This window comes from Variovorax sp. CAN15, assembly GCF_030462475.1.
Lineage (GTDB): Bacteria > Pseudomonadota > Gammaproteobacteria > Burkholderiales > Burkholderiaceae_C > Variovorax.
Genome location: NZ_JASMRZ010000026.1, coordinates 1 through 56,834, shown reverse-complemented (window position 1 = coordinate 56,834; position 56,834 = coordinate 1). Strand labels below are relative to the sequence as shown.

The following is a 56,834-nucleotide window of genomic DNA, read 5'->3' as shown; positions in this document are numbered from 1 at the left end:
AAGTACACGGTAACGGGCAACGCGATCCGCGCGGTCGAGCTCGCCCTGCAGCTGAGCGGCAACCACGGCCTCACGCGGCAGAACCCGCTGGAGCGGCATTACCGCGACGTGCTGTGCAGCCGCATCCACACGCCGCAGAACGACGCGATCCTGGTCGCGGCGGGCAAGCGCGCGCTGCTGTCTTCGGGAGCTGCCGCATGACGTTGCCGCTCTCCCCCAAGGCCACGCGACGCGATTGGCTGAAGCAAGGCGCCGCGCTGTCGCTGGCCGCCGCCGGCTCGCTGCGCGCCTTCGCGCAGCCGCGGACCTCGCTGGTGCTCGGCGACCAGGCCGGCGGCCTGCGCTCGCTGTTCGAGGCCTCGCGCGCACTCGACGGCGCGCCGTTTGCCTACCGTTGGGCCAACTTCCAGGGGGCGGCACCGCTCTTCGAGGCGCAACGCAGCGCGGCGGTAGACACCGCCATGGCCGGCGACCTGCCCGTGCTCGCCGCGGCCGTGGGCAAGACGCCTTTGAAGATCGTCGCCACGCGCGTCGGCAAGGCCGATTCGCTGGGCATCGTGGTGCAGCCCGATTCGCCGCTGCGCAGCGTGGCGGACCTGCGCGGCAAGACGGTGATCGTGTCTTCCGCGCGCGGCAGCATTTCGCAGTACCAGCTCTACGGCGCGCTCGAGGAAGCCGGCGTGAAGCGCGAGGAGGTGACGGTGAAGTTCGTGCTGCCCACCGACGCGGCGGCGGCCTTCGCCTCGAAGCAGATCGACGCCTGGGCCATCTTCGATCCCTACTACACCATCGCCCTGCAGCAAGGCGGGCGCATCCTGCGCGACGGGCGCGGCATCAACACCGCGCTGGGCTTCATCACGGCCACCGAGTCGTCGCTGGCCGATCCGGCCAAACGGGCGGCCATCGTGCAGTTCCTGGACCGGCTCGCACGCGCGGGGGACTGGGCGCTGGCCAATCCCGAGGCCTATGCGCAGGCCTACAGCCAGCTCACGCGGCTGCCCATCGAGTCGTCGCGCATCATCACCGCGCGGGCCTCGGTGGCGGGCCGGCCGGTGAGCGAGGCCGACATCGCAGCGCTGCAGACGGTGGCCGACCGCTCGGCGCGCGACGGCATCCTGTCGGTGCGTGTGGACGTGCGCGCAATCACCGACACTGGGGTCTGGAAACGCCCCGCATGACAACAACCTCCCTGACTCCCCTTCGCGAATTCGTCGGCGCCTTCGGCAGGCTGCTCGACGGCGCACCCGACGAGCCCCGCATCCTCTCAGAGGGCGGCGCGCTGCTGCGCACGCTGGTGTCGCGCGACGACTGGCTGCCCGAGGCCTTCGCGCAGCCAGACCCGACGCGCTACCAGCAGTTTCTGCTGCACGCGGACAGCACCGAGCGCTTCTCGGTCGTGAGCTTCGTGTGGGGGCCTGGGCAGGCCACGCCGGTGCACGATCACACGGTGTGGGGGCTGATCGGCATGCTGCGCGGCGCGGAGTACAGCCAGGGCTACGCGCTCGGCGCCGACGGGCTCGCGCAGCCGCATGGCGAGGCGGTGCGGCTCGACCCCGGCCAGGTGGAGGCGGTGTCGCCCACCGTCGGCGACCTGCACCGCGTGCACAACGCGCATGCCGACCGGGTGTCGATCAGCATCCACGTGTACGGCGCGAACATCGGCGCCGTGCGGCGGCATACTTACCCGGCGGAGGGCGGCCGCAAGCCCTTCGTCTCCGGATACTCCAACACGCTGCTGCCCAACCTGTGGGACCGCAGCGCAGAACTCAGAGCCTCGACAGACGCATGACGACAACCACAGCCACCAGCTTTCCCGTTCTTTCCTTCGCCGCGGTGCGCGAGCGGCTCATCGCCCGCGACGAGACCGCGCTGCTCGACGTGCGCGAGGAAGACCCGTTCGCGCAGGAACACCCGCTGTGGGCTGCCAACCTGCCGCTGTCGCGCATCGAGATCGAAGCCTGGCGGCGCATTCCGCGGCGCGACACGCTCATCGTGCTGTACGGCGAGCACGGCGGCACCGACCTCGCGCCGCAGGCCGCGCGCACCTTCGCCGCGCTGGGCTACACGAATGTGCATCTGCTCGAAGGCGGCCTCGAAGGCTGGCGCCGGGCAGGCGGCGAGCTGTTCCGCGACGTGAACGTGCCCAGCAAGTCCTTCGGCGAGCTGGTCGAGCACGAGCGGCACACGCCCTCGCTCTCCGCGCCCGAGGTGAAGGCGCTGATCGACGCGAAGGCCGACGTGGTGGTGCTCGACGCGCGCCGCTTCGACGAATACCAGACGATGAGCATTCCCTCGGCCACCAGCGTGCCGGGCGCGGAGCTGGTGCTGCGCGTGCGCGAACTGGCGCCCGATCCGGCGACGCGGGTGATCGTGAATTGCGCGGGCCGCACGCGCAGCATCATCGGCACGCAGTCGCTGGTGAATGCGGGCATTCCGAACCCGGTAGCCGCGCTGCGCAATGGAACCATCGGCTGGAAACTGGCGGGGCAGGTGCTGGATCATGGCGCGGACAGGCAGGCGCCTGTTGCCGTGTCCGAGGCGCACCGCGCGCAGGCGCAGGCCGATGCGCGGCGCGTGGCGGACAAGGCCGGCGTGCATCGCATCGCGCTGGATGCACTGCAGACGCTGGAAGCGCCCGGACGCACCGTCTATCGCTTCGACGTGCGCACGCCCGAGGAATACGCGGCGGGCCACCTGCCCGGCTTCGCCAGCGCGCCCGGCGGGCAGCTGGTGCAGGAAACCGATCACCAGGTGCCGGTGCGCGGCGCGCGCATCGTGCTGGCGGATGACGACGGCGTGCGAGCGTCGATGAGTGCTTCGTGGCTTGCGCAGATGGGTTGGGAGGCCTACGTGCTGGATGTGGTGCCTGCGGCGGCCGACCTCACCGAGACGGCGGCACCTGCAAGCGCGTATCCGCCGGTTGCAGTCGCGGTGAACGAGATCGCGCCGGCAGAGCTGGCCGTACTGCTGAAACAGCCCGGCACCGCGGTGATCGACGTGACGACCAGCGCCAACCATGTGAAGCGCCACATTCCGGGCGCCTGGTACGCGATCCGCGCGCAGCTGCCGCAGGCGATCGACACCGCCATCCCGTCCTCGTCCCGTTACGTGCTGACTTGCGGCAGCAGCCTGCTTGCCCGCTACGCAGCAGCCGACCTGCGTGCGCTGCTCGACGCACGCGGCCAGCGCGACGCCGAAGTCCTGGTGCTGGCCGGTGGCAACACGGCATGGTTCGCAGCGGGCCTGGATCAGGAAAGCGGCGAGACGCGGCTTGCGACCGCGCGCACCGATCGCTATCGCCGTCCGTACGAAGGCACCGACGCTCCCGCCGAGGCGATGCAGGCTTACCTGGATTGGGAATACGGCCTTGTCGCGCAGCTGGAGCGCGATGGAACGCACCACTTCAAGGTGATCTGAGGATCCGGCAAGCGAAAGCCCTCTGAAAGGAAAGCGACACGCTGGTCACAGTGTGTAGCCCGGGTAAAGGCCGTCATCCGGCGGTACCGGACGACGTTGGAGGTTCACACCGACAACAACTCGTTCCAGGAGCTTCGCCATGAGATTCCCAGTTCTTGCCCTGTCCGCTGCCGCGCTGGCAGCCTTGCTCACCGGCTGCGTGGTCGCGCCCGCCGCCCCTGGCCCCGTGTATGCGGCGCCTCCTGGCGTGGCCTATGTGGCGCCTACGTATGTGTCGCCGGGCGTCGGCTTCGTGTGGGCGTATCACCCGCGCTATGGCTGGGGCTGGCACCACCCGCAATACGGCTGGCATCGCGGCTGGAGGTAGGACGCCCCCAAGGCTGCGCGCACTTCGCGTCGCTTCGCCAACTCCCTTCCGGGGGCAACACCTGAGGCCCGGAGTCCGGGGCTCACCCCCAGGCTGCGCGCACTTCGTGTCGCGCGCGCCAACCCCCTTCCGGGGGCAACACCTGAGGCCCGGCAAAGCCGGTTCCTCGGTGTTTCGCGAAGGGGGATCATGAGTTGAGACCCGGCAGGGCCTCGATTCGACTCAGCTCGGCTCGGCGCTCTTGAACAGGGCCGCGACCTTGCGCTTGGGCTTGATGTTGCTGGAGATGCCGCGTCCGGGCGCTGCGGCCTTGGCGGCGGCTTCCCATGCGGGCGTCGCGTCGGGCTGGCCCGGCTCGTAGGGCTTGTCGAAGAACGGGTCGCGCGGCGCGGCGGGCGCGCGATGCGGGCGTCCGCCGCCGCCACGGCGGGCGTCGGCGTCACGGCGTTCGCGCGGCTGGTCGAGCACATCGCGTGCGTCGCCGGCTTCGCCTTCCTCGCGCCAGTGGCGGCGTCCGTCGTTGATGCGGCCGCGCGGGCGGTCTTCCTCGAATTCGACGGGCTCGAGTTCGATCTTCTTCTTGATCAGCTTCTCGATGTCGGCCACCAGACGCGCGTCGTTGCCGCCGCTGGCGAAGCTCACGGCCAGGCCCGAGGCGCCGGCGCGGCCCGTGCGGCCGATGCGGTGCACGTAGTCTTCGGCGTTGAAGGGGATGTCGAAGTTGAAGACGGCGGGAACGTCCTTGATGTCGAGGCCGCGGGCCGCGACGTCGGTGCACACCAGCAGGTCAACCTCGCCGGCCTTGAAGGCCGCGAGCGCCTTCAGGCGTTCGTCCTGGCTCTTGTCGCCGTGCAGCGCCGAAGTGCGAAGACCATCGCGCTCCAGCGAACGCGCGAGCCGCGCGCAGCCCAGCTTGCTGTTGACGAACACGAAGGCCTGTGTGATGCCACGCTGGCGCACGATCTGCCTGAGCGCACGGCGCTTGTCGTCGTCGATCACGCTGTAGAAATGCTGCTCGACGGTGGAAGCCGTTTCGTTCGGCCGCGCCACTTCGATGGTGACCGGGTTCTGCAGGTAGCTGCCGGCCAGCCGCTTGATTTCGGGCGAGAAGGTGGCGGAGAACAGCAGCGTGGTGCGCTGCTTGGGCAGGTAGCTCAGGATGCGCTGCAGGTCGGGCAGGAAGCCGATGTCGAGCATGCGGTCGGCCTCGTCGAGCACCACGTATTCGACCTGGTTGAGCACCGCGTTCTTGGCTTCGATGTGATCGAGCAACCGGCCCGGCGTGGCCACCAGCACTTCGACGCCCTTCTTCAGTTCCAGCGTCTGCGGCTTCATGTCGATGCCGCCGAACACCACCGTGCTGCGCAGGTTGGTGTACTTGGCATACAGCTTGATCTGCTGCGCAACCTGGTCGGCCAGTTCGCGCGTGGGCAACAGCACCAGGGCCCGGACCGGATGCCGCGCGGGCGAGGTCGAGGCGTTTTCATGCTTGAGCATGCGCTGCAGCAGCGGGAGCGAGAAAGCAGCCGTCTTGCCAGTGCCGGTCTGGGCGGCGCCCATCACGTCCTGGCCCGAAAGCACGACCGGAATGGCCTGCTCCTGGATCGGTGTCATGGTCTCGTAGCCCATTTCGGCCACGGCGCGCGCCAGCGGTTCAGCCAGCATCAGATTGGAGAAGGAGCTTGTCATTGAGCCCTCTATTGTCGCATTGCCGCAAAAAACGGCAGTGACTGCGCCGTGACAACGCCCGCGCCAGCCAAGTTGCTATTTATTCAATAGCAATCAAGCCAGCCTTCATGCGCCTTTGACGCCATCGCCGCTCAGAGGCTGCGGGCGTTGAAGGTGTCGCAGGCCTTGATGTCGCCGCTTTGATAGCCCGCGCCGAACCAGCGCTGGCGCTGCGCGCTGGAGCCGTGGGTGAAGCTGTCGGGCACCACCGCGCGGCCCGCGGAACGCTGCAGCGCGTCGTCGCCGATCTTCTGCGCGGCGTTCATCGCCGACTCGATGTCGCCCGGATCGAGCCACTTCTTCGACTCCTGCGAATGGTGAGCCCAAACGCCCGCGAAGCAGTCCGCCTGCAGTTCGACTCGCACGCTCATGGCATTGTTCTGTGTCTGGCTCAGGCGATTGCGCATGCCGTCGACCTTGGCGGTGATGCCAAGTTCGTCCTGCACATGGTGGCCGACCTCGTGCGCGATGACGTAGGCCTGCGCGAACTCGCCCGGCGCGCCGAGCTGGTTCTTCAGCGTGTCGTAAAAGCCGAGGTCGATGTAGACCTTCTGGTCGCCCGGGCAGTAGAAGGGGCCCATGGCCGACTGGCCGGTGCCGCAGGCCGTAGGCGTCGCGTTGCGGAACAGCACGAGCCGCGGCGGATGGTAAGTGCCGCCGTTCTGGCGGAAGATGTCCGTCCAGACCACTTCGGTGTTCTTGAGCACGGTGGAAACGAATGCCGCCTCACGGTCGCCCGATGGCGGCTTGGGCGCTGGCCCCTGCTGCTGTTGCACCTGGGCCGGCCCGCCGCCACCGCTGAGCAGGCTCAGCACCGTGAGCGGATTGATGCCGAAGACCCAGCCCGCGATCAGCGCGACCGCGATGGTCCCGATGCCGATGCCCCGGCCGCCGATGAAGCCGCCTCCGCCGCCGCCGCCACCTTCACCGCGGCGGTCCTCGACGTTGTCCGATTGTTCGTTGCCTTCCCATCTCATCGCGCTCTCCTTACCGGCCTTTTGCAGGAGTGATTGCCGGTGACCGCAGGATGGTACTTCGGGTGCGGCGCACCCGTGTAAGCGCTTATGCCGGGGTGATCAGGTCTTCGGCAGGGTCACGCCGCGCTGGCCCTGGTACTTGCCGCCGCGGTCCTTGTAGCTGGTCTCGCAGACCTCGTCGCTCTCGAAGAACAGCACCTGCGCGCAACCCTCGCCCGCATAGATCTTCGCGGGCAGCGGCGTGGTGTTGCTGAACTCGAGCGTCACGTAGCCTTCCCATTCGGGCTCGAAGGGGGTCACGTTGACGATGATGCCGCAGCGCGCATAGGTGCTCTTGCCCAGGCAGATGGTCAGCACGTTGCGCGGGATGCGGAAGTACTCGACGGTGCGCGCCAGCGCGAAACTGTTGGGCGGGATGATGCAGTAGTCGCCGTGCATGTCGACGAAGCTCTTCTCGTCGAAGTTCTTCGGGTCGACCACGGTGCTGTGGATGTTGGTGAAGACCTTGAATTCAGGCGCGCACCGGATGTCGTAGCCGTAGCTCGAGGTGCCGTAGCTGATGATCTTGTGGCCGGAGGCCTCGCGCACCTGGCCGGGCTCGAAAGGCTCGATCATGCCGTGCTGCTCGGCCATGCGCCGGATCCATTTGTCGCTCTTGATAGACATTGAAAACACCCCAGTCTTCGCGCACTTCGTGTCGCTACGCCAACCCCTCAAGGGGCAACACCAGCGGCCCGGCAAAGCCGGTTCCGCGGTGTTCCTGGAAAAGGTTTCGCCGCGCTCGCTGGGTCGGCGATTGTGGCATGGGCGGGTTCGCCCTCTCAGGCCTCAGCCAGCCTGCGAAATCACCGTGCGCTCGACCAGCCGGTCGTCGCCCAGCACGATCATCGCGAAGAGCATTTCCTCCAGCGAGTCCGCCTGCTTCGTCTTGCGCGCCAGCATTGGCGTGGCCGCCGGATTGAGCACCAGGAAGTCGGCTTCGCAGCCCGGCTGCAGGTTGCCGATCACGCCGTCGAGCCCCAGCGCGCGCGCCGCGCCGCCGGTGTGGCGCCACCAGAGCTCCGACGGGGCGATGCTCAGGCCGGTCTTGGTCTGCCCTTCGCGGCCGACGTAGTAGGCGGCCATCATGGTGTGGAAGGGGCTGAAGCTGGTGCCGCCGCCCACGTCGCTGGCCAGGCCGTAGGGATAGCCCACGCGATCGGCCGCACCGAAGTCGAAGAAGCCGCTGCCCAGGAACAGGTTGCTGGTCGGGCTCACGGCGGCCGCCGTCCTGGTCTCGCGCAGCAGGGCGCGGTCGGCCTCGTCGAGGTAGATGCAGTGGGCGTACACGGCCCGCTCGCGCATCAGGCCGAAGCCTGCATACACGTCGAGGTACGAGCGCGCCTTCGGGTACAGCTCGCGCACCCAGCTCACCTCGTCGCGGTTCTCCGCCACATGCGACTGGATCCAGGTGTCGGCGTACTTCGCGGCCAGCTCGCCCGCGCCGCGCATCTGGGCGTCCGTGCTCGCGGGCGCGAAACGCGGGGTGATGGCGTAGCCCAGCCGGCCGACGTTGTGCCACTTGCGGATCAGCGCCTCGGTATCGACCAGGCTCTGCTCGGTCTGGTCGCGCACGCCGTCGGGCGAGTTGCGGTCCTGCAGCACCTTGCCGGTGATCATGCGCATGCCGCGGCGCTGCGCGCCCCCGAAGAGCGCGTCGACCGAGGCCACATGCGAGGTCGCGAAGGTCAGCGAGGTGGTGACGCCGTTGCGCAGCAGCTCGTCGAGGAAGAACTGCGCCACTTCGTTCGAATGCGCGGGGTCGGCAAACTTGCTCTCCGCGGGAAAGGTGTAGTTTTCGAGCCAGGGCAGCAGGCCCGGCGCGGGCGAACCGATGATGTCGGTCTGCGGATAGTGGATGTGCATGTCCACGAAGCCCGGCGCGAGGATGCGCCCCGGCAGATGGGTCGTGTGAGCGCCGGGATGGCGCCCGGCGACGTCGGCATGGCTGCCGGCATCGAGCACCCGCTGGCGGCCGGTGGCGTCGGGGGCGACGACCAGCAGGCCGTCCTCGTCGAAAACGGGCTGGCCGGCGGCGTCGAAGCGCAGGAGGGAGGCGCGGTAGGCTTTTTTCATCGTGGTTGCGGAGGGTAATCCAGCGCCGCCCCACCGCAATTTCCATGGGCATATGAGTGCTATATGCCCAACGCACTCAACGCGACGGCAGCGCGTGCGACTGGATATCGAAGGGCACGCCCGTCGGCACCGGTCCGTCGCCGTCCTTGCGCTTTGTCAGCAGCGAATACTTCGACTCGATGAAGTAGACGCGATCGCCCAGCACCGCACCGGAAGACGGGTCGTTGAGCCCCGTCACCACGGTCTGCAGGCCGAGCTTCGTGCCTTCGACGCTCGCCACGGTGATCTGGCCACCGTAGGGCCCTTCGCCGAAGGCATTGCTCTCGAACAGCACGAGCCGGCCCGGCTTCCAGGCGCGGATCGCGTCGACGTTCTTCAGCACGCGCGGCGCCTCGATGCGCACGACCTCGCCAGCCTGGCCGTCGGCGCCCAGCCCGATGCGCAGCACGTAGGAAGCCGCAGCCACCAGGCTCACGTAGACGTCGCGCCCGCGGTCGATGGCAATTCCGTTCAGGCCCTTGTAGGGCCCCGGGCCGGCCAGCGCCGGGTCTTCCTTCCACACCGCGAGCGCTGCGGCGCCCGGTGCGAGCTTGAGCACGCGCGGGTGGTAGGAGTCGGTCACGTAGAGATTGCCGCGTGTGTCCTGCGCGAGGTCGTTGCAGTAGCCGCCGTCCGGCATCGCATAGCTCGCGCGCGGCGCGCCCGTGGCCAGGTCGTAGCGCTTGAGCGCGCTCGGCGTCGACGGCACGGTGGTGAAGCCGATGTTGCCCGAGCAGACCCAGAGAGCCCCACGCTTCGCATCCACCAGCACGCCCTGCCCGTTCGCCAGGCCGTTGGCGCCGGGCTTGACCAGCACCTGGGCCTTCGGCGCGGCGCCCGGCTTCAAGCGCGCGACCGCGCCCTGCCGCCAGCTGCCGACGTAGAACGCGCCGTCCGGCCCGATGGCGATGCTTTCCGGATACCAGTCTTCAGGCAGCGCCTGCACCACGGGCGGCGCCGCAATGGCCGCCGTCGCCGCGAGCGCGAGCAGCGCGCCCGCCAGCCGTGCATGCCCGCTCCTCATTGCCACACGCGAAACACGCGCCCCGTCAGCGGACCTTCGACGCTGCGCACGTAAGCCAGCGCCACGCGCGCGGCCGGCACGGTCTCGACGCCCGGAAAGAGCGCGCCATACGCCGCCACCGACTCGGTCAGCAGCGTCGGGCTCACCGCGTTGATGCGCAGGCCGCGCGCCAGCTCGATCGCCGCGCCCTTCACGAAGCCCTCGACCGCCGCATTCACGGCGGCCGCATTGCCTCCGCCGCGAACCGGATCGTCGGCCGCGACGCCCGTGGTCAGCGTGATCGAGCCGCCATCGCGCAGCACGTGCTGGCCGAGCAGCGCGAGCCGGACCTGGCCCAGCAGCTTGTCCTGCAGGCCGACATTGAAGTTCGCCGGCGTCATCTCTGCCAGCGGCCCGAAGAACAGGCCACCGGCCGTCGAGACGATCGCATCGACGCGCCCCACGGCCGCATACAGCGCCTCGACGCTGGCATCGCTGGTGATGTCGACCTGCCGGTCGCCGCGCGTGCGGCCCGCGCGGATCACCTCGTGACCCCGCTGCGCCAGTACCTGCGCCACCGCGCCGCCAACCGCGCCCGTCGCGCCCACAACAAGAACCTTCATGGAAACCTCGCCAAAGTGAGTCAACAAGCAGCGATTCTTTTGCGAACCATCGATTCGATAAATTGGCTATCAGTTAGGAAATTCGAAACTGATAATTCGCAATATGGACAAACTCCGAGCCATGGAAGTCTTCGTCGCCACGGTGGACGCAGGCAGCTTCGCCGCCGCCGCGCAGGCGCTCGACCTCTCGGCCGTGATGGTCGGCAAGCACATCCGCGCGCTCGAAGACCAGCTCGGCGCCCGCTTGCTGGAACGCACCACGCGCCGCCACGCGCTCACCGAAATCGGCGCCGCGTATCTCGAACGCTGCCGCGACGTGCTGGCCAGCGTGCACACCGCCGACGGCGTGGCCGAGTCGCTGCGCGCCATGCCTCAGGGCGTGCTCCGAGTCACCGCGCCCGTGGCCTACGGCGCGCACCGGCTCACGCCGGTGATCGGCGAATACATCGCCGCCTATCCGCAGGTGAAGGTGGAGCTGAACCTCAACGACCGCGTGGTCGACCTGGCCGAGGAAGGCTTCGACTGCGGCATCCGCTCGGGTGCGGCGGTCGACGAGCGGCTCATCGCAAGGCCGCTCGCGCTGGCGCGCATGTACGCCGTGGCCAGCCCCGCCTGGGTCGCGCGCCACGGGCAGCCGAAGCACCCGGGCGAGCTCGAAGCCTTCCCGCTGCTCGGCTTCGCGGCCTGGGGCCCGGACCATTCCTGGCGCTTCACGCGCGAGGGCAAGACGGTGCACGTGCCCGTGCGCGGCCCGCTCACCACCAACAACGGCCAGGCCCTGCTGGCCGCCGCCATGGCCGGCGTGGGCGTGATCGTGCAGGCCGACGCCCTGCTCGCCCCCGCCCTCGCATCGGGCCAGGTGGTGCAACTGCTGCCCGACTGGGAACTGCCCACGCGGCCGGTACACATCATGCGGCTGCCGGAAGCGCGGCCCAGCGCGAAGCTGCGGACCTTCGTGGATTTCGTGGTGGAGCGGCTCGGCTAGGGACTGCCGACGCTCAGCGCCCCACCCGCCCCTGCGCGCCCTCCACGAGCCAGTTCATCGCCAGGATCTGCTCGTCGCTCAACTGCGCGCCCTTTGCGATAACGACACGGCCTTCGTTGTCGCGCACATCGGCCGCAACCGCACGGAAGGGCTGCAGCTTGCCCGCCGCGATGTCCTTCTGCCGCGCCAGCACCTCGTCCTGCACGGCCTTGGGCACCTTGGTGCCGAAGTCGCCGACGCGGATCATTCCTTCCTTCACGCCGCCCCAGAGGTTGCCGCTCTTCCAGCTGCCGTCGAGCACGGCCTTCGCGCGCTGCGTGTAGTAGCCGCCCCACTGGTGCGTGACGGCGACGACCTGCGCGTCGGGCGCGATCTTGCGCATGTCGGAGTGGTACGCGATGGCCAGCTTGCCGCGCTCCTGTGCCGCCGCCATCACGGCGGTGGAGCCGGTGTGGAATGCAACCACGTCGGCGTTCTGGTTGAACAGCGCCATGGCCGCGTCGCGCTCCTTCGGCGGATCGAACCATTCGTTGAGCCACACCACGCGCACCTGCGCGGAAGGGTTCACCGAGCGCATGCCGAGCGTGAAGGCGTTGATGCCCTGCAGCACCTCCGGAATCGGAAAGCCCGCGACGTAGCCGGCCACGTTGGTCTTCGTCATGCGCCCCGCCGCGATGCCTGCCAGGTAGCGGCCTTCGTAGTAGCGCGCATTGGCGGTCGCCACGTTGGGCGCGGTCTTGTAGCCGGTGATCGACTCGAACCTCACGTCGGGGAAGTCCTTCGCCACCTTCATCGTCGGCTCCATGTAGCCGAAGCTCGGCGTGAAGATGAGCTTGTTGCCCTGCTGCGCGAGGTCGCGGATCACGCGCTCCGCATCGGCGCCCTCGGCCACGTTCTCGACGTAGGTGGTCCTGACCTTCGCGCCCAGCGCCGCCTCGACGGCCTTGCGGCCTTCCTCGTGCTGGCGCACCCAGCCCGCATCCGTGACGGGCGTGACGTAGACGAAGCCGATCTTCAGCGGCTCTTTCGGCGACTGCGTTTGCGAGAAGGCGGGAGATAGAAAGCACGCGGCGGCCAGCGCCAGAACGGCGCGGCCCGCGAGGTTTTTGTACATGGTGTTCCTCTACATGGCCCCGGAAAAGCAAAACTCCGCAGCAGGCCGAGACGCCCTGCTGCGGGGTCGAGATTTTAGTGCGGGGCCCTTGCCCCTGAGCAGCCCGGGAGAAGCCTGGCACCTCCCAACCTTCCCGCGCGCGATGGGTGCCGCCTCCAATCGGCAAGCGCCAGCCCGCGCACGGCATCCCACAATGGGCGCTCCCCATGACGTACTCCACGACAACCAGCGCCCCATCCGCCGGGCAGGGTGCCAGCATCCACTGGCAGCGCAACCTCGCCGTCTGCATGTTCGGCTCGTTCACCACCATCATCGCGATGACGCTGCTGCTGCCCTTCCTGCCGCTGTACGTCGAGCAGCTCGGCGTGAAGGACCACGCGGCGATCGTGCAGTGGTCGGGCGCGGCGTACGGCGCCACCTTCCTGAGCGCCGCGCTGGTGGCGCCGCTGTGGGGCCGGCTGGCCGACCGCTACGGGCGCAAGCCGATGCTGATCCGTGCGAGCCTGGGCATGGCGGTGGCGATGGCGCTGATCGGCGTCGCCGGCAACGTCTGGCAGCTCGTGGGACTGCGGCTGCTGGCGGGGCTGCTGGGCGGCTACGCCTCGGGCTCGATGGTGCTGGTGGCCACGCAGACGCCCAAGGACCGCACCGGCTGGGCGCTGGGCACGATGTCGTCGGCCATCATGGCGGGCAATCTCGTGGGGCCGCTGGTCGGTGGCGTGCTGCCGCCGCTGATCGGCATCCGCGCCACCTTTTTCGCGGCGGGCGCGATCATCTTCGTGGCCTTTCTCGCGACGGCCTTCCTGATCCGCGAGGAGCGCAAGGCGCCTGCCGCGCGCAAGCAAGGCAGCGGCAGCTCCGAGCAGACCGGCTGGGCCGCCGTGCCCGACAAGCGCCCTCTCGTCGCGATGCTCTTCACCGGCATGCTGCTGATGCTGGCGAACATGTCGATCGAGCCGATCATCACCGTCTATGTCGCCACGCTGGTGGAAGACCCGGACCGCGTGACGATGATGGCCGGCCTCGTGATGTCGGCGGCTGCGCTGGGCAGCATTCTCTCGGCCTCGCGGCTGGGCAGGCTGGCCGACCGCGTGGGGCACTGGAACGTGATCGTGGGCTGCCTCGCGGTGTCGGCGCTGCTGCTGGTGCCGCAGGCTTTCGTCACCTCGGGCTGGCAGCTGGTGGTGCTGCGCTTCCTGATGGGGTTGTCGCTCGGCGGGCTGCTGCCGTGCATCGCGAGCGTGATCCGCCACAACGTGCCCGAGCGCGTGGCCGGCAACATGCTGGGCTATTCGACCTCGGCGCAGTACACCGGCCAGGTCGCGGGGCCGCTGCTGGGCGGCTTCGTGGGCGGGCACATCGGCATGCGCGCCGTGTTCCTCGGCACCTGCGTGCTGATGGCCGCGGGTGCCGCGTGGAACTGGCTGGCGAAGCGCCGCCGCTGAGGCAACGCCACGCCAGGGACGGCTTCACTCGCCGATGGTCACGCTCTTGTACGAGGCATCGGCCTTGATCTCCGACTCCGAGAACGGCACCCTGAGCCACTTGCCCTCGCTGTAGGCGCGGGTGTAGTCGCCGTTGTGCGCCGAGGCCGGATCGTCCGAGAGCGAGAAAGTCAGAAAGGTGTGGGCCTCCACGCCGCCGTCGGGGAACCGCACGACCTGCATGTAGCTGTTGCCGTTCGGGTTGCCGTCCATGGTGTAGCCGCCCTTGTCCAGGCGGTTCTCCGAGCAGCTGATCGTGAAGTAGCCCGGAGCGCCGCAGCCGCCGTACAGCGGAATCTTCTTGCCGCCGCGCGTGGCGAACAGGTAGTCGCCGCGTGCTGCATCCACCGCGTAGCCACTGGCCTGCACGCGCGCCACGGCCGCACCGAAGGCTTCGCGCAGCTTCGTGGCGGCCGCGGCGTTCAGGCCGCGCGGCGTGCGGATCGGGTCTGCCGGATCGAACGGCACGGTGTAGAGCGAGGCGGCCGGAATCTGCGAAGCGCGGCTCCAGAACTCGTCCCAAAGGTGCGCGCCTTTCGCGCCGGTCACGCCCGTGCCGTCCCATGCCGTGAGTGCGGTGCAGGCTGCGCTCACGTCGACGCTCGGGCCGATCGCCTCGGTGGTCAGCGGGTCGCTGGAGACGGCGATGGGCGTGCCGTCGCACACGATCGGCAGCACGTCGGCCCTGAACAGTTCGGCCGTCAGCACACGGCTGTCGAGCACCATGCGCTTGACGCTGTCGGGCGTCGCGCCCTTCGCGCCATAGCTGTCGGAGCCGTCGATGCGCCCCTGCGCCAGCACGTTGCCCATGCGGGTGCGGAAGCTCACGGGGTCGGAGCCGGCCGGGCCCATGATGGCCGGGAAGCCGGTCATCGGTGCCTTCGGGTTGGCGAGCCAGTAGCTGTCGTTCATGTTCGCCACGTAGTCGTCGCGCTGCAGGCTGGGCATGCGCGATGCGCCGATGGCGCCCTTCTGCGCCGAGTCGGCGTCGGTCTGCCAGTCGCAGGCGCTGCGCGAGCCGTCGAACACCGGCACTCGCGGCAGGGTCGCCTGCATCGACGCGCCCGCCGGCGTGGTGCAGTCGGTCACCTGCGCGGGCGACACATTGGGCACGGCGCCGATGTCGGCGTACCAGGCCTTGGCGCTGCCACGGCCCACGGCCACGGTGTTGACCCAGGGAATCGCGGTTTCCTCGCGCTGGATGGCGATGAACTCGTCGAGCGACTTCGCCTGGTTCCAGCGCAGCCAGTTGCGGAAGGTTCGGTAGTTCTCGCCGTTGATGTCGCGGATGGCGAAAGCCGTCGTCTGGCTCCAGGCCAGTGCCGAGTTCATCGGCGCCAGGTTGACCATCGGACCGTACTCGCTCTTGTAGAGCGTGCGCGTGACCTGCGTCATCGCGCCATCGACGCCCTTCACCTTCACGGTAATGGTGGAGGGCTGCATCTTCACGGCGACGCCGTCGCGCATGTAGCTGGTCGTGTCGCCCGCCGCCAGCTTCAGCTGGAAGAAGCCGAAACGCCGCGCGGTCGACACGGTGTGGCTCCACGCGATGTTGTCGTTGAAGCCGATGAGGATCACCGGAATGCCGAGGAACGAAGTGCCGCTGATGTTCAGTTCGCCCGGAATGGTGAGCTGCGCCTGGTAGAAGCGGTCGGGCCCGCGCCAGTACCAGTGCGGGTTGCCGAAGAGCAGCGGGCTCGAATCGCCGGTGGCGGCGGTGCCGAAGCCGATCATGTTGCTGCCCACGCCCTCATGGCCGCCCACCTGCAGCTCGGGCTCCTCGATCTTCAGTGCCGCCATCCGTATCGCCGCCTTCCTGTGGACGGGGCGGTGCGCCGACACCTTGGTGGGCGCCACCACCGCAGGCGCCGTCGCGTTGGCGATGTTCGCGAGGAAGTTGCTGTAGCCGCCCGCGAGGTTGGCCGCGTACATGCGGCGGTAGATGTCGTCGGTGGTGATCGGCTGCACCCACGCCTCGTTGCGGCAGGCGGCGTGCGCCGCGCCGCCGGCCTTCACATCGCGCACGTAGCGGTTGTAGCCGGCCGCGAAGCCCACGACCAGCTTCTTCAGGTTGTCGGGCTGCGCGTCGATCATCTTCTGCAGCACGTCGGCCGAGATCACGTGCCGGTGGAAGAAGTCGGAGTCGATGTTCTTCGGCAGCCCGATGGTGCTGCTGGCCAGCAGCTTCGCGTCGGCACCGAAGTACTGCGAGCGCTCTCCGCGGTAGGTAAGGAACGAGTCGGCCATGGTGCACAGGTTGTCCTCCGCCTGCGCGTAGCCGTAGCCGTAGCCCACGCCGGGCCAGTTGTCGGCCTTGATGTGCGGCACGCCCATCGACGTGCGGCGGATCTCGGCCTTGTAGGTGGCCTCGGCCGGCGGATTCGTCGGCGTGGACGGCGAGGAAGGGAAGAACACGAAGCCGTTGCCTCCTCCGCCACCGCCTCCGCAGGCGGTGAGCGTGGCGGCGGCGAGCGCGAGCAACGACGGCGGCACGACGCCGCGACGGATCGAAAGTCTCATGAGGTCTCCAGTTGATGCTGATGCTCTCTTGGCGGAGCGTCCCGGAGCTTAGGCAGCCTCGCGGCGGGCGGCTTGTACGCAGCCGCTGCATTGCTCGCGGCGGCTGCCGCGGCCGATCGCGTCAGTGCAGCGGTGCGTTCTGGCCCCAAGCGTGCGAGGCCTGCTCGTCGGCAGTCACGCGCACCTGGCTCGCCAGGAACGAAGGCGGCAGGCCGAAGTAGCGCTGGAAGGTGCGGCTCATGTGCGCCGCGTCGGTGAAGCCGCTGATCAGCGCCACGTCGGTGAGCGAGCCGCGGCCGGTGAACTGCTGCACCGTGCGGCGCACCTTGGTCCACAGCGCATAGCGCTTGACCGACACGCCCACCTGCTCGGCGAAGAGGTGCGTGAGGCGGTCGGGCGACAGGCAGGCCACGGCCGCGAGATCGCGCAGCGCGATCTGACCCGCATGCGCGCGGATGGACTGCAACACGCGGTCGACGCGCGGATCGAGCGGCGTCTGCAGTTCGGGGCTCTCGGTGATGGCCTCGACCATCTTCGCGCTGAGCGACTGCAGCCGCTCGTTGGGCAGCGCGCCGCATTGGGCCGGCTGGAAGTCGTCGCGCAGCGCGCCGAAGCGCCGCGCGTCGATGGGCTGGATGCCGTGGCCGCCCATGCGCCGCGCGAGCATGCGGTAGGCGCTGGAAGCCGGGTCGAGGTTCAGCGAGAGCAGCCCGCAGCCGTCGACGTCGAGCCGCCGCGACACGTGCGGCGCGACCAGTGCGGCGGTGCAGCGCACGCGGGTGCCGTCGACCGCCTCCAGCGTGAAGGGGTGTCCGCTGACCGAGGCCAGCAGCGTGGCCGACGAGCGGGCCGTCAGGCCCGACTGGATGGCCGGTGTGATGTAGAGGAACCTGTCATCCCACAGGTGCAGGAAGTTTTGCGTTGCCATGCCGTATCACTTTTGTTCTTGTCTCCAGCGGCGGATTCTCCCGCATCGGCAACCCCGCCGGCATCACATGCTGGCGCACGGCCTCCAGCAGCAGCGCGGCAAGGCGGCTCGCTGGCGCCTCCGGCAGGGCCTGCGCGCGGTAGAGCACGAGCGAGATCTGCGGCAGCGCGGGCAGCGCCAGCGTCGAACGGTCGATGGCGCGCACATGCGACGGCAGGCCGAAGGGCGTGCGCACCGTGAGGCCCAGCCCGGCCGATGCCGCCGCCCACAGCGCCGCGAGGCTGGCACTGCCGAAGGCGCGCCGCCACGGCACGCCCGCCTTGTCGAGGGCGGTGATGACGATCTCCCGCAGCGGACAGGGTGCGTCGAGCATGATGAGCGGCAGCGGCTCCTTGCTCTTGGGCTGGCGCACGCCGCCGAATTGCTCGCGCTGCGTCCACCAGGGCGCCTCTACCCGCTCGGGCGTGCGCGGCCCGATCCACAGCAGGGGCAGCCGCGCGACGCGCTCGGCATACGGCGACAGCGGCTGGTCGCCCGCGTCCCACGCCAGGGCCAGGTCGAGCTGGCCGAGTTCGAGCCGCTCGCGCAACTCGCTGCTGCGCGCCACGCAGGCCTCGATGCGCACCTTGGGATGCGCACGCGCGAAGCGGCCCAGCACGGCCGGCAGCAGCGTCTCGCCGAAGTCTTCCTGCAGGCCCAGCCGCACGGAGCCCTGCAGGTCTGCACCACGCATGGCGGCACTGGCTTCTTCGTTGAGTTCGAGCATGCGGTGGGCATACGCCAGCAGCGTCTCTCCGGCATCGGTGAGCTCCAGCCCCCGGCCCGCCTTGCGGAAGAGCACTGTGCCGGCCTGCGATTCGAGCTTCTTCAGCTGTGCGCTCACGGCGGAGGTCGAGCGGCCCAGCTTGTCGGCGGCACGCGCGAAGCTGCCGAGCGCGATACCTGTGGAGAAAGTGCGCAGCACGTCGAGATCGAACATCACCTGGCTCATTCCGGCTCCTTCGGGTTTCGTGGCGATCATCCTGTTTTTCAGGACGATTCGCCAATTATTTTCTGATTTTCAAAACCTTCGCCGAGGCGGAAACTGCCTGGCAAGATGACCCAATCGCCCTCTTCCCCCATCTCTTCTTCATTCACACCGCGCCACCGCTGGAAGGTGCTGGCGGCAGGCGTGGCCGCCAATGCTGCCTTCTCGGTGGCCTTCAGCGGCATCCCGATGACCGCCGTGCTGATGCGCACCGGCTACCAATTGGACAACGCCACCCTCGGGCTGGTGCTCGGTCTCATGGGGCTGGGCATCGCGGTGAGCGAGCTGCCCTGGGGCCTGCTGACCGACCGCTGGGGCGACCGCCCCGTGCTGCTGGCGGGCCTGGGCAGCACGGCCCTCGCGCTCATCGCGATGGCGCTGTGGGCCGCGCCGGCCGCGGGGCACATTCCGGGGCTGGGCTGGCTGGGCAGCGGGCTGCTGCTGGTGGGCCTGCTCGGCGGCAGCGTCAACGGCGCCAGCGGCCGCGCGGTGATGACCTGGTTCGACGCCAGCGAGCGCGGCCTCGCCATGAGCATCCGCCAGACGGCCGTGCCGATGGGCGGCGGCATCGGCGCGCTGGTGCTGCCCTACGTCGCGCTGCACTTCGGCTTCGCGGCGCTCTACGGCCTGCTCGCGCTGCTGTGCGCGCTGAGCGCGGCGATGAGTTGGGCGTGGGTGCACGAGCCGCCCATCGCGCCGCACAACGACAAGTCCGCGCCGGCTTCAGCCGCCGCGCCGAACTCCGGCCCGCTGCGCGATGCGCGCGTGTGGCGCATCGTGGCCGGCATCGGCATTCTTTGCGCGCCGCAGTTCGCGGTGCTCTCCTTCGGCACGGTGTTCCTGCACGACTTCGGCCATGCGGGCCTGGCGACCATCACCGCGACGATGGTGTTCGTGCAGGTCGGCGCGATGGTCATGCGCGTGTGGAGCGGTCGCTGGACCGACCGTAAAAGGAACCGGCCGGCCTACCTGCGCGCCTGCAGCGGGCTCACGGTTCTGCTGTTCGCAGGCCTCGCCGCACTGGCACTGGCCGCGGGCACGCACGCCACCGATTCACTGACGCTTCGCACCGCGCTGGTCGTGCTGCTGGGCGTGAGCGGCGTGTGCGTGTCGGCATGGCACGGCGTGGCCTACACCGAACTGGCCACGCTGGCCGGCGCATCGCGTGCCGGCACCGCGCTGGGCATGGCGAACACCAGCGTGTTCCTGGTGTGCTTCGTCACGCCCTTCTCCATTCCACACCTGCTGGCGCTGCAGGGCTGGCCGATGGTTTGGCTGGCGGCCAGCGCCTGTGCGCTGGTGGCGATGCCGCTGCTGGTGGCGCGGCCCGCAGCCGATCAGAAGCTCGCGAAGACGGCGTTGAGCCGGTCGACGTAGGCGCGCCTGGCGGCGGCGTCGATGAAGCTGCCCTCGAAGCTGTTCGCCGCGAGCTGCCATGCCTGTTGCGCGTTCAGGCCGGTGGCGGCGAAGGTCTCGGTGAAGTTCTGGTTCATGTAGCCGCCGAAGTAGGCCGGGTCGTCGGAGTTGACGGTGGCCACCAGCCCTGCGTCGAGCAGCGCGCCGAGGTTGTGCTTCGACAGGTCTGGAAACACGCAGAGCTTGAGGTTCGACAGCGGGCACACGGTGAGCGGAATGCGGTCCTTCGCCAGGCGCTTCATCAGCTCAGGGTCCTTGGTGCTCTGCACGCCGTGATCGACGCGCTCCACCTTCAGCACGTCGAGCGCGCTCCACACGTATTCGGGCGGGCCTTCCTCGCCGGCATGCGCGACAAGGTGGAAGCCCAGCTCGCGGCAGCGCGCGAACACGCGGGCGAACTTCTCGGGCGGATGGCCCACTTCGCTCGAATCGAGCCCCACGCCGATGAACTTGTCGCGGTAGGGCAGCGCCTGCTCCAGCGTCTCGAAGGCGTCTTCCTCGCTCAGGTGGCGCAGGAAGCACAGGATGAGCGATGCACTCACGCCCAGCTTCGGTTGCGCATCGACGCAGGCGCGGTGCAGGCCGTTGACCACGGTTTCCATCGGCACGCCGCGCGCGGTGTGCGTCTGCGGGTCGAAGAACATCTCGGTGTGCACCACGTTGTCGGCCGCGGCGCGCTCCAGGTAGGCCCAGGCCATGTCGTGGAAGTCCTGCTCCTTGAGCAGCACGCTGGCGCCGGCGTAGTAGATGTCCAGGAAGCTCTGCAGGTTGGTGAAGGCGTAGGCCTTGCGCAGTTCGTCGACGCTGGCGTAGGGAATGGACACGCCGTTGCGCTGCGCGAGCGCGAAGATGAGCTCGGGTTCGAGCGAGCCCTCGATGTGCATGTGCAGCTCCGCCTTGGGCATGGCGCGCAGCAGCGCGGGCAGGCGCTCGGCGGCGAGGCGGTCGAAGCTCTTGTCGTAGGTGGGGCGTAAATCGGTCATGGTGGGTGCGAACTGCTGCTGCGTTGTGATCCCGCACAGCATAAGGGCAGCCACCTGCCGGCGCGATGCCTGAAACCGTATAGGTCTCAGTCGATGCTGCGTGCCGAGCTGGTGAGCGAGCGCGCGCACAGCAGCAGCGTGGGCGCCAGCTTGCGCACCGCCTCCTCCAGCGTCCAGCGGCTGGTGGGCGCGACGACGTGCACCGAGGCCACCGGCCTGCCCTGCGCGCCCAGCACGGGCGCGGCGATGGTCATGTCGCCGAGAAAGAGCTCCTCGGCATTGGTGGCGAAGCCCTGCTGCCGCGCCTGGCGCAGCTCTTCCAGGATCTCGTCCACGCCGGTGCGGGTATGCATGGTGTGGGCCACGCGGTCGGAGGCTTCGATGAGCGCACGCGCCTCGTCCTCGGGCAGCGCGCTGAGGAAGGCGCGCCCCGAAGCCGTGCAGTACATCGGAATGCGGCTGCCGATAGGCATGTGCACCGGCACGAACTGCGCGCTGACGAAGCGCGCCACGTAGACCATGTCCAGCCCGTCGGGCTCGGTGAGACAGGAGGTTTCGGTCGTCACCTTGGTCAGCTCCGACAGGAAGGGGTTGGCCACGTCGATCAGCGAGTGCGCCGCAAGGTAGTTGAAGCCGATCTCCATGACCCTCGGCGTGAGCTGGTAGCGCCGTGTCTTCGGGTGCTTGCGCACGTAGCCCAGCTTCTCGAGCGTGAAGACCATGCGCTGCGCCGAGCTCTTGGTGATGTCGGCGGCCTCGGCCACGTCGGCCAGCGTCATGGTGCGGCGCCGGGCGCTGAAGGCGCGCAGCACGGCCAGGCCCTTCTCCAGCGACTGGTTGAAAAGCAGGCTCTGGCTGTCTTCGGGGGCTGTGTCGGGCGTGGAGTCCATGGCGGTGGAGTATAGCCACATCTCTCTGAAATATCGAATATCGATATTTGCGATTCGACTAGTGGTTTCTATTTATTGTTTAGAGATTCAAAAGAATCGATTATTGGCACGCATGTTGCATCGCGCTGCCCCGCATCGCTTTCCTTTCCCGCCCCTCTTTTTCTTTCTTCTTTCTTCAACTTCCCTTGCTTCGAGGAGTGCTTCCATGAATCGCATCGTTCGCCGCCTTCATCGCCTGGCCCTGGGTCTTTGCATCGCCGGCGCCGCCTCGCTGGCCGCCGCGCAGGGCGCCGCGCCCACCTACAACGTGGGCGCCACGGCCACCGGCGTGCCCTTCACCTTCCTGGACGTGAAGACCAACAGCATCCAGGGAATGATGGTCGACACCGTCACCGCCGTGGGCAAGGCCGGCGGCTTCGGCGTCAACGTGCAGCAGACGGTTTTCTCCGCGCTGATCCCCTCGCTCACCGCGCGCAAGATCGACATCGTCTCGGCCGCCATGCTGAAGACGCCGGCGCGCCAGGAGGTGGTCGACTTCAGCGACCCGGTCTACTCGTACGGCGAGGGCCTGATCGTCAGGGCCGACGACGCCCGCGCGTACGTCTCGCTCGATGAGCTCAAGGGCGAGGTGGTGGGCGCGCAGGTCGGCACGGTGTTCCTGGACATGCTGAACAAGAAGGGCATCTTCAAGGAAGTGCGCAGCTACGACTCGGTGGCCGACATGACGCGCGACCTCTCGCTCGGGCGCATCAAGGCGGGCCTCGGCGACCAGCCCATCATGGCCTACCAGATCCGCCAGAACACCTTCCCCGGCGTGAAGCTGGTCGACAGCTACAAGCCCGTGAACGTGGGCGACGTCTGCCTCGTGGTGCGCAAGGGCGACACCGAGACGCTGGCACGCATCAACAAGGCGATCGCCACTATCAAGGCCGACGGCACCCTGGCCAAGATCGTCCAGAAGTGGGGGATCTGATGCACACCCCCAGGCTTCGCGCACTTCGTGTCGCTGCGCCAACCCCCTTGCAGGGGGCAACACCTGCGGCCCGGCAAAGCCGGTTCCGCGGTGTTCCCCGAATGGGCTTGCCTACGTCGGCCGATCGATTCGACGGGCTGCGCACCGCGCGACAGGACTGATGCAGATGGCTGCTCCCTCCTTCCTCCAGCACGCGCAGGACTTCCTGCCGATCCTCCTGCAGGGTGCCGTGGTCACCGTGCAGGTGACGGTGCTTTCGTTCCTGCTGAGCAGCGTGCTCGGCCTCGGGCTCGCGCTGATGAAGCTCTCGCCGGTGCGCGCGCTCTCGTGGGCCGCCGCGGTGATCGTCAACGTGATCCGCGGGCTGCCGATCATCGTGCAGCTCTTCTACATCTACTTCGTGCTCCCGGAGTTCGGCGTGCAGCTCACGGCCTTCCAGGCCGGCGTGATCGGGCTGGGCATCGCCTACTCGGCCTACCAGGCCGAGAACTTCCGCGCCGGCATCGAGGCGGTCGATCCGGGCCAGCGCGAGGCGGCGCAGGCCATGGGCATGCGCTCGGCGCTGATCATGCGGCGGGTGATATTGCCGCAGGCCTTTCGCATCGCGCTGCCGCCCTACGGCAACACGCTGGTGATGATGCTGAAGGACTCCTCGCTGGTCTCGACCATCACCGTGGCCGAGATGACGCGCGCGGGCCAGCTCATCGCCTCGTCGACCTTCCAGAACATGACGGTCTACACCCTGGTCGCCCTCCTCTACCTGCTGATGAGCCTGCCGCTGGTCTGGGGCCTGCGCCGGCTCGAGAAGCGCTTCGCCGCCGGGAGGAAGCAGCCATGATCCACGTCGAGGGACTCGAGAAGCGCTTCGGCGCGCACCGCGTGCTGCAGGGCGTGAGCCTGCACGTGGACAAGGGCGAGGTGGTGTGCCTGATCGGCCCGTCGGGCTCGGGCAAGTCGACCGTGCTTCGCTGCATCAACGCGCTGGAGTCGTACGAGGGCGGCGAGATCCGCGCCTTCGGCGAGCGCGTGGACCGCAACGCACCGAACATCCACCGGCTGCGCAGCCGCATGGGCATGGTGTTCCAGCGCTTCAACCTGTTTCCGCACCGCACCGTGCTGGAGAACGTGATGGAAGGCCCCGTCTACGTGCTGCGCCAGAACGCCGCGCAGGCGCGCGAGGAAGCGATGGCGCTGCTGGCCAAGGTCGGGCTGGCCGAGAAGGCGCAGGCCTGGCCCGCGCAGCTCTCGGGCGGGCAGCAGCAGCGCGTGGCGATCGCCCGCGCGCTCGCGATGAAGCCCGAGGCCATGCTGTTCGACGAGCCGACCTCGGCGCTCGACCCCGAGCTGGTCGGCGACGTGCTCGGCGTGATGCGTGCGCTGGCCGACGAGGGCATGACGATGATCGTGGTCACGCACGAGATGGGCTTCGCCCGCGAGGTGGCCGACCGCGTGTGCTTCCTGCACAGCGGCAGCATCGTCGAAGAAGGCCCGTCCGCGCAGGTGCTGGGCGCGCCTCGCCATGCGCGCACGCAGGACTTCCTGCGGCGCGTGCTGCATCCTTCCGGTGCGGCCGGCTCCCCGGAGGTGCGCGCATGAGCGCAGCCAGTGCCATGCCGCCGTCGCTCTGGGCTGCAACAGCCCCTCCAGCTCCGCCGACACCGCCGCTCGCCGGATCGCGCAAGGCCGACGTGCTGATCGTGGGCGGCGGCTTCACCGGCCTGTCTGCCGCGCTGCATCTGGCCGAGGCCGGCGCGCAGGTGTGCGTGCTGGAGGCGCACGAGCCCGGCTGGGGTGCCTCGGGGCGCAACGGCGGGCAGGTGAACCCCACGCTCAAGCACGACCCCGACGAACTCGTGCGGCTCTACGGCGCCGAGCGTGCGGAGCCGCTGATCGACGCGGTGTCGGGCTCGGCCGACCTGGTGTTCGACCTGATCGCGCGCCACGGCATCGACTGCCAGCCGGTGCGCAGCGGCTGGCTGCAGGTTTCCTATTCGGAGAAGGACGTGGCCGGCCTGCATGCGCGCGCCGAGCAATGGGCCAGGCGCGGCGTGAACACGCAGATGCTCGACCGCGCGGCCGTCGCGGCGCGGCTGGGCACCGACACCTTCGCCGGCGGCTGGCTCGATGGCCGCGCCGGCGGCATCCAGCCGCTGGCCTACACGCGCGGGCTGGTGCGCGCGGCGCAGGGCCTGGGCGTGGCCGTGCACGGCGGCACCGAGGTCACCGCGCTGGAGCGGCGCGGCTCGCACTGGCATGCGAGCACCTCGACGGGCGCGAGCGTCAGCGCCGAGCAGGTCGTCATCGCGACCAACGGCTACACGGGTGCGCTGTGGCCCGGGCTGAAGCGCACGGTGCTGGCGGCCAACAGCTTCATCGTGGCCACCGAGCCGCTGAAGGGCGCGGCGGCCGACGCGATCCTGCCGCGCGGCGAAACCGCCTCGACCTCGCAGCGCCTGCTGCTCTATTTCCGCAAGGACGCGCAGGGCCGCCTGCTGATGGGCGGGCGCGGCCATTTCGCCGACCCGGGGGGCCCCGCCGACTTCGCGCACCTGGAGCGCTCGCTGGAGCTGCTGTTTCCGCAGCTCGGACCGCTGCGCTACCAGTACCGCTGGGCCGGCCGGATCGCCGTCACGCGCGACTTCATGCCGCATGTGCACACCCCGGCGCCGGGCATGACGATCGCGCTGGGCTACAACGGCCGGGGCATCGCGCTGGCCACGAGCATGGGCAGGCACCTGGCGGCGCGGATGGTGGATGCGGGCGCGGATTTTCCTTATCCGGTGTCGCCGATCCAACCGATCCCGCTGCACGGGTTGCAGCGCTTCTACATCGCGGGCGGCGTGGCCTGGTACAGCCTGCTGGACCGGATGGCCTGAGGCCGAAAGCCACGGCGAACGGCCGAGTCGCCTATGCGCGCGCGGTGCCTTGCCACGGGCGCCGCGCATGCGTCAAATGGCGGGCATCGACCACAACAGCTTCAGGAGACCCATGCCGATCGACACCCTCGCCACCTGGCACAAGCTCGTCAAGGAACGCGATGTCGCAGGGCTCGATGCCCTGCTCGACGACACAGCGGTATTCCATTCGCCGGTGGTGCACACGCCCCAGGTGGGCAAGCGCATCACGCAGAAGTATCTGGCGGCGGCGTTCCAGGTGTTCTTCAACGAGAGCTTCCGCTACGTGCGCGAGCTGAAATCGGAACGCGACGGCGTGCTCGAATTCACGCTGGAACTGGACGGCATCCAGATCAACGGCGTCGACATGATGAAGTGGAACGACGAAGGAAAGATCACCGAGTTCAAGGTGATGCTGCGCCCGCTGAAGGCGGTGAACCTGATCCACCAGAAGATGGGCGCCCAGCTGCAGGCGCCAAATCCCTGAGCCATCCGCGCGCCCTGCCCCAGTCGCGGGACACCGCGGAACCGGCTCCGCCGGGCCGCAGGTGTCGCCCCCGGAAGAGGGTTGGCGAAGCGACACGAAGTGCGCGCAGCCTGGGGGAGAGCCTATTCAGCGACGACCTGGAGCGTGCCCTGCTGGCTGTACGCCCGCACGCACATGCGGGTCAGCTTCACCAGAAACTGGAACACGGCCGGCTCGCCCAGGCAGTCCGGCGTGATCGCCATGATGTCCTTGCGCAGCTCCATCAGCCGGTTTCCCGACATCGCCATCTCGGCGGAGGCGCCGTAGTAGTTCCTCCAGAAGTCCTGCAAGAGACCGCGCTTGACCTCGTCGATCACCAGCGTGTAGCCGCGCTCCCAGACCGCTTCCTCCATCGGCAGGCAGTCGACCTGCGGATCTTCCAGACGCCCGCCCTGGGGCACCAGACACACGCGCCGCATGGCCACTCTTTCAACGGTTGCTTGACGCATGTACATGGCCGGACTCCTGGCATTCGATGGTGGCCACGGGCGTCGCGCCGGATGTGGCCGGGTGGGCAGGCTGGCGGGTGCTTCTTTTCTTCATGGCCGTCGTCCTCAACGAATCCACAAGGCGTGTGACAGGCTTGGTGTTGTTCATGCCGCCGCGAGCAGGCGCAGGCGGCTCGCGTTCGAAAGGGCCAGGCTCTCCGGCTGGTCCCAGCTTCCGTCCGCGTTCAGCGTGGTGTTCAGTGCATAGACGCCGGGCGGGTACGCCAGCTCCAGCGGGTTGTTGATCGCGCTGACGTCGATCACGTCTCCCTCCTCGAAGTCGCCGTAGGCGATGAAGTACTTCGGATGCGGCGAGAAGGTCAGGTTCTGGCTGGAGCGCGCCTGCACCGCGTACACGGGGCTGCCGCCCATGGTCACGCCCACGGCGGCGGCGGACCTGGCCGGAATAGCCGCCGACTGGGCCAGATAGAGCCGGGACTGCTCGGGCCCCTGCGAGGGATTCACGAACCGGTAACTGCGATTGCAGTCGAGGGTGATCTTGTTGTTGCAGCCGCTCGGTTCGTAGGTTTCGGTGGGGGTGAACTGCACGCCGGGCTGCAGCTCGCCCGTCTCCGCCCAGGCGAAGCCGACGTCGACGCTCCACTGGAACTTGACGCGGGAGGCCTGCCCCGGATTCGAGAACCTGGCGAACCACGCCAGAGACAGGGCATTCGGCGCCAGTTGCGTCGGGTCGTTCTGGAACACCATGAAGTAGGCCGAGTGGCTTGCATGGTTGTTGACCGTGACGGAATAGATCATTCCCATGACGACTTCCCGAATGAAACAGAGTGATTGACGGCATGCGGGCCACGGCGGCACCGCACTGGTCGTCACTCTAGGGAGCGCAGGGGTCGATTTGAATTACATACGATTACAGCGGTTGCGCCCCACCACGAATTTCGAACGGGTAGCTGCCCAGCCGCACGGTGCCGCGCCGGCGCTCGACCAGCGGCGGCTCGGCCAGGTGGGGCGGCAGCGCATTGAGGAGCTGGTGCTTCGCGCGGAATATCTGGATGTTCACGTAGGAGGGCTCCACCCCCAGCATGCGCGACAACTCGTCCAGCCCGACCCACCCCTGGCTCTGCGGCGCGATGCCGCGCTGTGCGTCCTTCTGGCGCAGCCGCGCCAGCGTGACCAGGGTGTAGTGATGGATGCGCTCGCCCAGCGGCACCGACCTGCCCTGCGCCACCACGTTCAGGCTCGTGTGTTCCTCGTCCTGGCTGACCTCGAAATGAAGCGTCACGTCCGGCGACAGCGCCACGGGCATCGGAGTCGATATCGGGGTCTCCGAGGTGAGATCCAGGTCGTCGCACAGCACGAACTCCCAGGTGCTGGACGATGTGCGCACCATCGCGCCATCGGTCAGCAGTTCGATGCCGTCGATGTGCTCGAGCATCCACTTGCCGTCCTGGAAGTACACGTTCGCCTCGGGTTCGTGCTCGTCCGGCAGCAGGTTCTCGCGCGGGTTCAGCTCCAGGATGGCGCCCGCATCGCTGGCATCGGCGGGAAAGAGGCAGGTGGCCGGCGGCGCGAGGTCTTCCACGGTCCAGATCGACTCGTCGCCGATGCCCATGCGGACCTCGGCACCGAGGGGCAGCGCGGTCCAGCGGCCGCTGGGCAGGCGCTCGCCGTTCAGCGTGGTGCCGTTGCGGCTCTGGTCGACGATTTCCCACGCCTGCCGGTTCCACCGCACCATTGCGTGAACCTGGGATACGTCGGGCGCCCGCAGCACCGTCTGGCAGACCGAGGCGCGCCGTCCGAAGGCATGCACCGGCCGCAGCACGGTGGCGCGCCGGTCGAGCTTGTTCCTGAAGATGGCCATCGCCGCATTCTCCTACGCGATCTCATACGTAAAGCGCCTGCGGATTCAGGTCGCTTTCACGCATGGGAGTGTCGCGCCATCCGAGGGCGACCGGCACGCGGTACAGGCGCGGATTGCCAAGCTCCGGCCAGATGTGGCACAGGCCCGGCACCACCACCTTCACCGTGCACAGGGGAAGATCGGGACGGGTGTGGTCGAGAACGATGGTTTCCAGGCCGAGCGAGGCGGCGATGCCTACGCAGCGGCGGATCTCGTCGGCAATGTCGGTCCGGGCGGCGGGAGCCGCCGAAACCGGCGCGGTGCCCTCCGGCATGAGGAAGGCCGGAGCCCCCTCCTCCCCGGATTCGGCGGCCGGCACCGCGAAGCTCTTGCCCGCTGCGATCAGCTGGCTCATTTCCGTGAGCGCCCGCTCACAGGCCAGCGCGCGGTCGGGGCTGCAGCCGAAGCCGACCGCCCAGGCCCCCGTGTCCAGGTGGCGGCCGACGGCGACCACCACCGGAATGCCGAAATCGTGCGTGATGTCGAGCACCCAGCGCTCCCAGCGCGGGCCGCAGGTGCGCTCGATGCGCTGGAGGATGTCGCCCGGGAGGCCGTCGAGCCCGATCGCCGGCCTGCGGTGGCGGCCGTACCACCAGACGGCGGCGGCGTCGCGCTCCACCAGTTCGAGAAAGCCCTGGAGGATGGCTTCCTCGCGCGTATTCCCTGCCGCGCAGCCGTTCGAGGTCCAGCCCACGTGAAGCTGGCTCTGCGCCGGCGCGTTGGCGAAGCAGAAGGCCAGCGGCAGGTACCGGCGCTCGTCCGCGGTCAGCGACCAGGCAGGCGTCCACCATGAAGGCTGTTGCTCCATCGCGGCGGAGGGGGCCACGGCATGCGGCGGCTTGTGCGTGTCGAAACGCTCGCGCTGGCGTTCGCTGAAGAGCGCCAGAGCCTGCGGCTCGATGCAGGGAGCATCCAGATCGGCGGCGGGCGCGATCAGCCAGGCCTCGTCGCCCTGGAAAAAGGCGCAATGCCGCTCGGCCGCCTCGCACAGCGCACTGGCGCGGGACTGCTCCATCGACATGCCCTTGCCCAGGCACACCTGGGTCAGCGCGCCGGGCAACTCGTCGTCGCCGGCCGGCGGCGTCCTGAAGATTTCGCTGCGGTAGACCGTCAGCGCGCCCTCGGCTTCGGCGTTCAGCGGCACGATCCGCGCGACCGCGCCGGTGAGCGGGCTGACGTGGCGCATCAGCCGCTCCACGGTGACCGAAGCCGGCACGGTGCGCCAGCCGCCGTCGTGGCTTGCGGTGGGCAGGCCCGGCGCCAGCACGATGGGCTCGCGCTGCTTGCGCGCAACGAGACCGGGTGTTCCGCAGTGCGGGCATTGCGGGCGGACGGCTACGAAATGCGGCTCGGGCGAATCCAGCGTCCGGACCTGGGCGTCGCCCGCATGGGTCACGATCTCCAACGCGAGGGGAAGCAACTGGCCGAGACGCTCGCCGACGAGCCCCGTGCCGGCGTGAACCGGCGCGCTGCTATCCGCGCTGCCGTGCCGCGACTGCCACCAGGCGCGCGCCGGGCGGTTCCTGAGCCAACGGTGCGCGAGGCAGTGCCAGCACGGGCCGGAAGCCCGGAAGACAGGACCAACCATGGCCTGCTCTCCCGTCGGCTTGACCAGCAGCCAGGGCCGGCCCGAAGCGCGCTGCTCCGCGTCGATGGCGGCAAGCCTGGGGTCGAGATAGTCGTCGCAGAACACGAGGCTGAGTTCGGTGCCGTCGGGCAGCGCCTGCGCCCAGCGGCTCGCCGAACCGGCATCCACCGCCTTCGACAGCGCGATCGCGTCCACATGACCGGAAAGAGCCGTGCGGACATGCACCGCCGAATAATCGGAAACCAGCCAGGAATCGGTGTCGCTCTTTGCCACGGGCCGCACCAGCCCTTGGCGCGCGAGCGCCTCCAGCGCATGCAGCAACTGCGCGAGTTGCGCGGCGGTTTCTCCGGTACGGCAATAGGCGGCGAGGCTGACTCCCTCGCGCAGCACGCGCTCCACGGCCATGACGCCTGGCGAGCCCAGCACCAGCAGGTCGTTCTCGCCGGCCAGCAGCAGGCGATCCTGAAGCACAACCGGCGGCAGGAACCTGTCATGCCAGCGGAAGACGTCGGTGAAGAAATCCGGCATCGGGCCGTTATGCATCGTCTTGCGGCCGTTGCCGGCCCAATGCGAGCCGCACCACGCCATAGGGCGATGCGCCGGTCGTGGCCCGGAATGCAGCCTCGAAAAGCCGGTGCTTCTCCGAGAACTGCCCGTAGATATGGTCTTCGGACAGCACCTGCATCGATGGATGCAGGCGCGCGATCTGCGCGGCGCTCTCGAAGCCCGACACCACCGGCAGCCGCATGCCGCCCACCGCCATCGACTGGGCGGCGAGCACCGGATGCACGTGGTCGAGCACGACGACGCACGAGTTCGTGCCTTGCGCGAAACGACCGGCGAGGCTGCGCAGCACGGCCTCCAGCGGGGCCTGCGGCAGGTAGGGGCACACGCCCTCCAGCATCACGAGCACCGGCCGGTCGCCGGGCAGGCCGGCGGCATCGAGCCAGCGCTCGTCGAGCACGGAGCAGGCAATGTCGGCGCCCTCGCCTTCATCAGCGTGCGGCATGTGCTGCGCCCGCAGCTCGATGGCGTCGGGCAAATCGATGTTGAGCCAGCGCGAACGCGCCACCGCCGCGGTGCCGAGCCGGCTGCGGCGCGTGCACAGCCCCGCGCCCAGCGTGATGCACAGGGCGTCGGGATGATCGGAAAGGAACCCGGCCGCGAACCGGTCGAAGAGCGCCGCGCGCAGCACGATGCTGCGCACGAAGGCCGGATCGGCCGCGTAGGCCGAGATGTCGAAAGGCAGCGACGCAGCGATGCGCCGTGCCTCGGGATCGAAAAACACCGACGCATCGGCCACGGCGCCCGAATTGGCGCGCGCGGCCAGCGTCAGCAGGAGCGTGGCCGTGGCGCCCTGAAGCGCGCCCGCCGCCGGCCCCTGCCCTGTCGCGGACTCAGCAGGTGAAGGGATAGGGGTCGCCCGTGTTGTTGTACGAGGTCAGCGCGATGGCGCGCATGCTCTCTTCCACCGGTGCCGTCGGATAGTTCAGGCGGATGGCATTCTTGATCGCGGTGCCGTCGGCGTTCTTCTGGTTCCATTCGCCCTTGGCGGCGTCCCAGGTGAAGGCCGCGTTGGAGGTGAACAGGATCTTGAAGTTGAACGGGTTGTTGTAGCCCAGCCATTGGCTCAGCACGTTGGCCTTGTCGGTCTCGGGGTCGCGCGTCAGCTCATAGAGCAGCTCGGGCGACTGCCATGCGACGGCGATCGCGCGCAGCACCACGCCGCCGAAGGCCAGCAGCGAGCCGTCGCCGCCGCCGGGAATGCCCAGGCCCGTGGGCAGCGCACCGCCGACGATGCCGGGCGGCGGCACGGCCGCCTCGAACGATGCGGCGGAACCCATGAAGTTCGGGAACAGCTGGTAGTAGGCAGCCAGCGCTTCGGTGGCGTTCGACGACGGGGCTTGCGGCAGCACGATCACGAAGGAATCGTCGGGGCCGACCCAGCCGGCGGTGAGCACCGGCTTCCATTCGGCACGCTGGGCCGGGTCGGGGCTCAGGAACAGCGACACGTCGAGCTGGGGCCAAGCGGTCGGCAGGCCGAAGTCGCGGTGCAGCATCGGCTGGATGTCCTGCTGGTCGAGCAGTTCGCGGCGGTAGGCGTCGTCCTGCCACGAGCGGGCGATGGCGCGCAGGTAGGCCAGGCGGAACTCGAGCAGCGGGTCACCGCTTTGGACTTGGAAAGTCATGATTACTTCATCCTTGGTTCAAGAGGAAATCGGCGCATGCGTCGGCATGCGCGCGGGCAACTCCGGCCGCAGTCCGGCCAGATTCTTCAGGCGCGCGGCAATGTCGGGCGAGACGGAATCCGCCATCGCCCGCATCGCCGACAGCGCCTCGTATTCGGTTCTGTACTTGGCGCCTTCTCGCGCCACCTCGGCGGCTTTCGCGAAGCATGCGGCGACAGCATCGCGGCCGCTGCCCGCGGCCTGCAGGTAGCGGGCCTTCTGCAGGTGCAGTTCCGACCGGTAGAGCCCTTCCTTCAGTTCGTCGGTCATGCGCAGGCATTCGTCGATGCGCTGCAACGCCTCGTCCCAGCGGCCGTTGGCGGCCAGCGTGTCGGCGGCGAAGGCGCGGTAGTAGGTCTGGCAGTAGCGGCAGCCCATGCCCCACAGCGCCTGCACCCAGGCGTCGGCCGCTGCAATGTTGTCGACGTCGCCGGTGGCCCAGCAGCGGATGATCTCGGCATAGCCCTGGAAGGCCGGCAGGCCGTAGCGCTGCGTGATGCCCAGCAGCTCGCCGGTGCTCACCAGCGCGCGCGCCTTGTCGTTGCGGCCCTGGTGGCCCAGGCTCTGGTAGAGCAGCGCCATGCTCAGCGACGGGATGTGCGACATCTCGCGCGCCCAGCGCACCGCGTTGGTGGCGTCGGCGCGCGCGGCAGCGTCGTGGCCCGCGAACCAGCGCACCAGTGCGCGGCCGGTGGTCGCCCACACGCGGGTGTCGAAACCGAAGTCGGCCGCATGGTGTGCGTGGGCCTCGGGGTTGTAGCGCTCGACGGCGTCGGTCAGCGACTGCTCGGCGCGTTCGAAATCGCCGTCGGAGTAGTGCGCGAGGCCGAGGTAGGTCTGCGCCGCGACGAACACGCCCTGGTCCTGCGCCTGCACGGCCTGGTCGAGCAGGCGGTTGCTCAGCTGCTGCACCTCGGCGCGGTTGCTGGCCACGTGGTGGAAGGTGATCAGCGTCCACAGGTGCTGCACCTGCTTCTCGCGCGGCACCTCGTCGGACAGCAGTTCCTGCGACAGCGCGATGCGGTCGACCACCTGCGCGTGCGCCCAGCCGTACTTGTTCATCATGGCCTGCGTGACGTAGCTGTTCACGTCCAGCCGCGCCTCTCGCTGCGCCTCGCCTTCCAGGTGCGCCATCCAGCCGTCGATGTGCTGTGCGTAGGAAATCGTTTCGTCGTTGAGCGAGCGGTGCTGCGTGATGCGCAGCTGGCGCACCGCCAGCGCCACCGCCTGCGCGTACTCGCCCGCGTCGGCCCAGTGCTGGGCCACGCTGCCGGGCTCGTTCGCCACGTGCTGCGGCTGGCTGTCGATCAGCGTCTGCGCGACGTTGCGGTGCAGCTGCCGGCGCTGCGCGACCAGCATGCTCTCGTAGGCGGTGTCGCGGATCAGCGCGTGGCGGAAGATGAAGCTGCCCGGCTGGCCGGCCGGCGCGACCAGGCCCGCGTCGAGCAGCACGGACATGTCCTTGTCCATCGCCTCGGCGCTCTTGCCCGAGCAGGCGCACAGCAGCTCGGCCTCGAACTGGCGGCCGATGGTGGCGGCGAGCTGCAGCAGGCCCTTGACGGGGCCGAGCCGGTCGAAGCGGCTGACCAGAGAGTCGCGCAGCGTGACCGGGATGGCGGCCGGCTGCGCCGTGTCCTTGAAGACCCAGACCTGGTCCTTCTCGACCAGGTAGGCGTCGAGCATCATGCGCGCCATTTCCTGGATGAACAGCGGCACGCCGTCGGTGCGCTGCACCACGTTGTCGATCACCTGCGGCGCGGCGACGCGCGGCGCCAGCGCCTGGCGCGCCAGCTCGGCGGCCTGCGCGTCCTCGAGCCGGCGCACCTCGATGCGCTCGGCCTGCATGGCATCGGGTTTCACCCATTCGGGGCGTGCGGTGAGCACCAGCAGCACGCGGCGCTGCGGCAGCTGCGCGATGAGCTGTTCGACGAATTCGATGGTGGTGGGGTCGGCCCAGTGGACGTCCTCCAGCAGCAGCAACACCGCGGCGGAATCGGCCATGTGCAGCAGCCATTGCGCGATCGATTGCAGCAGCAGCGCCTTCTGCATCGGCGGCGACATCTGGCTGGGCGCGCGGTCGCCCAGGGGCAGCGACAGCCACGCGCAGAAGATCGGCAGCACCGCCTCGCCGTCGCAACCGGCGGCGTGCAGCGCCTCGCGCAGGCGCTCGCGGCGCGCCTCGGGCGAGGCGGCGTCGGGCGTGGCATCGAGCCGCTGGCGCAGCAGCGTCAGAAACGGCGTCAGGGCGTTGTTCTGGTTCTCGGGCTGGCACTGCGCCACGACGGTCTGCAGCCCCTCCTTGGCGACCTGTTCGCGCAGCACGTCGGCCAGGCACGACTTGCCGATGCCCGGCTCGCCGCGGATCCACACCGCGCCGCCCTGCCCTTCGCGGGCCCGGCTCCATGCCGAGCGCAGTTGCTGCAGCTCGGCCTCGCGGCCGATGCAGGCCTTGTGGAGCGCCTGCTCGGCGAAGCCGTCCGAGGCCGACGCCTGCTGTTCGCCGCCGAGGCGGTAGGTCTGGACGCCGCCGGACTGGCCCGGCAGCGTGACGGTGCCAGCCTTGTCGAAGCTCGCGTGGCGGCTCAGCAGCCGGTAGCTGCTCTCGCTCGCCAGCAGTGTGCCGGTGTCGGCCACGCCTTCCAGCCGCACCGCGACGTTGACGGCATGGCCCGACGGAATCTCTCCGGCCGCGACGATCGCCATGCCGGTGTGCATGCCCATGCGGATACCGAGGTGCACGCCGTGCTCCTGCTCCATCGCGGCGCAGCGCTGGCGGCTCAGGGCGATGAGTTCCATGGCCGTGCGTCCGGCCTGGCGCGCGTCGGTGTCGCTGGCGTGCGGATAGCCGAAGAGCACGATCATCCGGTCGCCCAGCGTGCCCGCGAGCAGGCCGCCGCGGCGCGTGGCGGTCTCGGAGAACAGCGCCAGCTCGTTGCGCTGGAGCAGTTCGAGGTTTTCGATGTTTGAAGGCAAGGCCTCGTCGGCGCTCTCGTCGTCGGCCGCGTCGGGCCACACCGAGACGCTGCAGCACAGCACGGTCAGCTGCCGTTTCTCGGAGAAGCCGCGCGTGGTGATCACGGTCTGCGCGAGCGCGTCGTCCTGCGCCAGCTTGGCCGAACGCAGCACGCCCACGAGGTCGTCCAGCCGCAGTCGGCCGAGTTCAGCCAGCAAGGCGGCGGCGGAGTCGCTGCGGTCGGCGGCCTTCTTGCGCAGCGCCTGGCGCAGCACGGAGGCCACCGGGTGGCTGGCGATCTCGGCGGGCAGCGGAACTTCCTGCGGGCTCAGCTGCTGGTGAAGGATCTCGGCCGCCGACGCGCCGCGGATGGCGGGCGCGCCGGTGAGGCACTCGATGAACATCAGGCCCCAGGCGTACAGGTCGGACTTCACGCCCGGCGGCTCGCCGCGCAGCTGCTCGGGCGCGCTGTAGGCCGGCGTGCCCAGGGCCTCGTCGGTCATCGTGAGCGTGGGGAACTCGTCGCCTCGGTTCGAGGGAATGACGGTGCCGATGCCGAAGTCCAGCACCTTCGCGTGCGGAACGGCACCGGTGAAGGTGACCATCACGTTGTCGGGCTTCAGGTCGCGGTGCACGATGCCCGCGCTGTGCGCGCAGTCCAGCGCGTCGAGCACTTCCGCCATCAGGTGGCCTGTCTCGGTGGCGGTGAGCGCGCCCTTGCGGCGGATCAGGCTGGTGAGCGTTTCTCCGGGCACGTACTCGAAGACGCCGTAGACGCAGGGGCCCTGCTCGCCCTTGTCGAGCAGCTGCACGATGTGCGGATGGTGCAGCGAAGCGCAGAGCTTTGTCTCGCGATGGAAGCGCGCCACGCGCTGGCTTCCCACCTGCAGCTTCACGACCTTGATCGCGACCACGGTGCCCGTGCTGCGCTGCAGCGCGCGATACACGGTGCCGTAGCCGCCAGCGCCCAGCTCCTCCAGCAACTCGTAACCCGGTATCTCCAGCGGCTCGGGCAAATTCGGCTGCGACGCCGGGTGCGTGGGATTGGTGACTGCGTCCTGCATTTCAGTCTCGTCGTGATGGAGCGTTGATGGTCCTCCGGGACTCGCCTCGGTCGCGCTCCGACCCTGAGGCGGTACGCAATAGTGACACTAATTGTTACTTTAGCGGGACACGGAGGTTTCAGGTGGGTAACCCTTCAAAAAAAGAAAACCCGCAACATGTGCGGGTCGTTAGAACTTTTCGGTGTATATGAAGTGCCCGGGGCAGCCCGGGCTCTCTCACCAACATCGCGGAACCGGCTTGGCCGGGCCGCAGGTGTCGCCCCCCCGGGCAGGAGGTTGGCGCAGCGACACGAAGTGCACGCAGCCTGGGGGGCGAGCTTATTTTTTGTCGCCGCCAGGGACCTTGCCTTCCACGCCCTTGACGTAGAAGTTCACGCCCGACAGGAACTTGTCGTCGGCCACCGCATCCTTGGCGACCACTTCCTTGCCGTCCTGGCCGAGGATCGGACCCTTCCAGATCACGAAGCTGCCGTCCTTCAGGCCCTTCTTCACTTCCTCGACCTTGGCCTTGGTTTCGGCCGGCACGTCTTCCGCGATGGAGACGAGGTCGATCGCGCCTTCCTTCACGCCCCACCAGGACTGGCCGGTGGTCCACTTGCCGTCCAGGACTTCCTGGGTGGCCTTGATGTAGTACGGCGCCCAGTTGATGGTGGCCGACGCCAGGTGGGCCTTGGGACCGTAGGCGGTCATGTCGGAGTCCCAGCCGAAGGCGCGCTTGCCCTTTTCCTGCGCGGTCTTGAGAACGGCAGGCGAGTCGGTGTTCTGGAACAGCACGTCGGCGCCGCCGTTGATGAGGGCGGTGGCGGCCTCGGTTTCCTTCGGCGGGCTGAACCACTCGTTCACCCACACGACCTTGGTCGTGATCTTCGGGTTCACCGACTGCGCGCCCAGCGTGAAGCTGTTGATGTTGCGCAGCACTTCGGGAATGGGCACCGAGCCGACCACGCCCAGCGTATTGCTCTTGGTCATGGCGCCGGCAATGATGCCCGCCATGTACGCGCCCTCGTACGTGCGGCTGTCGTAGGTGCGCATGTTGTCGGAAGTCTTGTAGCCGGTGGCGTGCTCGAACTTCACGTCCTTGTTGTCGGCCGCGACCTTGAGCATGGGCTCCATGTAGCCGAAGGTGGTGCCGAAGATCAGCTTGTTGCCCTGGCCGACCATGTCGCGGAACACGCGTTCTGCGTCGGCGCCCTCGGGCACGCTTTCGACGAAGGTGGTCTTGATCTTGTCGCCGAATTCCTTCTCGAGCGCCTTGCGGGCGTTGTCGTGCGCGAAGGTCCAGCCGCCGTCGCCCACCGGTCCGACGTATGCGAATGCGATGTTCAGCGGCGCTGCCGGAGCCGGGGCCGCTGCGGCGGGTGCCGGGGCCGGCGCGGGTGCAGCCGCTGGAGCCGCCGCTTCTTCTTTCTTGCCGCAGCCGATCAGGGCCGCCGAAGCGACCGCCGTGAGGGCGGCCAGCTTGAGCAGGGAGCGCTTGTTCAGATCATTCATTGTCGGAAATCCTCAAAAGGACAGGTTGGCGGGAAAAAGAGAAACGCGATTATGAGCCGGGGTAGAACGGTTTCCCGATGGAAGCCGGCATGTTGGCGCGGATGAAGGCCGGGTTGCGCGAGATCAGCGCCAGCACCACGATGGGCGCGATGTACTGCAGCATGCTGAGGAACTGCGACGGCACGTCCACGCCGCTGCTCTGCAGGTGGAAGCCCAGCATCGACACCCCGCCGAAGAGATAGGCGCCCAGCAGCACGCGCACCGGCCGCCAGGTGGCGAAGGTGGTGAGCGCCAGCGCGATCCAGCCGCGGCCCGCCACCATGCCCTCGACCCACAGCGGCGTGTACACCGTCGAGAGATACGCGCCCGCCAGCCCGCACAGCGCACCGCCCGCGATCACCGCCATGAAGCGGATGCGCCGCACCGGATAGCCCAGCGCATGCGCCGACTCGGGCGACTCGCCCACCGAGCGCAGCACCAGCCCGGCGCGCGTGCGGTAGAGGAACCAGATCAGCGCGAAGGTCAGCACCACCGCGAAATACACCATCGGGTGATGGCGGAAGAGCGCCGGGCCGACCAGCGGGATGTCGCCCAGCACCGGGATGGCGTACGAGGCGCTTTCCGGCAGCTTGGCCTGCACGAAGCTGATGCCGGCGAAGGCCGAGAAGCCCACGCCGAACAGGCTCAGCGCGAGGCCGGTCGCGTACTGGTTGGTGTTGAGCCAGATCACCAGCACGCCGAAGAAGGCCGCGAGCAAGGCGCCCGCCGCCATGCCGGCCAGGAAGCCCAGCCAGGGGTTGCGCGTGACGACGACCGTCGCGAAGCCCGCGATGGCCGCGCACAGCATCATGCCCTCGGCGCCCAGGTTGACGATGCCGGCCTTCTCGTTGATGAGCAGGCCCAGCGCCGCGATGGCGAGCACGGTGCCCGCGCTCAGCGTCGAGCCCAGCAGGAGTGCATAACTTTCCATGGTCAGTTGCTCCCTTCGGTGGCACGCGCGACGGGTGCGGTAATCGGCGTGCTCGCCTGCAGCGAGGCCGTGGTCATGGAAGAGGCGGCCTTCGCGGCCGCCTTGCGCCGGATGCGGTAGGCAATGAGCGTGTCGCAGGCCAGCAGCGTGAACAGCAGCAGCCCCTGGAACACGCCGGTGAGCGACTTGGGCAACCCCAGGCGCGACTGCGCCAGCTCGCCGCCGATGTAGAACATGCTCATCAGGATGGCCGAGAAGATCATGCCCACCGGATGCAGCCGCCCGACGAAGGCCACGATGATGGCCGCGAAGCCGTAGCCCGCCGGCACGTAAGGCGTGAGCTGGCCCAGCGGCCCGGCCACTTCGAGCGCACCGGCCAGGCCGGCCGCGGCGCCCGAGGTCAAAAGCGCGACCCACACAGCACGCCGCGCGGAGAAGCCCGCGTAGCGCGAGGCCGCAGGCGCCAGCCCGCCGACCTGCTGCGCGAAGCCCGCGCGCGTGCGGAACAGGAACACCCACAGCGCCCCCGCCCCCACCAGCGCGATCACGAGGCCGATGCTCACGCGCGAGCCCTTGAACAGGCGCGGAATCTGCGTGACCGCCTCGAAGGTCTTGGTCTGCGGGAAGTTGTAGCCGTGCGGGTCCTTCCAGGGCCCGTAGACCATGTAGCCCAGCAGCAGCGTGGCCACGTAGACCAGCATCAGGCTCACCAGGATCTCGTTGGCGTTGCACCTGTCGCGCAGGAAGGCGACGATGCCCGCCCACACCATGCCGCCCAGAATGCCCGCCAGCAGAATGGCCACGACGATCCACTGCCCCGTGTTCTTGTCGGCCAGCAGCGCCACGCCGCCCGCAGCGATCGCGCCGAACACGAACTGCCCCTCGGCGCCGATGTTCCACACGTTGGAGCGGAAGCACACCGCCAGCCCCAGCGCGATGATGAGCAGCGGCGTCGCCTTCACCATCAGCTCGCCGATGGCGTAGCCGCTCTTGATGGGCTCGTAGAAGAACACCAGCAGTCCCTTGACCGGGTCCTTGCCCAGCGCGGCGAAGAGCGCCACGCCGATGAGCACGGTGATCAGCAGCGCCAGGATCGGCGAGGCATAGCTCCAGAAGCGCGAAAGCTCCGGACGCGGTTCCAGCTTAAGCATGAGCCGCCTCCGTGGTCTTCTTGCCGGCGCCTTGCGTGCCTTGCCAAAGGCCGCTCATCCACTCGCCGATCTGCGGCAGCGTGGCGGCAGCGCGGTCGATGGAAGGCGACAGCCGCCCCTTGGCGATCACGTGCAGCCGGTCGCTGATGTTGAACAGCTCGTCGAGCTCCTCGCTGATGACCAGCACGGCGCAGCCCGCGTCGCGCAGCGCGAGGATCTCGGCGTGGATCAGCGCGGCCGCGCCCACGTCCACGCCCCAGGTCGGCTGCGAGACGATGAAGAGCTTCGGGTTCGCGTCGATCTCGCGCCCGACGATGAATTTCTGCAGGTTGCCGCCCGAGAGCGATCGCGCAGCCGCCTTCGGCCCGCCGGCCTTGACCTTGAAGCGCTCGATGATGGACCTGGCCTGGCGCTCCAGCGCGCCGGTGCTGATCCACCCGCCCCGGCCCACCGCCTCGCTGCGCGTGAGCAGCAGGTTGTGCGCGAGCCCCAGCGTGGGCACGGCGCCGCGGCCCAGCCGTTCCTCCGGCACGAAATGCAGGCCCAGCGCGCGACGGGCGCGCGGACGCAGCCGGCCGGCGGGCCTGTCGAACACACGGACCATCGGTGCCTCGGCGCGCACGTCCTCGCCCGAGAGCGCGTACAGCAGCTCCTTCTGGCCGTTGCCCGACACACCCGCGATGCCGACGACCTCGCCCGCGCGCACCTCGAAGGAGATGCCGTCGAGGTCGACGCCGAACTGGTCCTCGCGCGCCAGCGAAAGCTTGTCGACGCACAGCGCCACCACGCCCGCGTGCACCGGCCGGTGCTGCAGCGGCGGCGGCTCGCTGCCGATCATCAGCCGCGACAGCGACTGCGTGCTCTCGTTCTGCGGATTGCACACCCCCGTCACCTTGCCGCCGCGCAGCACGGTGCAGGCGCTGCACAGCTCCTGGATCTCGTGCAGCTTGTGGCTGATGTAGAGAATGCTGCAGCCCTCCGACGACAGCTTCTTCAGCACCGTGAAGAGCTTGATCACCGCCTGCGGCGTCAGCACCGAGGTCGGCTCGTCGAGGATCAGCAGCTTGGGGTTGGTAAGCAGCGCGCGGATGATCTCCACCCGCTGCATCTCGCCCACCGACAGCGTGTGCACCGGGCGCGAGGGGTCGATGTCCAGGCCGTATTCGCTGGCCTTGGCGGCGATGCTGCGCGTGACCTCGGCCAGCTGCAGCGACTTGTCCAGGCCCAGCCAGACGTTCTCGGCCACGGTGAGCGTGTCGAACAGGCTGAAGTGCTGGAACACCATGCTGATGCCCAGCGCCCTTGCCTGCTGCGGGTTGCGCAGGCTGACGGCCTGGCCGTCGAACATCACCGTGCCTTCGTCGGGCTTCACCGAGCCGTAGATGATCTTCATCAGGGTCGACTTGCCGGCGCCGTTCTCGCCGAGCACGGCGTGGATCTCGCCGGGCGCGACGCTCATGGAGATGTCGCTGTTGGCCACCACCGCGGGATACCGCTTGGTGATGTGAGCGAGCTGGAGTCTGGGGGTTGTCATGCCGGGTTTCGTGGATTTGTCTCGTTCAACAGCAACAAAGCGGGAACGGCCATGAGTCTAATGGCGTCCCCGCGACCATCGGCGCCCGACGGCGCTTGCCTCAGTCCGTCATTTCAATGTCCGCCGATGTAGGCGAACTTGAAGAGGAACACGGCTGCGATGACCCAGACCATCGCATGCACTTCCCGTGCCCGCCCAGTGCACAGCTTCAGCACCGCGTAGGTGATGAAGCCGAAGGCCAGGCCGTTGGCGATCGAGTAGGTGAAAGGCATCGCCAGCGCGGTCACCGCCGCCGGGATCACTTCGGTGGTGTCTTCCCAGTCGAGCTCGACCAGGTCGCGCAGCATCAGGCAGCCCACGAAGAGCAGCGCCGGCGCGGTGGCGTAGGCCGGCACCGAGCCCGCCAGCGGCGAGATCATCAGGCAGGCCAGGAAGAGCAGCGCCACCACCACGGCCGTCAGGCCGGTGCGGCCACCGGCCTGCACGCCGGCCGCGCTTTCCACGTAGGCCGTGGTGCTCGAGGTGCCGAGCAGCGAGCCCGCGAAGATCGCGCCGCTGTCGGCCAGCAGCGCCTTGTTCATGCGCTCCATCTTGCCCGGCACCAGCAGGCCGGCGCGCTTGGCCACGCCCATCAGCGTGCCGGTGGCGTCGAACATCTCGACCAGGAAGAAGACCAGCACCACGTTCAGGATGCCGCCCTTGAGCGCGCCCAGGATGTCCAGCTGCATGAAGGTCGGCGCGATGGACGGCGGCGCGTCGAACACGCCGTGGAACTTGTTGCCGCCGAAGAAGAACGAGAGCACCGTCACCGTGACGATGCCGATCAGGATCGCGCCGCGCACCTTGAGCTTGTCCAGCGCCACGATGATGAGGAAGCCCAGCGTCGCCAGGATCACCGGCGCCGAGTGCAGGTCGCCCAGCGTGACGAAGGTGGCGGGCGATGCCGCGACCACGCCGGCGCTCTTCAGCGCGATGAGCGCCAGGAACATGCCGATGCCCACCGTGATCGCCGTTCGCAGCGACTGCGGTATGCCCTGTATGAAAAGCTCCCGCAATCCGGTGACCGTCACGAGCAGGAACAGGCAGCCCGAGATGAAGACGGCGCCCAGCGCCACCTGCCACGTGTAGCCCATGCCCAGCACCACCACGTAGGCGAAGTAGGCGTTCAGGCCCATGCCAGGCGCCATGGCGATCGGGTAGTTGGCGTACAGGCCCATGATGAGCGTGCCCAGCGCCGCGATCAGGCAGGTGGCCACGAAGACCGCGCCCTTGGGCATGCCCGCGTCGCCGAGGATCGACGGGTTCACGAAGATGATGTAGGCCATCGTCAGGAAGGTGGTCAGCCCCGCGATGACTTCGGTGCGCACCGTCGTGTTGTGCGCATCGAGCTTGAACCAGCGTTCAAGCAGACCCGAGCCGCTTGCGCTGCCCACAGCCGCGCGCGGACGCGCGGACTCGACATGCCCCGGCGCGCGGGGCTCGGCGCCTTTGGGCGCCTGTTCAAACGAACTCATTTGCTTGTCTCCAGCTGTTGTAGTGGCGGTTTTCATCGTTGCCCCGCTCACGACGCCAGCGCGAACGGGGATCTTTCAGGGATCGGATGTCTCAGGGGTGGCGGGCGGCCGCGCGGACAGGGAAACCGGAGGCCGCAGCGACGCCGCCACGTCCTTGATGCATTCGCGCAGCCAGCGCGCGGAGCTCGACGAATGGGTGCGTTCGTGCCAGAGCTGGTAGTACATGAGGCGCGGCAGCGCCACCGGGCATTCGAGGATCTGCAGCGGCAGCCGCGCCGCGAAGCGCTCGCAGTACTGGCGCCCGGTGGTCAGCACCAGCAGGCTGGAGGCCACCATGTCCGGAATGAGCCCGAAGTGCGCGCAGCGCGCCGTGATGTTGCGCTGCCGGCCCAGCTCGTCGAGCATCTGGTCGATGATGCCGCGCCCGCCCGGGTGCATCGGTGTGGGCGCGATGTGCTCGGCCGCCAGCCAGGTCTCCAGGTCCCAGCCTCGACGCACCGCCGGATGGTCCTTGTTGACCAGCGAGACCACGTCGTCCCCGAAGAGCCGCGCCATGTGCAGGTCTTCCGGCGGCTTGAGCCAGTTGCCGATCACCAGGTCGACCTGGCCGAGCGCCAGGTGCCCGTGGTAGTCCGAGTCGGGCGTGAGCGCGTGGATCTCGATCTGGCACAGCGGCGCGTCGCGCTTGACCTGGGCCACCAGCATCGGCAGGAACAGCGGGTCCATGTAGTCGCTGGCGGCGATGCGGAAGGTGGTGGCGGCCGACTGCGGGTCGAACCCGCGCGCGTCGGAGAACAGCATCTCCGCCGCGCGCAGGATGCTGGCGGCCGGCTCGATCATGCGCAGCCCCGCGTCGGTCGGCACCATGCCCGAGCCCGAGCGCACCAGCAGCGGATCGCCCGAGAGCTCGCGCAGCCGCTTCAGCGCCGCCGACACCGCCGGCTGGTACATGCCCAGCCGGATGGCGGCGCGCGAGACACTGCGGTCGGTCAGCACGGTGTGAAGCACCCGGATGAGGTGCAGATCGATCTTGTCGAAGAGCGCCTGGTCACGCATGGAGCTCCCCCCCAGTCTTCGCGCACTTCGTGCCGCTTCGCCGCCCCCCTGCCGGGGGCGACACCTGCGGCCCGGCAAAGCCGGTTCCGCGGTGTTTCGCGAATGGGATCGGGACGTGTGGCATGGGGAGGACCTTGGACATGCGCCAAAGTCTACGAGTGACTATGCGGACTGGACAGCGGTGACGGCGCGAAGGATCGACTCGCTCGTGGCCGGCGCCTTCAGCGGCGGATCGACCCTGTGGCCGCCCGCGGCCGAGACCGCGTCGCGGATCGCGAAGAACACCGAGAACGGCAGCAGCAGCGGCGGCTCGCCCACGGCCTTGCTGCGGTGGATCGAGTCCTCGAAGTTCTGGCCCTCGAACAGGCGCACGTTGAACACGGGCGGGCAGTCGTTGGCGGTCGGGATCTTGTAGGTGCTGGGCGCGTGCGTGGTGAGCTTGCCGCTTTGCGGGTGCCACACCAGTTCCTCGGTGGTGAGCCAGCCCATGCCCTGGATGAAGGCGCCCTCGACCTGGCCGATGTCCACCGCCGGGTTCAGCGACTTGCCCGCATCGTGCAGGATGTCCGCGCGCAGCAGCTTCCATTCGCCGGTGAGCGTGTCCACGATCACCTCGCTCACCGCCGCGCCATAGGCGTAGTAGTAGAACGGGCGGCCCTGCATCTTGTCCTTGTCCCAGCTCAGGCCGGGCGTGGCGTAGAAGCCGTCGGACCACAGCTGCTTGCGGTCGAGATAGGCCTCGCCCACCACGGTGCTGAAGGCCAGCGACTTGCCGTTGACTTCCACCTTGTCGTTGGCGAAGCGCACTTCGCTGGCCTTGCCGCCGTGGCGCTCGGCCGCGCACTCGGCCAGGCGCTCGCGGATCTGGCGTCCCGCGTCCTGCGCGGCCTTGCCGTTGAGGTCGGCGCCGGTCGATGCGGCCGTGGCCGAGGTGTTCGCCACCTTGGTCGTGTCGGTGGCCGTGACGCGCACGCGCTCGAAGCTCACGCCCAGCTCGTGCGCCACCACCTGCGCCACCTTGGTGTTCAGGCCCTGCCCCATCTCGGTGCCGCCGTGGTTCACCAGGATCGAGCCGTCGGTGTACACGTGCACCAGCGCGCCGGCCTGGTTGAAGTGCTTCACGTTGAAGGAGATGCCGAACTTCAGCGGCGCCAGCGCCAGCCCGCGCTTGAGCACCGTGCTCTTCGCGTTGAAGGCGGCGATGTCCTCGCGCCGCGCGCGGTAGTCGCTGCTGGCCTCCAGCTCGGCCACGAGTTCGTGGACGATGTTGTCGGTCACGGTCTGGCGGTACGGCGTGACGTTGTTTTCGGTCTTGCCGTAGAAGTTGACGCGCCGCACGTCGAGCGGGTCGCGCTTCAGTTCGCGGGCCACCGAGTCCAGGATGTTCTCGATGGCGATGGCACCCTGCGGGCCGCCGAAGCCGCGGAAGGCCGTGTTGCTCTGCGTATTGGTCTTGCCCGAGAAGCCGTGCATGGCCACGTTGGGCAGCCAGTAGGCGTTGTCGAAGTGGCACAGCGCGCGCGTCATCACCGGGCCCGAGAGGTCGGCCGAGTGGCCGGCGCGCGAGACCATCGTGATCTCCGCACCGAGGATGCGGCCCTCGCCGTCGTAGCCCACTTCGTATTCGTACCAGAAGCAGTGGCGCCGGCCGGTGACCATGAAGTCGTCGTCGCGGTCCAGCCGCAGCTTCACCGGGCGCTGCAGCTGGCGCGCCGCGATGGCGGCCACGCATGCGAAGAGCGCCGACTGCGATTCCTTGCCGCCGAAGCCGCCGCCCATGCGACGGCACTCGACATGCACCTCGTTCGACTGCAGGTGCAGCGCATGCGCCACCAGGTGCTGCATCTCGCTCGGGTGCTGCGTGGAGCAGTGGATGTGCAGCGCGCCGCCTTCCTTCGGAATGGCGTAGCTGATCTGGCCTTCGAGGTAGAACTGCTCCTGTCCGCCCACGTCCAAGGTGGCCTTGTGGCGATGCGGCGCATTGGCGATGGCGGTGCGCACGGCCGCCTCGTCGCCCTCGTTGGCGGCACCGCCGCTGCGCACGATGTGCATCGGCGGCACCACGTACTGGCCACGCTCGTGCGCGGCCTGCGGCGTGAGCACCGGCGGCTGGGCCTCGATGGTCAGCGCCTCCTTGGCCTTCGCGGCGGCGCGGCGCGCGGCGTCGCGGGTCTCGGCGATCACGGCGAACACCGGCTGGCCGAGGTAGCGGATCTCGCCGCCGTCGCTCACCGGCAGCAGGATCGGGTCGTCATGGATGATCGAGCCGCAGTCGTTGGTGCCCGGAATGTCGTCGGCCGTGATGACCGCGACCACGCCCGGCATCGCGCGGATGGCGTCCAGCGAGATCGCCGTGACGCGGCCGTTGGCGGCCGGCGAAAGCCCCAGCGCGCAGTGCAGCGTGCCGGCGAGTTCCGGAATGTCGTCGATGTAGGTGGCCTCGCCGGCCACGTGCAGGTGCGCCGATTCATGCGGGCGGCTGATGCCCACGCGCATGCCGCGCTCGTGCGCCAGCGCCTCGGCGCCCACGTCGATGCGCGCGGCAGTGTTGGTCAGGTAGTCGGCAAAGGCCTCGGCGGGCTGCAGCAGGCGGGCGTCGATGGGTTTGTTCATGGTCAGGCTCCTTCCGCAGCCGCATTGACGGCATGGGGCATCACGCTCCAGACGCTGGTTTCCTCGATCGCCAGCGCGTCTTCGGCGCGCGTTTCGAGCCACAGGCGCTGGATCAGGTTCTGCGCCACCAGCAGCCGGTAGTCGGCCGATGCGCGCATGTCCGACAGCGGCTTGAAGTCCTGCGCCAGCGCGAGCCTGGCGGTGGCGACGCTGGCCTGCGTCCAGGGCTTGCCGACCAGCGCGGCCTCGGCGTTCGCGGCGCGCTTGACCGTCGCGGCCATGCCGCCGAAGGCCAGGCGCACGGCCTTCACCGTGTCGCTGCCCGCCTCGAGCTCGATGGCGAAGCCCGCGCACAGCGCCGAGATGTCGCAGTCGAAGCGCTTGCTGATCTTGTAGGCGCGCACCTGCCGCTTCATCGCGGCATGCGGAACGGCCAGCCCCTGGACGAACTCGCCCGGCTGGAGCTGGTTCTTCATGTAGTCCAGATAGAACTCGGGCAGCGGCATGCGGCGCACCACATCGCCCCGGCGCAGCTCGATCTGCGCGTCGAGCGACATCAGCACCGGCGGCGAATCGCCGATGGGCGAGCCGTTGGCCACGTTGCCGCCCATGGTGCCGACATGCCGGATCGGCGGCGAGGCGAAGCGCAGCCACACCTCGGCCAGGCTGGGCACGCGCTGCACCAGCGCCGCGAAGGCGGATTCGAGCGAGGCGCCGGCGCCGATGTAGAGCTCGCCGCCGTTGTCCGGGCGATCCTCGATGGACTTCAGCTCGGCCACGTCGCCCACGTAGATGATGTCGCCCAGGTCGCGGAACTGCTTGTTGACCCAAAGCCCCACGTCGGTGGAGCCGGCCAGCAGTTGCGCGCGCGGCTTCTGCTCGCGCAGGGCGGCGAGCTGGGCCAGGGTCTTGGGGGCGTGGAAGTGGTCGATGCGCGCGCCCAGCGGAGCGGCGTAGTTCAGGTCCAGGCCGTCGTTCTGCAGCGCGGTGAGCGCGGCGACCACGGGCCTGGTGTCGAGGCGCACGGAGGGCAGGTCGAACATGCGCTGGCCGGCGTCGAGGATGGGGCGGTAGCCGGTGCAGCGGCACAGGTTGCCCGAGAGGTCGTCGGCCAGCTGCTGGCGCGTGGGCTGCGTGCCCTCGGCCTGGTGGTGCTCGTAGCTGGCCCACAGCGACATCACGAAGCCGGGCGTGCAGAAGCCGCACTGGGAGCCGTGGCAGTCGACCATGGCCTGCTGCACGGGGTGCAGCGTGTGCACCGGGTGCTTGCCATGGTGGCCAGTGTCCGCGTTCTGCGCCTTGGCCTGGCACTGGGCCTGCGCCTTCAGGTCCTCGACCGTGAAAAGGGCCTTGCCGTGCAGCGTGGGCAGGAACTGGATGCAGGCGTTGACGGTCTGCAGGCTCAGGCCGTCGACCGTGCCGGGGGCCTGGGGGTCGGCGGCCAGCTCGCCGATGACGACGGTGCAGGCGCCGCAGTCGCCTTCGTTGCAGCCTTCCTTGGTGCCGGTGCAGCGGGCGTCCTCGCGCAGCCAGTCGAGCACTGAACGGGTCGGGTGGACGCCGGTGACGTCGACGATCTTTCCGCGATGGAAGAAGCGGATCGGTTGAATCTTGCTGCTGTCGGTGCTCATGCTTTTGGGGCTCGTGGGCGACCCGTCATGGGTCAGTCATGGACGTTAGCGGCTTGTCCGGCGTATTGCATACGCGGGTGCCCATAACGCGTATGTGGGGGCCGGTATGCCACGTACGGGGAAACCCTTGCGTGGAGGTTGCAATTCCCGGGCCACCGGGCGATTTTCGGGGGGACCGGCGAGGCTCAGCGCTGCGCGATGGCCACCCAGGCGGTGGCGACCAGCGTCGAGCCCGCCACCGCGAGCAGCCCGCCGACCAGCCACTTGAGCGTGCGCGGCTGCAGCTTGTTGGGCAGGCGATGGTGCAGCCGAGTCACGCCGTAGACCACCGGCATCGCGCAGCCGGCCAGCAGCGCCGAACGCCACGAGAAATGCCCCGTGGGTACCACGATCACCAGCCGCACCAGCGAGTTGAAGGCGAACATCAGCAGCAGCGCGCGGCGCACCAGCTCGCGGTCCAGCGGCTGGCGGTACATGTGGAACACGATGGGCGGCCCCGAGCTGGAGAAGAGCCCGCCCAGCACGCCCGAAAGCCCGCCGATGACGGCGAAGCTCGCGCGTCCCGACACCACCGGCAGCGGCCTCGCCTGCAGCACCAGCAGCAACGCGCAGCCCAGGATGGACACGCCCAGCAGCCCGCGCAGCCAGTCGACCGCTCCGCCGCTGAGCCAGGTCAGCAGCACCAGGCCGACGATCACGCCCACCGTGCTGCCGTTGAGCGCCGGCTTCATCAGCTGCCATGGCACCACGCCGGGCCGGGCGCGGAAGTAGGTCCAGGCGTTGATCAGGCTCAGCACCGTGGCCGCATTGGCCGTGTCGCTCACGCTGGCGACGTGCAGCACCGACACCAGCCCGAGCAGGATCAGGCTGAACGCGAAGCCGGTGAGGTTCTGCGCGTAGGTGGCCAGCGCCACGCAGGCCATGAAGACCAGCACGGGGCCGGCCTGGAAAAGAGTCGCTTGCACGGGAGAAGCCGTCAGAGTGCGGCGGGGAGCGCGGGACGGGGATGGCGTGCGCGGAGGAACGCGCGGGAAAGAACGGACGAAACGGACATTCGGGAGCAGTCAGGACAACGGGAAACGCGAGGGGCGCAGGCGCCCAAGAATAACGCGGCGCGCCCGGGGCCCCCGATTCAGCGCACCAGGTCCCACCCCATCATCAGCGCGGCGAAGCCCATCAGCGCGGTGCCGCCCCACCCCAGCCAGCGGGTGCGGCGGCCGGAGGTGAAGACGCCCATGACCTTCTCGCGGGTCACGAGGATCATCATGGCCGCCATGATCGGCACCGCCACAACGCCGTTGATCACCGCGCTCCAGTAGAGCGCTTTCATGGGGTCGATGGGCGTGAAGTCGAGCGCCGTGCCCACCAGCGTGGCCACCGCGATGATCCCGTAGAACTCCTTGGCCTCGCGCCAGTGCCGCTCCAGCCCCTCTTCCCAGCCGAAGGCCTCGGCGACCGCGTAGGCGGCCGAGGACGCGAGCACGGGAACGGCCAGCAGCCCGGTGGCGATGATGCCGCCGGCGAACAGCCAGAAGGCGAAGTCGCCGGCCAGCGGTCGCAGCGCCTCGGCGGCCTGCGCCGCGGAGGTCACGTCGTGCACCCCGCCCGCGTACAGCACCGCCGCGCCCACCACCATCACGAAGAAGGCGATCAGGTTGGAGAAGGTCATGCCCATCCAGGTGTCCAGCCGCACCCGCTTCAGGTCGTGCCGCACTTCCTGCTCGGTGCCCCTGCGGCCGCCCTTGAGCCGCAGCTCCTCGACCTCCTGCGACGCCTGCCAGAAGAAGAGATAGGGGGAGATGGTAGTGCCCAGCAGCGCCACGATCATCATCCAGTAGTCGCCGCGCCATTGCAGCTTCGGCACCACCAGGTCGTGCAGCACCTGCGCCCAGGGCACCCGCACCGCGAACACCGCCGCCACGTAGGCGAACAGGGTGAGCGTGAGCCACTTGAGGATGTGCGCCAGCTTGCGGTATGGCACGAACACCTGCAGCAGCACCGTCACCACGCCGAACACCAGCGCGTGGAAGTGCGCCCCGCCGCCCACCACCAGCTGCAGCGCCTCGCCCATGGCCGCGATGTCGGCCGCGATGTTGATGGTGTTGGCCACAACCAGCAGCGACACCAGCACGATCAGGAAACCGCGCGGCATGTGCTCGCGCAGGTTGGCGGCCACGCCCTTGCCCGTGACCCGACCAATGCGCGCCGACACCAGCTGGATCGCCACCATGAAGGGAAGCGACAGGAACACCGTCCACAGCAGGCCGGTGCCGAACTGGGCGCCGGCCTGGGTGTAAGTGGCGATGCCCGACGGGTCGTCGTCGGCCGCACCGGTGACGACGCCGGGGCCGACATGGCGCAGGAATGAGGGGATGAGTTTCTTCATGGCGGGGCGGATGGTGGCACGGCAAGCCTGACCAGGGAATGAACGTTCAACGCCCGCCCCAGAAAAACGCTGGCCGCCCGCTTCTTTTGTTCCCCAGCCGGCGGCAGCCGCAGCGCCCGCGCTACACCCGCTCGGAGAACAGCTCCGTGATGACCTGCCGGAGCCAGCGGTTGCCCGGGTCGGACTCGAAGCGCTTGCTCCAGTGCAGCGACACCGTGAAGTCGCGCAGCGGAAACGGCGGCTCCACGATGGCGTAGCCGCCCTCCTGCGCGAAGCCGCGCGCGATGTTGCGCGGCATCACCACCGCCAGGTCGGTCGCGCGCACGATGGCCGGCAGCACCATGAAGTGCTCGGTCGTCAGCCGCAGCCGGTCCTCCAGGTTCAGCAGCTGCAGGATGCGCAGCGTCTCGGCGTGCGTGCGCACCGCCACGTAGTCGAGCTCCTGCAGGGCCTCCAGCAGCGCCTGCCCGCTGCGCCTGCGCTTCACGAAGGGGTGGTCCTTGCGCAGCAGCACGATGTAGCGGTCCTTCAGCAGCTGGGCGCGCTGGGTGTCCTTCACCCCGGGCAGGAAGCCGAAGGCGAAGTCGACCTTGCCGCTKTCGAGGCCGATGGCGATGTCGCCCGGCGCCAGCGGCATCGTCTCGACCCGCACGCTAGGTGACAGCTCGCGCAGCCGCGCCATCAGCGCGGGCAGGAAGCGGCCTTCGCCGATATCGCTCATGTGGATGCGGAAGGTCTTGCGCGACACCTGCGGCTCGAAGCGATCGGGCTCGTGCAGCGCCTCCTCCAGCGTGCTCAGCGCCGCCTGCACGGCCACCGCCAGGCGATCGGCGCGCGGCGTAGGAGCCACGCCGCCGGGGGTGCGGGTGAAGAGCGCATCGCCCAGCAGCAGGCGCAGCCGGGTCAGGCCGTGGCTGGCCGCCGGCTGCGTCAGGCCGAGCGCCTCGGCGGCGCGGCTCACGCTGCGGGCGCGGTAGACCGCGTCGAAGAGCCGCAGCAGGTTGAGGTCGACCGTGTCGATATGCACTGTATTCATATTGGATAGCTGCCTCATTTTATTGAGGTATGGCGCACCGCCGACCAAACTCCCCACACTCCCGTGCCCCCACCGGGCCCAGAACAAAGAAGAGACAGAGACAAGATGGAAGTTTCATTCAGCAAGGAAGTGGAAATGCTGCGCCTCGGCGCGGGCGACACCTTCCACGGCGAGGGCATCCTCGCGATCACCAAGGGCCTGCTGCAGTCGGGCGTGGCCTACGTCGGGGGCTACCAGGGCGCGCCGGTATCGCACCTGCTGGACGTGATGGTCCAGGGCAAGGCTTACATGGACGAGCTGGGCGTGCACGTGGAAGCCTGCTCCAACGAAGCCTCGGCCGCGGCGATGCTCGGCGCCTCCATCCACTACCCGCTGCGCGGCGCGGTGACGTGGAAGTCCATCGTCGGCACCAACGTGGCGGCCGATGCGCTGTCGAACCTGTCGTCGCCGGGCGTGACCGGCGGCGTGCTCGTCGTGGTGGGCGAGGACTACGGCGAGGGCGCCAGCGTGATCCAGGAGCGCACGCATGCGTACGCGCTCAAATCGAGCATGTGCCTGCTCGACCCCAGGCCCGATCTCGGCGTGATGGTGCGCATGGTCGAGGAGGGTTTCCGCCTCTCCGAAAGCTCGAACATGCCCTGCCTGATGGAGCTGCGCATCCGCACCTGCCACGTGCGCGGCAGCTTCGAATGCAAGGACAACATCGCACCCGCCGTCTCCACGCGCTCGCTGATGGAAGAGCCCGCCGGCTTCGACTACATGCGCCTCGCGCACCCGCCCGTCACCTTCAGGCACGAGAAGCTCAAGGGCGACGCGCGCATCCCGGCCGCGCGCAGCTACATCGCCGAGCACGGACTCAACGAGCTGATGCCCGGGCGGCGCCATGCCGACCTCGGCATCGTGGTGCAGGGCGGGCTCTACAACGCGCTGATCCGCAGCCTGCAGCAGCAAGGCCTGGCCGACGCCTTCGGCGAGACTGACATCCCGATCCTGGTGCTCAACGTGACCTACCCGCTGGTGCCCGAGCAGGTCGCCGATTTCTGCGTGGGCAAGCGCGCGGTGCTGGTGGTGGAGGAAGGCCAGCCCGAGTACATCGAGCAGGACATCGCCACGCTGCTGCGCCGGCGCGACATCCAGACGCCGCTGCACGGCAAGGACATGCTGCCCTCCGCGGGCGAATACGGCGTGGAGGTGCTCTCGGGCGGCATCGGCGCCTTCGCCGCGAAGTACATCGAGCCGGGCGAGGCCTCGTACTCGGCGCAGGCCTGGCTGGCGGGCAACCGCGAGCGCCGCGAGGCCGTGGCGCGCCGGCTGAGCACGCCGCTGCCCAACCGGCCGCCGAGCTTCTGCGTCGGCTGCCCGGAGCGGCCGGTGTTCTCGGCCCTCAAGCTCGCGCAGCAGGAGACCGGGCCGGTGCACATCGCGGCCGACATCGGCTGCCACGCCTTCGGCACCTTCGAGCCGTTCTCGATGGGCCACTCGATCCTGGGCTACGGCATGAGCCTGGCCAGCCGCGCGGGCGTGGCGCCGATGATGAACCGGCGCACCCTGTCGATCATGGGTGACGGCGGCTTCTGGCACAACGGGCTGCTCACCGGCGTACAGAGCGCGCTCTTCAACGGCGACGACGCGGTGCTGCTGATCTTCAAGAACGGCTACACCTCGGCCACCGGCACGCAGGACATCATCTCCACGCCCGACGACGAGATCAAGGAACGCGCCGAGGACAAGCAGCAGAGCCTGGTCGACAAGAACCAGACCATCGAGGCCACGCTCAAGGGCCTGGGCGTGCAGTGGATGCGCACCGTGACCACCTACGACGTGGAGCGCATGCGCAAGACGCTCACCGAGGCGCTCACCAGCGACTTCGACGGACTGAAGGTGGTGATCGCCGAGGGCGAATGCCAGCTCGAGCGCCAGCGCCGCATCAAGCCGTGGATCGCCGGCCTGCTGAAGAAGGGCGAGCGCGTGGTGCGAGTGAAGTACGGCGTGGACGAGGACGTGTGCAACGGCGACCACGCGTGCATCCGCCTGTCGGGCTGCCCCACGCTCACGCTGCGCGACAACCCAGATCCGCTGAAGGTGGACCCTGTCGCCACCGTGATCGACGGCTGCGTGGGCTGCGGCCTGTGCGGCGCGAATGCGCACGCGGCCACGCTGTGCCCGAGCTTCTACCGGGCCGAGGTGGTGCAGAACCCGAAATGGCACGAGCGGCTGCTTCACGGCCTGCGCGGCGCGTTCGTGCGCGCACTTCAACCGGCATGAGGGGCGAGGAAACCATGGAACAGAACCGCCCCATCACATTGCTCGTCTGCGCCCTCGGCGGCGAMGGCGGCGGCGTGCTCACCGAATGGCTGGTGGACACCGCCCGCCACGCCGGCTACGCCGCGCAGAGCACGTCCATTCCCGGCGTGGCGCAGCGCACCGGCGCCACCACCTACTACATCGAAGTGTTCCCTGTGCCGCTCTCGCAGCTCGGCGGCCGCCGCCCGGTGTTCAGCCTGAGCCCGGTGCCGGGCGCGCTGGACGCCATCGTCTCCTCGGAGCTGCTGGAAACCGCGCGCCAGATCGGCAACGGAATGAGCGCGCCGCAGCGCACGCTGGTCATCAGCTCGTCGGCGCGTATCTTCACGACGGCCGAGCGCATGCAGCCCGGCGACGGCCGCGCCGACGCACAGCAGTTGCTCGACGTGGTGAAGGCCTTCAGCCGCGAGCACCATGTGTTCGACATGAACGCCATCGCACGCGACAGCGGCACCGTGGTCAGCGCGGTGATGCTCGGCGCCATCGCGGGCAGCGGGCTGTTCCCGTTCCCGCGCGAAGCCTACGAGCACGTCGTGCGCGGCGGTGACACCACCCCCCCCGAGAAGCTGAGCAAGATGGCGGCCGCCAGCCTGCGCGGCTTCGCCTCGGCCTTCGACGCGGTGAACACGCCGCGCGCGCAGGCCGCCTTCGTGAGCAGCGTGATGGCCGGTGACACCAACGACGCGCCGCCGCCCGCCGCAGCCATGCCCGCCGACCTGGCGCGGCGCTTTCCGCCGGCCGTGCACGACATGCTCGCGCTGGGCCATGCCCGCGTGCTCGACTACCAGGACGCCGCCTACGCCTCGCTCTACGCCGAGCGGCTGGGCCGTGTGCTCGACGCAGAGCGCGCCGCCGATCCGGCCGGCGCGCGGGGCTTCGCCATCACGCGCGAAGCCGCGCGCTGGCTCGCGCTGTGGATGGCCTTCGACGACATCGTGCGCGTGGCCGCGCTCAAGGGCCGAGCCAGCCGCGCGCAGCGCGTGCGGCGCGAGGTGCGAGCCGGCGAGGAAGACATCGTGAAGGTCTACGACCACTTCAAGCCCGGCGCGGCCGAATTCGCGGCGCTGCTGCCGCCCTCGCTCTCGCGCCGCGTCACGGCCTGGGACCGGGGCCGCCAGTCGCGCGGCCTCGCGCCCTGGGCGCTGCCGCTGAAGGTGGGCAGCCATTCCGTGTTCGGCATGGCCTCGCTGCGCGTGCTCGCGTCGCTGCGCTGGCTGCGCCGCCGGGGCAGCCGCTTCGCTGAGGAACAGGCGCTGATCGAACGCTGGCTCCAGGCCGTGGAAGCGGGCACGCGCACAACCTGGGCAATGGGCCACGAGCTCGCGCTGTGCGGACGGCTCATCAAGGGCTACGGCAGCACCAACGAGCGCGGCAAGCACAACCTGCTGCACGTGATCGACGAACTCGCCGGCCGCAGCACCCTGCCCGCCCCGGCCCGTGCCACGGCCATCGCGGCGGCGCGCGAGGCTGCGCTGGCCGACGAGGGCGGCAAGGCGCTCGACGCTGCGCTCGCCGCCCATGGCGCCGCACCGCGGCCGGTGCAGGCGCAGCCGATCCGCTGGATGAAGCGGCCGCCGCCGGCCAAGGCCTGAGCGAGCGCCGCCACCTACAGGAAAAGGAGACAAGACCCATGACCCGCCCCGCCCTCCCCTGGCGACGCCGCCTCTCGCTGCCGGCAGCGGCCGCGTTCCAGCAGCGCGCCGCGTCCAGCCTCCAGCGCGTCGGCGCGCTGGTTCGCGGACGCCGGATCGCGGCAGGCTGAGCCGAGATGGCCCAGTTGCTCAACGTCGAGGACTACCGGCGCGGCGCTCGCCGCTCGCTGCCACGACTGGTGTTCGACTACATCGACGGCGGCGCGGAGGACGAGCGCTGCATGCAACGCAACCGCGACGCGCTGGAAGCGCTGCCGCTGATTCCCGAATGCCTTCGCGACACCAGCAAGGTGGACATCGGCATCGAACTCTTCGGCCGCCGCTGGCGCGCGCCATTCGCCATCGCGCCCATCGGGCTGGCCGGCCTCGTTCGGCCGCGCGCCGATGCACTTCTGGCCGCTGCAGCACAGGCGGCGGGCGTGCCCTTCATTCTTTCCACCGCCTCGAACACGCGCATCGAAGACGTGCGCAACGCCGCGCCCGACGCCGCGCTGTGGATGCAGCTCTACGTGATGGGCGAACGCGCCATCGCCGAGCGCATCGTGCGCCGCGCGCGCAACGCGGGCTTCGAGGCGCTGGTGCTCACGGTGGACGTGCCCGTCAGCGGGCTGCGCGAACGCGACCTGCGCCACGGCTTTCGCGTGCCCATGCGGCTCACGCCCGGCACGGTGCTCGACATGGCACGGCATCCTGCGTGGCTGCTGCGGCTGGCCGGCGGCGGCATGCCGCAGTTCGCGAACCTGCTGCCGGATGAAGACGACGGCGCACCGGTCTCCGCACAGACGCAGGCCGCCCTGCTCTCGCGCGCCATGGACCGCACGCTGACCTGGGACAGCCTGGGCTGGCTGCGCAAGCTCTGGAACGGGCCGCTGCTCGTCAAGGGCCTGCTGGGCGCGGAGGACGCGCGCCGCGCACTGCGCCATGGCGCGGACGGCATCGTGGTATCCAACCACGGCGGCCGGCAGCTCGATGCGGCGCCGGCCACGATCGCCGCTCTGCCGGCCATGCTCGATGCGGTCGGCGGCCACATCCCGGTGCTGGTGGACAGCGGCATGCGGCGCGGCAGCGACATCGTCAAGGCACTCGCGCTCGGCGCCAGCGCGGCGCTCGTGGGCCGCGCGCCGGTCTACGGCCTGGCCTGCGGCGGCGAACCGGGCGCGCTCTCGGTGCTGCAGCTGCAGATTTCGGCGCTCGACTTTTCCACGTTCGTCGGCCGCATCGGCGTGGGCCGCATCAGCCAGGGCACGCTCAAGCCCATGATGGACGTGCTGGTCATGGAAGGCCCTGACGGCAAGACCATCAAGG

General features: G+C 69.0%; 47 protein-coding genes (1 of these 47 running past the window's edge). 17 read left to right on the top strand and 30 right to left on the bottom strand.

Translation table 11 applies throughout. From position 1 onward, the window contains the following. From QMO14_RS17760 to QMO14_RS17740, 5 genes are all read left to right on the top strand, one after another. Positions 1-201 carry the 3' portion of an acyl-CoA dehydrogenase family protein gene (locus tag QMO14_RS17760; protein ID WP_301508737.1) on the top strand. The gene continues 1,047 nt to the left of window position 1, outside the view, so only the last 201 of its 1,248 coding nucleotides appear in the window; the start codon falls outside the window, past its left edge; its stop codon occupies positions 199-201. Continuing rightward, positions 198-1,178 carry an ABC transporter substrate-binding protein gene (locus tag QMO14_RS17755; RefSeq protein WP_301508736.1) on the top strand — a complete coding sequence of 327 codons (981 nt, stop codon included), beginning with the start codon at positions 198-200 and terminating at the stop codon, positions 1,176-1,178. The genes QMO14_RS17760 and QMO14_RS17755 overlap by 4 nt, the downstream gene beginning before the upstream one ends. Next, entirely contained in the window at positions 1,175-1,789 is a 615-nt protein-coding gene (locus QMO14_RS17750) for a cysteine dioxygenase (RefSeq protein WP_301508735.1), read from the top strand. Before QMO14_RS17755 ends, QMO14_RS17750 begins: the two co-directional genes overlap by 4 nt. Next, positions 1,786-3,417 carry a rhodanese-related sulfurtransferase gene (locus QMO14_RS17745; protein ID WP_301508734.1) on the top strand — a complete coding sequence of 544 codons (1,632 nt, stop codon included), beginning with the start codon at positions 1,786-1,788 and terminating at the stop codon, positions 3,415-3,417. The genes QMO14_RS17750 and QMO14_RS17745 overlap by 4 nt, the downstream gene beginning before the upstream one ends. A 139-nt stretch (positions 3,418-3,556) precedes the next feature. Continuing rightward, entirely contained in the window at positions 3,557-3,784 is a 228-nt protein-coding gene (locus QMO14_RS17740) for a hypothetical protein (protein ID WP_301508733.1), read from the top strand. 222 nt (positions 3,785-4,006) lie between these two features. On the opposite strand, the gene QMO14_RS17735 is transcribed toward QMO14_RS17740, so the two are convergent. The 6 genes from QMO14_RS17735 to QMO14_RS17710 form a co-directional block, all read right to left on the bottom strand. Further along, entirely contained in the window at positions 4,007-5,473 is a 1,467-nt protein-coding gene (locus QMO14_RS17735) for a DEAD/DEAH box helicase (RefSeq protein WP_301508732.1), read from the bottom strand. A gap of 131 nt (positions 5,474-5,604) precedes the next feature. Next, positions 5,605-6,489, bottom strand: coding sequence for a neutral zinc metallopeptidase (locus QMO14_RS17730; RefSeq protein WP_301508731.1), 885 nt, complete (start codon positions 6,487-6,489; stop codon positions 5,605-5,607). Positions 6,490-6,588: 99 nt separating this feature from the next. Continuing rightward, positions 6,589-7,155 carry a dCTP deaminase gene (gene dcd / locus QMO14_RS17725; protein ID WP_019655140.1) on the bottom strand — a complete coding sequence of 189 codons (567 nt, stop codon included), beginning with the start codon at positions 7,153-7,155 and terminating at the stop codon, positions 6,589-6,591. 162 nt (positions 7,156-7,317) lie between these two features. Then, positions 7,318-8,604: a guanine deaminase gene (gene guaD, locus QMO14_RS17720; RefSeq protein ID WP_301508730.1), complete on the bottom strand. Its 1,287-nt coding sequence runs from the start codon at positions 8,602-8,604 to the stop codon at positions 7,318-7,320. A 76-nt stretch (positions 8,605-8,680) separates the two neighbouring features. Then, positions 8,681-9,667, bottom strand: coding sequence for a hypothetical protein (locus tag QMO14_RS17715; RefSeq protein ID WP_301508729.1), 987 nt, complete (start codon positions 9,665-9,667; stop codon positions 8,681-8,683). Beyond that, complete coding sequence (locus QMO14_RS17710; protein WP_301508728.1) at positions 9,664-10,269, bottom strand: short chain dehydrogenase; 606 nt, start codon at positions 10,267-10,269, stop codon at positions 9,664-9,666. Before QMO14_RS17710 ends, QMO14_RS17715 begins: the two co-directional genes overlap by 4 nt. A gap of 103 nt (positions 10,270-10,372) precedes the next feature. Here QMO14_RS17710 and QMO14_RS17705 point away from each other — a divergent pair, with 103 nt between their 5' ends. Then, a complete protein-coding gene (locus QMO14_RS17705; protein WP_301508727.1) occupies positions 10,373-11,254 on the top strand; it encodes a LysR family transcriptional regulator in 882 nt (293 codons plus the stop codon). A gap of 13 nt (positions 11,255-11,267) precedes the next feature. Here the strand turns inward: QMO14_RS17705 and QMO14_RS17700 are convergent, their stop codons facing one another. Beyond that, on the bottom strand, positions 11,268-12,368 hold the full coding sequence (locus tag QMO14_RS17700; RefSeq protein ID WP_301508726.1) for a BMP family ABC transporter substrate-binding protein: 1,101 nt from the start codon (positions 12,366-12,368) through the stop codon (positions 11,268-11,270). Between the two features lie 206 nt (positions 12,369-12,574). Here QMO14_RS17700 and QMO14_RS17695 point away from each other — a divergent pair, with 206 nt between their 5' ends. Then, positions 12,575-13,813 carry an MFS transporter gene (locus QMO14_RS17695; RefSeq protein ID WP_301508725.1) on the top strand — a complete coding sequence of 413 codons (1,239 nt, stop codon included), beginning with the start codon at positions 12,575-12,577 and terminating at the stop codon, positions 13,811-13,813. A gap of 24 nt (positions 13,814-13,837) precedes the next feature. On the opposite strand, the gene QMO14_RS17690 is transcribed toward QMO14_RS17695, so the two are convergent. The 3 genes from QMO14_RS17690 to QMO14_RS17680 all read right to left on the bottom strand — a co-directional run bounded on the left by QMO14_RS17690 (position 13,838) and on the right by QMO14_RS17680 (position 18,291). Then, positions 13,838-16,372: a penicillin acylase family protein gene (locus QMO14_RS17690; RefSeq protein WP_301508724.1), complete on the bottom strand. Its 2,535-nt coding sequence runs from the start codon at positions 16,370-16,372 to the stop codon at positions 13,838-13,840. Positions 16,373-16,493: 121 nt separating this feature from the next. Further along, the gene (locus QMO14_RS17685) at positions 16,494-17,300 is read right to left on the bottom strand and encodes a helix-turn-helix domain-containing protein (protein WP_301508723.1); all 807 of its coding nucleotides are present in this window, start codon (positions 17,298-17,300) and stop codon (positions 16,494-16,496) included. Continuing rightward, positions 17,266-18,291 carry a LysR substrate-binding domain-containing protein gene (locus QMO14_RS17680; RefSeq protein WP_301508722.1) on the bottom strand — a complete coding sequence of 342 codons (1,026 nt, stop codon included), beginning with the start codon at positions 18,289-18,291 and terminating at the stop codon, positions 17,266-17,268. Before QMO14_RS17680 ends, QMO14_RS17685 begins: the two co-directional genes overlap by 35 nt. Positions 18,292-18,396: 105 nt before the next feature. On the opposite strand from QMO14_RS17680, the gene QMO14_RS17675 reads away from it, so the two are divergent. Next, positions 18,397-19,704 (top strand): MFS transporter, encoded by a 1,308-nt coding sequence (locus QMO14_RS17675; protein WP_301508721.1) that lies wholly within the window; start codon positions 18,397-18,399, stop codon positions 19,702-19,704. Here the strand turns inward: QMO14_RS17675 and QMO14_RS17670 are convergent. Together QMO14_RS17670 and QMO14_RS17665 are read right to left on the bottom strand one after the other, a co-directional pair. Further along, complete coding sequence (locus QMO14_RS17670) at positions 19,665-20,726, bottom strand: adenosine deaminase (RefSeq protein WP_301508720.1); 1,062 nt, start codon at positions 20,724-20,726, stop codon at positions 19,665-19,667. The genes QMO14_RS17675 and QMO14_RS17670 overlap by 40 nt on opposite strands. 86 nt (positions 20,727-20,812) lie before the next feature. Then, complete coding sequence (locus QMO14_RS17665; protein ID WP_301508719.1) at positions 20,813-21,616, bottom strand: IclR family transcriptional regulator; 804 nt, start codon at positions 21,614-21,616, stop codon at positions 20,813-20,815. Between the two features lie 205 nt (positions 21,617-21,821). On the opposite strand from QMO14_RS17665, the gene QMO14_RS17660 reads away from it, so the two are divergent. The 5 genes from QMO14_RS17660 (at position 21,822) to QMO14_RS17640 (ending at position 25,970) form a co-directional block, all read left to right on the top strand. Then, positions 21,822-22,589, top strand: a complete 768-nt coding sequence (locus QMO14_RS17660) for an ABC transporter substrate-binding protein (protein WP_301508718.1) — start codon at positions 21,822-21,824, stop codon at positions 22,587-22,589. Between the two features lie 166 nt (positions 22,590-22,755). Next, positions 22,756-23,427 (top strand): ectoine/hydroxyectoine ABC transporter permease subunit EhuD, encoded by a 672-nt coding sequence (gene ehuD / locus QMO14_RS17655; protein ID WP_301508716.1) that lies wholly within the window; start codon positions 22,756-22,758, stop codon positions 23,425-23,427. Further along, entirely contained in the window at positions 23,424-24,185 is a 762-nt protein-coding gene (locus tag QMO14_RS17650; protein ID WP_301508715.1) for an amino acid ABC transporter ATP-binding protein, read from the top strand. Before ehuD ends, QMO14_RS17650 begins: the two co-directional genes overlap by 4 nt. Continuing rightward, complete coding sequence (locus tag QMO14_RS17645) at positions 24,182-25,465, top strand: FAD-binding oxidoreductase (protein WP_301508714.1); 1,284 nt, start codon at positions 24,182-24,184, stop codon at positions 25,463-25,465. The genes QMO14_RS17650 and QMO14_RS17645 overlap by 4 nt, the downstream gene beginning before the upstream one ends. Positions 25,466-25,577: 112 nt before the next feature. Further along, positions 25,578-25,970 carry a nuclear transport factor 2 family protein gene (locus QMO14_RS17640; protein WP_301508713.1) on the top strand — a complete coding sequence of 131 codons (393 nt, stop codon included), beginning with the start codon at positions 25,578-25,580 and terminating at the stop codon, positions 25,968-25,970. Positions 25,971-26,092: 122 nt separating this feature from the next. Here the strand turns inward: QMO14_RS17640 and QMO14_RS17635 are convergent, their stop codons facing one another. The 18 genes from QMO14_RS17635 to QMO14_RS17550 form a co-directional block, all read right to left on the bottom strand. After that, positions 26,093-26,464: a hypothetical protein gene (locus QMO14_RS17635; RefSeq protein ID WP_301508712.1), complete on the bottom strand. Its 372-nt coding sequence runs from the start codon at positions 26,462-26,464 to the stop codon at positions 26,093-26,095. Between the two features lie 138 nt (positions 26,465-26,602). Continuing rightward, complete coding sequence (locus tag QMO14_RS17630) at positions 26,603-27,262, bottom strand: hypothetical protein (protein WP_301508711.1); 660 nt, start codon at positions 27,260-27,262, stop codon at positions 26,603-26,605. A 106-nt stretch (positions 27,263-27,368) separates the two neighbouring features. After that, positions 27,369-28,319, bottom strand: a complete 951-nt coding sequence (locus tag QMO14_RS17625) for an FHA domain-containing protein (RefSeq protein WP_301508710.1) — start codon at positions 28,317-28,319, stop codon at positions 27,369-27,371. Positions 28,320-28,341: 22 nt separating this feature from the next. Beyond that, complete coding sequence (locus tag QMO14_RS17620; protein WP_301508709.1) at positions 28,342-30,489, bottom strand: TOMM precursor leader peptide-binding protein; 2,148 nt, start codon at positions 30,487-30,489, stop codon at positions 28,342-28,344. Further along, positions 30,482-31,249, bottom strand: coding sequence for a class I SAM-dependent methyltransferase (locus QMO14_RS17615; RefSeq protein WP_301508708.1), 768 nt, complete (start codon positions 31,247-31,249; stop codon positions 30,482-30,484). Before QMO14_RS17615 ends, QMO14_RS17620 begins: the two co-directional genes overlap by 8 nt. 94 nt (positions 31,250-31,343) lie before the next feature. Then, positions 31,344-32,135, bottom strand: coding sequence for a BMA_0021/BMA_0022 family TOMM bacteriocin (locus QMO14_RS17610; protein WP_301508707.1), 792 nt, complete (start codon positions 32,133-32,135; stop codon positions 31,344-31,346). 18 nt (positions 32,136-32,153) lie between these two features. After that, positions 32,154-36,191 carry a TOMM system kinase/cyclase fusion protein gene (locus QMO14_RS17605; protein ID WP_301508706.1) on the bottom strand — a complete coding sequence of 1,346 codons (4,038 nt, stop codon included), beginning with the start codon at positions 36,189-36,191 and terminating at the stop codon, positions 32,154-32,156. 318 nt (positions 36,192-36,509) lie between these two features. Next, on the bottom strand, positions 36,510-37,682 hold the full coding sequence (locus QMO14_RS17600) for a BMP family ABC transporter substrate-binding protein (RefSeq protein WP_301508705.1): 1,173 nt from the start codon (positions 37,680-37,682) through the stop codon (positions 36,510-36,512). A gap of 49 nt (positions 37,683-37,731) precedes the next feature. Further along, entirely contained in the window at positions 37,732-38,652 is a 921-nt protein-coding gene (locus QMO14_RS17595; RefSeq protein WP_301508704.1) for an ABC transporter permease, read from the bottom strand. A 2-nt stretch (positions 38,653-38,654) separates the two neighbouring features. Continuing rightward, positions 38,655-39,803 (bottom strand): ABC transporter permease, encoded by a 1,149-nt coding sequence (locus tag QMO14_RS17590; RefSeq protein ID WP_301508703.1) that lies wholly within the window; start codon positions 39,801-39,803, stop codon positions 38,655-38,657. Then, complete coding sequence (locus QMO14_RS17585) at positions 39,796-41,337, bottom strand: ABC transporter ATP-binding protein (protein ID WP_301508702.1); 1,542 nt, start codon at positions 41,335-41,337, stop codon at positions 39,796-39,798. The genes QMO14_RS17590 and QMO14_RS17585 overlap by 8 nt, the downstream gene beginning before the upstream one ends. A gap of 113 nt (positions 41,338-41,450) precedes the next feature. After that, the gene (locus tag QMO14_RS17580; RefSeq protein ID WP_301508701.1) at positions 41,451-42,851 is read right to left on the bottom strand and encodes an NCS2 family permease; all 1,401 of its coding nucleotides are present in this window, start codon (positions 42,849-42,851) and stop codon (positions 41,451-41,453) included. Between the two features lie 75 nt (positions 42,852-42,926). Next, entirely contained in the window at positions 42,927-43,907 is a 981-nt protein-coding gene (locus QMO14_RS17575; RefSeq protein WP_301508699.1) for a LysR family transcriptional regulator, read from the bottom strand. Positions 43,908-44,069: 162 nt separating this feature from the next. Then, entirely contained in the window at positions 44,070-46,520 is a 2,451-nt protein-coding gene (gene xdhB / locus QMO14_RS17570) for a xanthine dehydrogenase molybdopterin binding subunit (RefSeq protein ID WP_301508698.1), read from the bottom strand. A gap of 2 nt (positions 46,521-46,522) precedes the next feature. Next, positions 46,523-48,151, bottom strand: a complete 1,629-nt coding sequence (gene xdhA / locus QMO14_RS17565; protein WP_301508697.1) for a xanthine dehydrogenase small subunit — start codon at positions 48,149-48,151, stop codon at positions 46,523-46,525. Between the two features lie 185 nt (positions 48,152-48,336). Continuing rightward, entirely contained in the window at positions 48,337-49,116 is a 780-nt protein-coding gene (locus QMO14_RS17560) for a sulfite exporter TauE/SafE family protein (RefSeq protein ID WP_301508696.1), read from the bottom strand. Positions 49,117-49,283: 167 nt separating this feature from the next. Continuing rightward, positions 49,284-50,537 carry an NRAMP family divalent metal transporter gene (locus tag QMO14_RS17555; protein ID WP_301508695.1) on the bottom strand — a complete coding sequence of 418 codons (1,254 nt, stop codon included), beginning with the start codon at positions 50,535-50,537 and terminating at the stop codon, positions 49,284-49,286. A gap of 121 nt (positions 50,538-50,658) precedes the next feature. Next, on the bottom strand, positions 50,659-51,573 hold the full coding sequence (locus tag QMO14_RS17550; RefSeq protein WP_301508694.1) for a LysR family transcriptional regulator: 915 nt from the start codon (positions 51,571-51,573) through the stop codon (positions 50,659-50,661). 105 nt (positions 51,574-51,678) lie between these two features. Between QMO14_RS17550 and QMO14_RS17545 the strand changes: the two genes are divergently transcribed. The 4 genes from QMO14_RS17545 to QMO14_RS17530 all read left to right on the top strand — a co-directional run. Continuing rightward, a complete protein-coding gene (locus QMO14_RS17545) occupies positions 51,679-53,838 on the top strand; it encodes an indolepyruvate ferredoxin oxidoreductase subunit alpha (RefSeq protein ID WP_301508693.1) in 2,160 nt (719 codons plus the stop codon). A gap of 14 nt (positions 53,839-53,852) precedes the next feature. After that, a complete protein-coding gene (locus tag QMO14_RS17540) occupies positions 53,853-55,469 on the top strand; it encodes an indolepyruvate oxidoreductase subunit beta family protein (RefSeq protein WP_301508692.1) in 1,617 nt (538 codons plus the stop codon). Positions 55,470-55,507: 38 nt separating this feature from the next. Then, on the top strand, positions 55,508-55,639 hold the full coding sequence (locus tag QMO14_RS17535) for a hypothetical protein (RefSeq protein ID WP_301508691.1): 132 nt from the start codon (positions 55,508-55,510) through the stop codon (positions 55,637-55,639). Positions 55,640-55,645: 6 nt separating this feature from the next. Further along, positions 55,646-56,834: alpha-hydroxy-acid oxidizing protein (locus QMO14_RS17530; RefSeq protein ID WP_301508690.1), on the top strand; the 1,189-nt coding region annotated here is incomplete at its 3' end.

What these genes read in the sequence shown, in the direction of transcription:
- QMO14_RS17755 (WP_301508736.1), top strand. Translation starts at nt 198, where the DNA reads ATGACGTTGCCGCTCTCCCCCAAGGCCACGCGACGCGATTGGCTGAAG.
- QMO14_RS17750 (WP_301508735.1), top strand. Translation starts at nt 1,175, where the DNA reads ATGACAACAACCTCCCTGACTCCCCTTCGCGAATTCGTCGGCGCCTTC.
- QMO14_RS17745 (WP_301508734.1), top strand. Translation starts at nt 1,786, where the DNA reads ATGACGACAACCACAGCCACCAGCTTTCCCGTTCTTTCCTTCGCCGCG.
- QMO14_RS17740 (WP_301508733.1), top strand. Translation starts at nt 3,557, where the DNA reads ATGAGATTCCCAGTTCTTGCCCTGTCCGCTGCCGCGCTGGCAGCCTTG.
- QMO14_RS17735 (WP_301508732.1), bottom strand. Translation starts at nt 5,473, where the DNA reads ATGACAAGCTCCTTCTCCAATCTGATGCTGGCTGAACCGCTGGCGCGC.
- QMO14_RS17730 (WP_301508731.1), bottom strand. Translation starts at nt 6,489, where the DNA reads ATGAGATGGGAAGGCAACGAACAATCGGACAACGTCGAGGACCGCCGC.
- dcd (WP_019655140.1), bottom strand. Translation starts at nt 7,155, where the DNA reads ATGTCTATCAAGAGCGACAAATGGATCCGGCGCATGGCCGAGCAGCAC.
- guaD (WP_301508730.1), bottom strand. Translation starts at nt 8,604, where the DNA reads ATGAAAAAAGCCTACCGCGCCTCCCTCCTGCGCTTCGACGCCGCCGGC.
- QMO14_RS17715 (WP_301508729.1), bottom strand. Translation starts at nt 9,667, where the DNA reads ATGAGGAGCGGGCATGCACGGCTGGCGGGCGCGCTGCTCGCGCTCGCG.
- QMO14_RS17710 (WP_301508728.1), bottom strand. Translation starts at nt 10,269, where the DNA reads ATGAAGGTTCTTGTTGTGGGCGCGACGGGCGCGGTTGGCGGCGCGGTG.
- QMO14_RS17705 (WP_301508727.1), top strand. Translation starts at nt 10,373, where the DNA reads ATGGACAAACTCCGAGCCATGGAAGTCTTCGTCGCCACGGTGGACGCA.
- QMO14_RS17700 (WP_301508726.1), bottom strand. Translation starts at nt 12,368, where the DNA reads ATGTACAAAAACCTCGCGGGCCGCGCCGTTCTGGCGCTGGCCGCCGCG.
- QMO14_RS17695 (WP_301508725.1), top strand. Translation starts at nt 12,575, where the DNA reads ATGACGTACTCCACGACAACCAGCGCCCCATCCGCCGGGCAGGGTGCC.
- QMO14_RS17690 (WP_301508724.1), bottom strand. Translation starts at nt 16,372, where the DNA reads ATGAGACTTTCGATCCGTCGCGGCGTCGTGCCGCCGTCGTTGCTCGCG.
- QMO14_RS17685 (WP_301508723.1), bottom strand. Translation starts at nt 17,300, where the DNA reads ATGGCAACGCAAAACTTCCTGCACCTGTGGGATGACAGGTTCCTCTAC.
- QMO14_RS17680 (WP_301508722.1), bottom strand. Translation starts at nt 18,291, where the DNA reads ATGAGCCAGGTGATGTTCGATCTCGACGTGCTGCGCACTTTCTCCACA.
- QMO14_RS17675 (WP_301508721.1), top strand. Translation starts at nt 18,397, where the DNA reads ATGACCCAATCGCCCTCTTCCCCCATCTCTTCTTCATTCACACCGCGC.
- QMO14_RS17670 (WP_301508720.1), bottom strand. Translation starts at nt 20,726, where the DNA reads ATGACCGATTTACGCCCCACCTACGACAAGAGCTTCGACCGCCTCGCC.
- QMO14_RS17665 (WP_301508719.1), bottom strand. Translation starts at nt 21,616, where the DNA reads ATGGACTCCACGCCCGACACAGCCCCCGAAGACAGCCAGAGCCTGCTT.
- QMO14_RS17660 (WP_301508718.1), top strand. Translation starts at nt 21,822, where the DNA reads ATGAATCGCATCGTTCGCCGCCTTCATCGCCTGGCCCTGGGTCTTTGC.
- ehuD (WP_301508716.1), top strand. Translation starts at nt 22,756, where the DNA reads ATGGCTGCTCCCTCCTTCCTCCAGCACGCGCAGGACTTCCTGCCGATC.
- QMO14_RS17650 (WP_301508715.1), top strand. Translation starts at nt 23,424, where the DNA reads ATGATCCACGTCGAGGGACTCGAGAAGCGCTTCGGCGCGCACCGCGTG.
- QMO14_RS17645 (WP_301508714.1), top strand. Translation starts at nt 24,182, where the DNA reads ATGAGCGCAGCCAGTGCCATGCCGCCGTCGCTCTGGGCTGCAACAGCC.
- QMO14_RS17640 (WP_301508713.1), top strand. Translation starts at nt 25,578, where the DNA reads ATGCCGATCGACACCCTCGCCACCTGGCACAAGCTCGTCAAGGAACGC.
- QMO14_RS17635 (WP_301508712.1), bottom strand. Translation starts at nt 26,464, where the DNA reads ATGTACATGCGTCAAGCAACCGTTGAAAGAGTGGCCATGCGGCGCGTG.
- QMO14_RS17630 (WP_301508711.1), bottom strand. Translation starts at nt 27,262, where the DNA reads ATGGGAATGATCTATTCCGTCACGGTCAACAACCATGCAAGCCACTCG.
- QMO14_RS17625 (WP_301508710.1), bottom strand. Translation starts at nt 28,319, where the DNA reads ATGGCCATCTTCAGGAACAAGCTCGACCGGCGCGCCACCGTGCTGCGG.
- QMO14_RS17620 (WP_301508709.1), bottom strand. Translation starts at nt 30,489, where the DNA reads ATGCATAACGGCCCGATGCCGGATTTCTTCACCGACGTCTTCCGCTGG.
- QMO14_RS17610 (WP_301508707.1), bottom strand. Translation starts at nt 32,135, where the DNA reads ATGACTTTCCAAGTCCAAAGCGGTGACCCGCTGCTCGAGTTCCGCCTG.
- QMO14_RS17605 (WP_301508706.1), bottom strand. Translation starts at nt 36,191, where the DNA reads ATGCAGGACGCAGTCACCAATCCCACGCACCCGGCGTCGCAGCCGAAT.
- QMO14_RS17600 (WP_301508705.1), bottom strand. Translation starts at nt 37,682, where the DNA reads ATGAATGATCTGAACAAGCGCTCCCTGCTCAAGCTGGCCGCCCTCACG.
- QMO14_RS17595 (WP_301508704.1), bottom strand. Translation starts at nt 38,652, where the DNA reads ATGGAAAGTTATGCACTCCTGCTGGGCTCGACGCTGAGCGCGGGCACC.
- QMO14_RS17590 (WP_301508703.1), bottom strand. Translation starts at nt 39,803, where the DNA reads ATGCTTAAGCTGGAACCGCGTCCGGAGCTTTCGCGCTTCTGGAGCTAT.
- QMO14_RS17585 (WP_301508702.1), bottom strand. Translation starts at nt 41,337, where the DNA reads ATGACAACCCCCAGACTCCAGCTCGCTCACATCACCAAGCGGTATCCC.
- QMO14_RS17580 (WP_301508701.1), bottom strand. Translation starts at nt 42,851, where the DNA reads ATGAGTTCGTTTGAACAGGCGCCCAAAGGCGCCGAGCCCCGCGCGCCG.
- QMO14_RS17575 (WP_301508699.1), bottom strand. Translation starts at nt 43,907, where the DNA reads ATGCGTGACCAGGCGCTCTTCGACAAGATCGATCTGCACCTCATCCGG.
- xdhB (WP_301508698.1), bottom strand. Translation starts at nt 46,520, where the DNA reads ATGAACAAACCCATCGACGCCCGCCTGCTGCAGCCCGCCGAGGCCTTT.
- xdhA (WP_301508697.1), bottom strand. Translation starts at nt 48,151, where the DNA reads ATGAGCACCGACAGCAGCAAGATTCAACCGATCCGCTTCTTCCATCGC.
- QMO14_RS17555 (WP_301508695.1), bottom strand. Translation starts at nt 50,537, where the DNA reads ATGAAGAAACTCATCCCCTCATTCCTGCGCCATGTCGGCCCCGGCGTC.
- QMO14_RS17545 (WP_301508693.1), top strand. Translation starts at nt 51,679, where the DNA reads ATGGAAGTTTCATTCAGCAAGGAAGTGGAAATGCTGCGCCTCGGCGCG.
- QMO14_RS17535 (WP_301508691.1), top strand. Translation starts at nt 55,508, where the DNA reads ATGACCCGCCCCGCCCTCCCCTGGCGACGCCGCCTCTCGCTGCCGGCA.